The organism is Nocardioides sp. BE266, from assembly GCF_031457855.1.
Lineage (GTDB): Bacteria > Actinomycetota > Actinomycetes > Propionibacteriales > Nocardioidaceae > Nocardioides.
The window spans coordinates 225,726-281,009 of sequence record NZ_JAURTI010000003.1 but is presented as its reverse complement, the minus strand read 5'-3'; the positions used below and the strand labels follow the sequence as shown (position 1 = coordinate 281,009).

Genomic DNA, 55,284 nt, shown 5'->3' with positions numbered 1-55,284 from the left:
GTGGCGTCGGTCCCACCAGCCGGGGCGAGTGGTTTCGAGGCTCGCTCCGCTCGCACCTCAACCAGCGAAAGGGCGGCCGGCACGGTCGTCGGCAACGGCACGGCCGCCTCCTGCACCTCGGGCGCGGTCGTGAAGGCCGTCGCCAAGGGCGGCCTCATCACCTTCGCCTGCGGTCCCTCACCGGTCACCATCGCGATGAAGAGGACCGCCAAGGTGGTCAACACCTCGGCGACCGTGACCCTCGACGGTGGCGGCAAGGTCACCCTCAGCGGCCAGGGCCGGCGCCGCATCCTCTACATGAACACCTGCGACCGCGCGCAGGTCTGGACGACCTCGCACTGCAACGACCAGGCCGAGCCCAGGCTGGTCGTGAAGCGGATGCGCTTCATCGCCGGCAACTCGACCGGCGAGACCACGGACGGCGGGGGTGGCGGCGCGATCTTCGTCCGCGGCGGCCGGCTGAAGATCCTCGACTCCACCTTCGCGGGCAACCGCTGCGACCGCACCGGCCCGGACCTCGGCGGCGCGGCGGTGCGGGTGCTCGACCAGTACCGCGACCGCCCGGTCGTCGTGAAGCGCTCGACGTTCACCGGCGGCCGCTGCAGCAACGGATCGGCGCTCAGCAGCATCGGGGTGTCCTGGCACGTCAGCGACTCCACCTTCACGGGCAACAAAGCCGTCGGTCGCGGGGCCAACCCGCAGCGCAACGGCACGCCCGGCGGCGGCTCGGGCGGCGCGATCTACATGGACGGCAACGCCATCCACCTCGTCCTCGACAACACGACGATGACCGGCAACCACGCCCGCGAGGGCGGCGGCGCGATCTTCTTCGTCTCCAACGACCGCACCGGCACGCTGACCATCCGGGGCTCCCGCCTCGAGGACAACCCCAGCGACGGGTTCGAGACGATTCCGGGGATCTTCTTCCTCGGCGCCAGCCGGACGATCACCGACAGCGTGGTGCGCTGAGCCTCACGCCTTGACCAGGTCGGCGTACTCCTCGTGCTTGCGGATGTACGCCGCCACGTAGGGGCACGACGGCACGACGGACAGGCCGCGGGAGCGGGCGTCGTCGAGGGCCGAGCGGGCGAGGGTCGCGGCGTGGCCCTGTCCGGAGTACGCCTCCCCGACCTCGGTGTGGATCATCGTGATGACGCCGTCGGCGAGGGCGTAGTCGATGAAGCCGATGACGTCGTCGCCGGAGGTCAGCTCGTAGCGGCTCCGGCCGGGCGCGTCGGCGAACTTTATGTCCATATCGCAAACCTAGCCCGACATGACTTGCTGGTAACCCCGGCGGCGGGGGAAGGTCATGGTCATGGCAGCAACCGCGTCGTCGTACTCGATCACCATGCGGTTGTACACCGCCCCGGACCACGGCGTCGTCGGTGCCGTCGCGACGGCCATCGCCTCGCAGGGGGGCGTCGTCACCGCGATCGACGTCACCGAGTCGCGCCACGACCGCCTCGTCGTCGACGTGACCTGCTCGGCCGCCGACGCCGAGCACTCGCAGGGCCTGGTCGCCGCGGTCGACGACGTCGACGGCGTGACCGTGCACAAGGTCAGCGACCGCACCTTCCTGCTGCACCTCGGCGGCAAGATTTCGGTCGAGTCGAAGGTGCCGCTGCGCACCCGTGACGACCTGTCGATGGCCTACACGCCCGGCGTCGGCCGCGTGTCGATGGCGATCCACGACAACCCCGACGACGTCCGCAAGCTCACCATCAAGGGCAACTCGGTCGCCGTGGTCACCGACGGCTCCGCCGTGCTCGGGCTGGGCAACATCGGCCCGGGCGCCGCGATGCCGGTGATGGAGGGCAAGGCCGCTCTGTTCAAGCGGTTCGCCGACATCGACGCGTGGCCGATCTGCCTGGCGAGCCAGGACACCGACGAGATCGTCAAGGCCGTCGAGATGATCGCGCCCGGCTTCGGCGGCATCAACCTCGAGGACATCGCCGCCCCGCGCTGCTTCGAGATCGAGAAGCGGCTGCGCGAGTCGCTCGACATCCCGGTCTTCCACGACGACCAGCACGGCACCGCGATCGTCGTGCTCGCCGCGCTGACCAACGCGATGCGCTGCGTGGACAAGAAGCTGACGGACGTGCGGATCGTCGTCTCCGGCGCGGGTGCGGCCGGCACCGCGATCGTCACGCTCCTCCTCGCCGCCGGTGCGCACGACGTGGTCGTCGTCGACCGCGAGGGCGCGCTGTCGGCCGACGACACCACCCTCTCCGCGGCCCACGCCGACCTCGCCGCCGCGACCAACCCACGCCGGGTGACCGGCCCGCTCCGGGAGGTGCTGGTCGGGGCGGACGTCTTCGTCGGCGTCTCCGCGCCCGGCATCCTCGACCCCGAGTGGATCCCGACCATGGCCGAGAAGCCCGTCGTCTTCGCGCTGGCCAACCCCGACCCCGAGGTCGACCCCGCCGAGGCCGGGAAGTACGCCGCCGTCGTCGCGTCGGGCCGCTCCGACTACCCCAACCAGATCAACAACGTGCTGGCCTTCCCCGGCGTCTTCCGCGGCCTCCTCGACGCCGGCGCCTCCCACGTCTCGACCGACATGCTGCTCCGCGCCGCGCAGGCGATCGCCGACACCGTCAGCGAGGAGGAGCTCCACGCCGCCTTCATCATCCCGAGCGTCTTCCACCCCGACGTGACCAAGCGCGTGGCCAACGCGATCAGCGGCCGCGAGGGCTGACTGTCTGGCGCTCGCTCCGCTCGCGCGTGCTCGGCGCCCTTCGAGACGTCGTCTTCCCTCGTCGCTCCCGAGCTGTCTCGCTGCGCTCGTCGCGCTCGCTCGCTCCTCAGTCCAGACGACGTCGGGCGCCGAGCGCGGACGCTGGGGTGGCTGAGGCGATCCGGGGGTCGCCTCAACCGGTGACCTTCCGGGGCCACCAGAACTTCTCGCCGAGGGTCAGCGCGAGGGCGGGCACGAGGACCGTCCGTACGAGGAGGGTGTCGAGCAGCACGCCGACGAAGATGATCGCGCCGAGCTGGGCGAGGACCACGAGCGGCAGCACGCCGAGGACCGCGAAGACGGCGGCGAGCAGGATGCCGGCGCTGGTGATCACGCCGCCGGTGGCCGTCAGGGCGCGCAGCATGCCGGTGCGGGTGCCGTGCTGGCGCGCCTCCTCGCGAGCCCTGGTGACGAGGAAGATGTTGTAGTCCACGCCGAGCGCCACGAGGAACAGGAACGCCAGCAGCGGCACGCCGGTGTCCATCGCGTCGAAGTCGAAGACCGTCCGGAAGAGCCACCACGAGGCGCCCATGCTGGCGGCGTACGTCGCGACGACCGTGGCGACGAGCAGCAGCGGGGCCACGATCGAGCGCAGCAGCAGGAGCAGCGCGCCCAGCACGAGGAGCAGGATCAGCGGCAGGATGACCAGCCGGTCCTGGCCGGCGTAGTCGCCCGCGTCGAGGGACTCCGCGTCACCGCCGCCCACGTGGGTGTCGTCGAAGTCGGCGACTGCGCCGCGGACGTCGGTGACGATCGACGCGGCCGCGTCGCTGCCGGGATCCGCGTCGGGTACGGCGTCGATGCGGGCGATGCCGCCGGCCTCGGTCGTGACCCGGGCCGAGCTCACGCCGTCGACGTCCTCGACCGCGGCCAGCACCTGCTGGGGCTCGGCGCGCGTGACCACGTGGATCGGGTCGCTGGTGCCGGCGGGGAAGGACTGACCGAGTCGCTCGGCCGCGGAGATGGCCTCGGGTCGCTGGAGGAACTGGTCGGCCGGGTCGAGGCCCGTGGTGATGGACAGGGTGCCCGACGCGAGCACGGCGAGGCCGGCGACCGTGCCCACCACGAAGGTGCGCGGGCGCCTGGCCACGGCGTCGCCGACGCGGTGCCACAGCGAGTTGGAGTCGACGAGGACGGTGTCGCCGACGTGCGGGACGCGCGGCCAGAAGACCCACCGCCCGAAGAGCACGAGCGCCGCAGGCAGCACGACGAGTGCGAAGGTCGCCGCGATCACCACGCCCACAGCGCAGGCGACACCGAGGCCGCGCGTCGTCGGGATCGCCGACAGCAGCAGCGTGAGCAGGCCCAGCACGACCGTCGTCGCACTGGAGAGGACCGCCTCGGTCGTGCGGGAGAGGGCGTGCGCCATCGCCTCGTGGCGGGACTCGGTGGTCTTGAGCTCGTCGCGGTAGCGCGAGATCAGCAGCAGCGCGTAGTCGGTGCCGGCGCCGAAGACGAGCACGCTGAGGATGCCGACGGTCGACTCGTCCCAGGCGAGCCCGGTGACCTCGAGGACGTTGGTCGCCACGACGGATGCCAGGCGGTCGGCGACTCCGACGACGGCGAGCGGGACCAGCCACAGGATCGGGCTGCGGTAGGTGATCAGCAGGAGCAGGGCGACGACGCCGGCGGTCGCCAGGAGCAGGTTGGTGTCCGCGCCGTCGAAGACCTGCCCGATGTCGGCCTGGATGCCGGCCGGGCCGGTGACCTGGACCGTGACGCCGTCCGGGGCGTCCGCGCGGAGCTGGTCACGGAGCGACTCGATCTTGTCGATGTTGTCCGTCGCCGACGAGGAGGTCACGGGCACCGCTGCGAAGGCGGCCGTCCCGTCCTCGGCCACCACGACCGGTCCCTGCTGGGCGCCTCCGGAGCCGCCCGATCCTCTGGACTGGCCGCCTGCGCCCTCCGGCTGGGCGCCGCCCTCCTTCTGGAGCAGCTGGACGGCCTGGCCGTTGAGGTCCTCGATCGCGGACTGGTCGAGCTTCCCGGAGTCCGCGGTCCAGAGCACGATGGCGATCTGGCCCTCGTCCTCCGGCAGCTGGTCACCGAGCTCGACGGCGAGGGTGCTGTCCGCGCCCGCCGGGAGCGTGTCCGTCGCCTTCGCGGTGCGGCTGCCCTCCGGCACGAGCACGAGCGCCGCGATGGCGATCAGCAGCGGGACGAGCGCGACGACCCACGCCGTACGACGTCCGGCGGCGAGGCGGGCCGCGCGAGAGGTGGAGGCACTCATGGCTCTGGTCCCTTACGATCTGATGGTTCACCAACTAGATTGCTAACCAAGTTAGCGATTAGTTCCGAGCTCGGCAAGTCTGGGAGGAGGGAGACTCTGCGCATGCCGACCGAGCAGCCGAGCCCTTCCGGCGGTCCACCCGCGGGCTGGGAGGAGACCAGGACCCTCGAGGCCTTGCGCCACCTGGTGCTCGCCGGCGGCCGGGTCAACCACGTCGTGGCGCGCCGGGCCGGCATGAGCCTCACGGAGCTGGCGACCCTCGAGCACCTCACCCGCGAGCAGATCGGCCCGGCCGAGGTCGCGCGGCGGCTGGAGGTGTCCACCGCTGCGGCGACGGGCATCGTCGACCGCCTCGTCTCGCACGGTCACGTCGAGCGGCAGCCGCACCCCGACGACCGTCGTCGTACGCAGCTCGTGCTGACCGAGTCGGGTCGGCGCGAGGTGATCGGTCAGCTGCTGCCGATGTTCGTCGCGCTCGACCGGCTCGACCGCGAGTTCAGCGAGGCGGAGAAGGACGTGGTGGAGCGCTACCTCCGCGCCGCCACCGCAGCCTTCGAGCAGGTGTCCGGTCCGCCGGTGACGGGCTGACCGGCGGGCTCAGTCGTCCTTGCCGGCCTTGCGGTGCGCGACGAGCGCGGCGCCGACGATGCCGGCGCGGTTCTGCAGCGTCGCGGGCACCATCTCGGTCTCGACCTGGATCAGGTGGCCGAAGTTGTCCCACGACTTGCTGACCCCGCCGCCGATCACGAAGAGGTCGGGGGTGAAGAGCCGCTCGAGGTGGCGGAAGTACGTCGTGAGCCGCCCGGCCCACTCCTCCCAGGACAGGCCCTCGCGCTCGCGCGCGCTCGTGGCGGCACGGACCTCGGCCACCTCGCCGTCGATCTCGAGGTGGCCCATCTCGGAGTTGGGCACGAGCTCGCCGTCCCAGATCATCGCCGAGCCGATGCCGGTGCCGAGGGTGATCACCATGACCAGGCCCTTGCGGCCCTTCGCGGCGCCGTACTCCGCCTCGGCGAGACCGGCGGCGTCCGCGTCGTTGACGACGTGGACCTCGCGCCCGAGCGCCTCGGTGAAGATCGCGTCGGCGTCCTCGCCGATCCACGACTTGTCGATGTTGGCCGCTGACAGGACGACGCCGCGTCGCACGATGCCGGGCACTGTCACGCCGACCGGGCTCGACGACTTCGGGAAGCTGTCGACGATCTGCTGGAAGACGCCGGCGACGGCGTGCGGGGTGGCCGGCTTGGGGGTGTCGATCCGGACCCGGTCGTGGGCGAAGTCGCCCTCTTTCAGGTCCACCGGGGCGCCCTTGATGCCGGTGCCGCCGAAGTCGATGCCGAAGGGATGGTGCATGGCCCCAACCTATCGCCAGCGAGGCCGGGGTGTGACGGGGGCAACAGCCGGAGTGAGACGGCGTCGTCGAGGTGATCACCGAGGGCTTGACACAGCGACGCCTCTTGTCAAAGGGCTTTACAGATTCTATGGTCTTGTAAACCCCACGGCAGGAGGTCAGGCAGATGGCCGGCTACCCCACCCACAGTTCCAGCCGACTCGCTCCCAGTGGCACCGTCCCCGACGGCACGGTCGAGCTCTGGAAGGACAAGAAGCGCTACCTGTGGCTGATCGGCCTGGTGGTGCCGAGCTTGGCGTTCGTCGCGTTCGCCGGCTACCTCGCCACCGGCTGGTCGATCTGGTTCTGGGTCGGGCCCATCGTGATCCTCGGCATCGTCCCCTCGATCGACCTGATCGCCGGCCTCGACCGCTCCAACCCGCCCGACGACGTGATCGAGGCGCTGGAGCAGGACCGCTACTACCGCTGGATCACCTACCTCTTCCTCCCGATCCAGTACGTCGGCTTCCTCGGCGCCATGGCGGTCGTCGGCGGGTGGGACGTCTTCGGTGCGCTGGCCGACCAGCCGCTGACCGTCCTCGACAAGATCGGCCTCGCGGTGTCGATCGGCTGCATCGGCGGCATCGGCATCAACACCGCCCACGAGCTCGGCCACAAGAAGGAGGCCAACGAGCGCTGGCTGTCCAAGATCGCGCTGGCGCAGGTCTTCTACGGCCACTTCTACATCGAGCACAACCGCGGCCACCACGTCCGCGTCGCGACGCCCGAGGACCCGGCCAGCGCCCGGCTGGGCGAGAACTTCTACCAGTTCTGGCCGCGCACGGTCGGCGGCTCCCTGAAGTCCGCGTGGCGCCTGGAGAAGCGCCGGCTGGCCCGCCGCAAGCAGAGCCCGTGGCGCCTGGACAACGACGTGCTCAACGCCTGGCTGATGACGATCGTGCTCTGGGCGGCGGTCCTCGCGGCCTTCGGTCTCGAGGTGGCGCCGTACCTCGTGATCCAGGCGGTCGTCGGCTTCTCGCTGCTCGAGGTCGTGAACTTCATGGAGCACTACGGGATGCTGCGCCAGAAGGTGGGCGAGGGCGACCGCCAGCGCTACGAGCGGGTGCTGCCCAGCCACAGCTGGAACTCCAACAACATCGCGACCAACGTGCTGCTCTACCACCTGCAGCGCCACAGCGACCACCACGCCAACCCGACCCGGCGCTACCAGACGCTGCGCGACTTCGAGGAGAGCCCGGTGCTGCCGACGGGCTACGCCGGGATGATCGTGCTCGCCATCGTCCCCGCGGTCTGGCGCCGCGTGATGGACCAGCGCGTCGTCGACCACTTCGGCGGCGACGTGTCGCTGGCCAACATCAGCCCGCGCAAGCGCGAGAAGTACCTGAAGCGCTACGACGTCGCCCCTCCGCTGGTTGAGCAGGGCGAGGAACGAGCCCGTGTCGAAACCGAGGAGCTCACCACCACGGAGGTGCTGGCCGCCCGCTGTCCCGGGTGCGAGTACGTCTACGAGGTGGCCGCGGGCGACGAGCACGAGGGCTTCGCTGCCGGCACCGCCTGGGCGGACATCCCGGCCGACTGGTGCTGCCCCGACTGCGGCGTGCGCGAGAAGGTCGACTTCGTGCCGGTCGAGCCGGAGAGGTCGGTCGCCTGAGCGCCACCGCGACGGCGTGGTCCGGGCCTTTGCCTAGACTCCTTGTCATGGCCGAGACGACCCGAGACCGGATCGTCGCCGCGGCCGTCCACCTCACCACCTCCTCGGGCTGGGCGGCCGTCACCATGGCGCGCCTCGCCGAGGAGGCCGGGGTCAGCCGCCAGACGGTCTACAACGAGGTCGGCTCCAAGCCGGCGCTCGCCGAGACGATGATCCTCGAGGAGCTCGCCCGTTTCCTCGGTGTCGTCGAGCAGGCCTTCGACACCGAGCCCGACGACCTCACCCGGGCCATCGAGCGAGCCGTCTGCGACGTGCTCACCTACGCCCGCGCCAACAAGCTCCTCCACGCGGTCGTCTCCGCGACCCACGGCGCCGACACCGAGCTGCTGCCGCTGCTGACCACCAACGCCGGCTCCCTCCTCGGGGTGGCCAAGGAGGTCGTCAGCGCCCGCGTCGCGCCGTACGCCCCCGGCATCGACGCCGCCCACCTCGAGCCCGCGATCGACATGGTCGTGCGCGTGGTTCTCAGCCACGTCATGCAGCCCTCGTCCTCCCCCGAGCAGACCGGCGCCGACATCGCCTGGCTCGCGGGGAGAGTGCTGGGGTAGCGCTCGCCACGGCCGATGAGTTCCGGCCATTGATCAGCGGTAGTGGGCAGGCCGGCCTACCTGTCGGCAGGTGCGTGCAAGATGAGCCCATGGCAGGGGTGGAGTGGGGTACGCCGACGGGGAGGGGGATCGTGGCCGCCGCGACCCTGGGGTCGGGGCTGACGCTGCTGGACGGCACCGTGGTCAACGTCGCGCTGCGGACGATGGGCACCGACCTCGACGCCTCCCTGTCGCAGCTGCAGTGGATCACCAACGGCTACTTCCTCTCCCTCGCCTCGCTGATCCTGCTCGGCGGCGCGCTGGGTGACCGGCTCGGGCGGCGGCGGATCTTCGTCGTCGGCACGATCTGGTTCGCGCTGGCGTCGCTGCTGTGCGGCATGGCTCCCAACGCCGAGGTGCTGATCGTGGCGCGGGTGCTCCAGGGCATCGGGGGCGCGCTGCTGACGCCCGGCAGCCTGGCGATGATCCAGGGCGCCTTCCGGGCCGAGGACCGCAGCCGGGCCATCGGCGCGTGGTCGGGGCTGGGCGGCATCGCGGCCGCGCTGGGCCCGCTCGTCGGCGGGCTGCTCATCGACCACGCCTCCTGGCGCTGGATCTTCTTCATCAACCTCCCGCTCGCCGCGCTGACCGTCTGGCTGGCGCAGCGCTGGGTGCCGGAGACCCGCGACCCCCGCGCGCACGGCCGGTTCGACCTCGCCGGCGCAGCCCTCGCCTCGCTCGCGCTGGCGGGCACGACGTGGGCGCTGACGGACGCCGGCGGCCCGGCGACGTGGTGGGCCGCAGGCCTCGGCGTCGTGGCCGCGGTGGCCTTCGTCGCCGTGGAGCGCCGGGTCCGCGAGCCGATGGTGCAGCTCGGGCTCTTCTCCGACCGGACCTTCAGCGCGGCCAACGCGATGACCCTGCTCGTCTACGCCGCCCTCGGCGCGATCCTGTTCTTCCTGGTCCTCCAGCTCCAGACCGTCGGCGGCTACAACGCCCTCGAGGCCGGCCTCGCCACCCTCCCGATCACCGCCTGCATGCTCTTCCTCGCGGCCCGCGGCGGTGCCCTCGGCGAGCGCATCGGCCCGCGGATCCCGATGACGTTCGGTCCCGCGGTGATGGCCGTCGGCACCCTCCTGCTGCTCTCGGTGGGACCCGATGTTGCGTGGTGGCGCGACGTCGCGCCCGGGCTCACCGTGTTCGGCCTCGGCCTCGCGCTGATGGTCGCGCCGCTGACCGCGACGGTCCTGGCCGCGGCGCCCGACGAGGTGGCCGGCACCGCGAGCGGCATCAACAACGCCGTGGCCCGCGCGGGCTCCCTGCTCGCGGTCGCCGCCCTGCCGATGGCGGTGGGCCTCGGCGGTGACGACTACCGCGACCCGGGCGTGTTCGATGCGGCGTACGGCTCCGCGATGATCGCGTGCGCCGTGCTGCTCCTGGTGGGCGGCCTGATCTCCTGGCTGACGATTCCGCACCGGCTCCAGACACCCCAGTCCTAGGGTCTCCCCATGCGCGTACGACGACGGGGGACTGTGGCGGCGACGGCTGCCCTCGCCCTCCTGCTCGGCGCGTGCAGCGAGCCGGGGACCTCGACGGATCCCGACCCGACTCCGGCGTCGGAGTCGAGCTCGACCGGGACGCCGTCCAAGGACCCGACCACCGACCCGACCGTCCCGGTCGCCGACCCGGCGCACGCCGTCGACCCGCCCGGCAAGCGCAAGGACCGGCTCTGGAGCGCGGACGTCCTCGTGCAGTGGGACAAGGCCCTCGATGCCGCGACGATCAAGAAGATCGAGAAGCTGAAGGGCGTCGCCCACACCGAGCGGATCGGCCTCGGCCAGGTGTCGCTGGAGAACCGGGTGCTCACCGTGGCGTCGGTCGACCCCGGCGCCTACCGCCTCTTCACCCGTGCCGACGTCGCCGACTTCCAGGAGGCCTGGGACCGCGTCGCCGGCGGCGAGATGGCGACAGACAAGACGATCGGCAAGCGCTTGGCCGACAAGGACGGGATGATCCGGCTCGGCTCGGACGACGCGGCACCCACCCTGCACGTCGGGGCGTACACCCCCCAGATCCCCACCATCGACATGGTCGTCAACACCGCGTGGGCCGACGACATCGAGATGGCCACCGACAACGGCCTGCTGATCTCCACCGACCGCATCTCCCCGGCCTCGATCCGCAAGCCGCTGGAGAAGCTGGTGGGCAAGGACGCCTCGGTGCAGATGCTCGACGTGGCCTCGCGGCTCGGCCTCGACCCCGATGCCCGGCTGACCGCGATCCCGACCGGCGGCACGCTGGGCAGCGTCGTCGGCACCTTCCGCTACCGCGTCATCGGCGGCGGGCGGATCGCGCCGGACCCGGCCTGGGTGGCCGCCAACATCCGCACCGAGGTGGTGCCGATCCTGGGCAGCGTCACCTGCCACAAGGACCTGTTCCCGCAGCTGCGCGCCGCCCTGCTCGAGGTGCAGCAGCTCGGCCTGGCCGACGAGATCCACCCCGGTGAGTACGCAGGCTGCTACTACCCGCGCTTCATCGCCAACACCACGACGCTGTCCAACCACTCCTTCGGCCTCGCCCTCGACCTCAACGTGCCGGGCAACCAGCGCGGCACCGTCGGCGAGATGAGCCGCGCGGTCGTGTCGGTCTTCAAGACCTGGGGCTTCGCCTGGGGCGGCGACTGGCGCTACACCGACCCGATGCACTTCGAGCTGGCCGAGGTGAAGCGCGTCGGCTGAGGCCGGCTTCGCACCCGAGTCTCCCGCTTTGTAGTCGATGCATTCGCTACAGAGCGGGAGGATCCCCGGATATCCGGGGAATCACTAGCCTGAGGCCCATGAAGGCAGTCCAGGTCGTCACGCTCACCGGTCCCGCCGACGTCGAGGTGCGGGAGGTGGACGCACCCGGCCCGGGCCACAACGACGTGCTGGTGGAGGTGCACAGCGTCGGGGTGTCCTTCCCTGACCTGCTGCTGAGCCGGGGCGAGTACCAGTTCAAGCCCGAGCCGCCGTTCACCCTCGGCGTCGACTTCGCCGGCGTCGTCCTCGACCCCGGGTCGCCGGAGTCGAGCGGCTTCACCGTCGGCCAGCGCGTGGCGGGCGTGAACCTCAACGGCGGTGCGGCCGAGCAGGTCGCCAACCCGGTGATCTTCACCTTCGCGCTGCCCGACTCGTTGTCGTACGACGAGGGGGCGGCGATCCCGATGAACTACCTGACCGCCCTCTTCGCGCTCGAGGAGCGCGGCGGCCTCCGCGAGGGCGAGACCGTGCTCGTCCACGGTGCCGCGGGCGGGGTCGGCACGGCCACCCTCCAGGTCGCCCAGGGCCTCGGCGCCCGCACCATCGCCGTCGTCAGCACCGAGGAGAAGGCCGCATTCGCGCTCGCCGCGGGTGCCGACGAGGCGATCGTCGGACCGGACTTCAAGGACCGCGCCAAGGAGCTCACCGGCGGCCGCGGCGTCGACGTCGTGCTCGACGTGGTCGGCGGCGACGCCTTCACCGACTCGCTGCGCTGCCTCGCCGAGCAGGGCCGGATCCTGGTCGTCGGCTTCGCGTCCGGCCAAGGGATCCCCGAGGTGAAGGTCAACCGGCTGCTGCTCAACAACACCGACGTGCGCGGGGTGGGCTGGGGCGCCTACGCGATGACCCGGCCCGGCTACATGCAGAAGCAGTGGCACCGCCTCGAGCCGATGTTCGCCTCGGGGGTCGTCAAGCCGCCGATCGGGGCGACGTACGACCTCGCGGACTTCGGCCAGGCGCTCACCGACATGGACGAGCGGCGCACCCTCGGCAAGTCGGTCGTGCGCGTGCGCTGAGCTCAGCGCCGTACGGTCAGCGTCACCTTCGCCTCGTCGTAGCCGGTCTTCGTCGCCTTCGCGGTCATCCGCCCCGGACGCATGCCGGGGAGGCGGATCGAGCAGCGACCCGAGCCGTTCGTGGTGCAGCGCCGGGAGCCGACCTTCACCTTCGCGCGTGCCACGCCGCCGTCGACGTCGGTCACCTTGAACGACACCGTCTGCGCACGCCCGCCCGCCCAGCGACGCGGGGTCGCCTTCAGGTAGAGCTGGGCCGCGACCGAACGCGCCAGCAGGCGTGTCGGGTCGGCGTCGTCGTTGGCGACGAGCAGCACCTCGCCGCGCAGCGCGGTCGACGCCGAGACCGAGACGCCGAAGCTGGCGAAGAGGTCGGGCAGCATGCTGGGCGTCCGGTCGACGTCCCAGCCCCGCGCGGCCACCCGGGAGGCGCGCGGGTCGTAGCCGATGGGTCCGGCCGAGGCCACCCACAGGTGGCCGTCGGGGAGCACCGCGAGCTCGGGGACGCTGGCCCCCTTCATGCCGGGCACGCGGTGCGTGCGGTTGGCCAGCACGTCCCACAGCACGACCTGGTCGTTCAGCATGTACGCCGCCACGGGTCCGACGCGGGGCCGGTTGACCACGGCGACCGGCTGGCCGGGGATGGTGTACTCACCGGGTGCCCGGACGGGTGCGCCGAGCGTCGGCCACACCTGACGCGCGTAGAGACCGTTGGAGCGGATGCTCTGGTAGAGCACCCAGACGGCCGAGCCGTTGCCGAGGAGCTGGGCGGCCACCGCGTCCTGGTCGGTGAACTCGGCGTTGGTCGTGGTCGGCTCGGCGGCCTCCGGGATCGCCCCGACGTGCCAGTGGAACCCGGCGCTGTCGCCGTACCCGCCGAGGACGCTGCCGTCGGGCAGGTTGACGAACGTGCTGCCACCGCCGCTCGCGTCGCTGACCGCGAGCACCTCGCGCGGCAGCACCCACGACGCGCCGCCGTCGGCGGAGATCGCGGAGTAGACGCCGCGGTAGGTGAAGAAGTTCGCGCTCTCGCCGTCGGGGGTGCCCCGGAACGCCACCCGCAACCGGCCTGCCGCGTCGACCTCGAGGTCCACCGGCGTGCTCAACTGCTGCCACGCGGTCGGCAGCACCCGCGTCACCGCGCCCTGGCGACCACGTGCGTCGATGGTGGTGTGGAGGTAGTTGGCGCCCCCGACCTCGTCCACGATCCACACCACGTGCTGGAGCCCGTCGGCGGTGCGCACCGTGCTCGCCTGCGCGAAGTTGGGCGAGGTGCTCGGCGAGAGGGGACTCCACGACCGTGCGGTGACGCGCGCGTCGACGGCGACGGCGTTGCCCGGGGGAGCGGCGAGGGCGGCGGTCACCGAGACGGTGAGCAGTGCTGCGGCGAGCGTGCGGGTGCGAACGAACACGGGTCCTCCCGGGAGCAGTCCAGTGCCGCTCAGCCTCCACCCTCAAGGGTGTGCTGGGCACTGGTGCCAGCACGTGGTCTGGACCGGTGGGTCCGTGTCCCGGGTGGGTGCACGGGGTTAGGGTCGGGCGCGTGACGATCCTCGACTCCGCCCGTGAGGGCATGAACCCCGACATCCGCCCCCAGGACGACCTCTTCGGTCACGTCAACGGACGGTGGCTGGACGAGACCGAGATCCCGTCGGACAAGTCGAGCTGGGGCGCCTTCATCGCCCTGGCCGACGCGGCCGAGCAGCAGGTGCGCGACATCATCACCGAGCTCGCCGACCGACCGGCCGACGAGCTGGACGACGAGGAGCGCAAGATCGGCGACCTCTACGCCTCGTTCATGGACACCGACACCATCGAGGCCAAGGGCCTGCGTCCGGTCAAGGGCCTGCTCGACCGCGCCCACAAGGTCGCCGACCTCCAGGAGCTCGCGGCGTTCCTCGGCATGTTCGAGCGCATCGGCGGCCCCGGCCTGTTCGGGTCCTACATCACGCCCGACCGCGCCGATGCCTCGCGCAACATCGTCTACCTCGCCCAGGGCGGCCTCGGCCTGCCCGACGAGTCCTACTACGACGACGAGAAGTTCGCCGAGATCCGCAGCAAGTACGTCGACTACCTCACGACGCTGCTCACCCTCAGCGGCCACGACGACCCGGCCGGCGCGGCGGCGCGCGTGCTGGCCTACGAGACCCGCCTCGCGGAGGGCCACTGGGAGGCCGCGGAGACCCGCGACGTCCAGAAGACCACCAACCACAAGAGCCTCGCCGAGCTCCAGGAGCTGTGCCCGGCCTTCGACTGGGTCACCTACGTCACCGCCCTCGGCGGCACGGAGGAGACGCTGCGCTCCACGATCGTGATGCAGCCCGACTTCTTCGCACACCTCTCGTCGGTGCTCGACGAGACGCCGATCGAGACGTGGCGCGACATCCTGCACACCCGGATCGTGCGCAGCTCCGCGCCGTACCTCCCCGACGAGTTCGTCCAGGCCAACTTCGACTTCTACGGCCGCACCCTCAACGGCACCCCCGAGCTGCGTGCCCGCTGGAAGCGCGGCGTCGACTTCGTCGAGGGCTCGATCGGCGAGGCCGTCGGCAAGGTCTACGTCTCGCGCCACTTCCCGCCCGCGTCCAAGCAGAAGATGGACGACCTCGTCGCCAACCTGGTGACCGCCTACCGCCGCTCGATCGAGGCGCTCGACTGGATGGGCGAGGACACCAAGCAGAAGGCCTACGACAAGCTCGACCGCTTCTACCCCAAGATCGGCTACCCGACGGAGTTCCGCGACTACTCCGGGCTGTCCATCACCGCCGGCGACCTGATGTCCAACGTCGCCGCGGCCTCGGCCTTCGAGACCGACCGGCAGCTCGAGAAGGTCGGCCAGCCGGTCGACCGCGACGAGTGGCTGATGCTCCCGCAGACCGTCAACGCCTACTACCACCCCGGCACCAACGAGATCTGCTTCCCGGCCGCCATCCTGCAGCCGCCCTTCTTCAGCCCCGACGCCGACGAGGCCGAGAACTACGGCGGCATCGGCGCCGTCATCGGCCACGAGGTCGGCCACGGCTTCGACGACCAGGGCGCGCAGTACGACGGCGACGGCAACCTCCACGACTGGTGGACCGCGGACGACAAGGCGGCGTTCGAGGCCAAGTCGCAGGCGCTCGTGAAGCAGTACGACGCCTTCGAGCCGCGCAACCTGCCCGGCGAGCACGTCAACGGCAGCCTCACCGTCGGCGAGAACATCGGCGACCTCGGCGGCCTGACGATCGCGCACAAGGCCTACATCATCAGCCGCGGCGGCGAGGCCCCCCTCGAGGACCGGCGCACGCTCTTCCTGAACTGGGCCCACGTGTGGCGCACCAAGCGCCGCAAGGAGCAGGAGCTCCAGTACCTCACCATCGACCCGCACAGCCCCGCCGAGTTCCGCGCCAACATCGTGCGCAACCTCGACGAGTTCCACGAGGTCTTCGAGACCCAGCCCGGCGACGGCCTGTGGCTCGAGCCGGAGGGCCGCGTCCGGATCTGGTGATGAGGGACGCGTAGCGGACCTCGTCGTCGGTGGTCGAGTAGCGATCACGGCTGAGGGACGAAGCCGTGAAGCAGCGTATCGAGACCCGGACGGACGACGACCCCGGGACCGAGCGTGGGCTCGATGGGGTGTCCCGGGGCCGCGGCCGCTCCTGTTCACCCCCTGTGGAAATCCTGTGGATGACGTGTTGCCGTCGACTGTAGGCCCCCCGCGAGGAGTCCGCCGGGTTTTGCGCGAACCGGCGGTCGCGGCGGTTGAATGAGTCCGTGGCACTCCCGGGGCACGACCAGTCGACCTACCGCCTCCGCATGGAGTGGGGCCCGACCGGCGCCGAGGCCGTCCCGGCCGACTACGCCGTCGTGGTCGACGTGCTGTCCTTCACCACCACGCTGAGCGTGGCGATCGAGCGCGGCATCGAGGTCTTCCCCTTCCGCTGGAAGGACTCGCGGGCCGCCGAGCACGCCGTGCGCCACGGCGCGACCCTGGCGGTCGGCCGCTTCGAGGCGCTGTCGCGGCCCGGCTCGCGCCACGTCTCGCTCTCACCCGCCAGCCTCTCGGAGGTGGAGGGCGTCGAGCGGCTGGTGCTGCCCTCGCCCAACGGCTCGACGATCGCCTTCGCGCTCGCCGACTCGGGTGCCCAGGTCGTGGGTGCGTGCCTGCGCAACGCGGCCGCGGTCGCCCGGTGGCTCGCGCCGAAGGTCGCCGCGGGCGCCAGCGTGGTCGTCGTACCTGCGGGGGAGCGGTGGTACGACGACACCCTCCGCCCGGCGGTCGAGGACCTGTGGGGCGCCGGTGCCGTCCTGGCCGGGCTGGTCGGCGAGGTCGCCGAGCTGGCGAGCCCCGAGGTCCGGATGGCCGTCGCCGCCTGGCAGGCGACCACCCTGCCGATCGACCTGCTGGCCTGCGCGAGCGGCCGGGAGCTGGTCGAGGCCGGCTTCGTCGCCGACGTCGAGATCGCCGCCCACCAGGACGTCAGCGACGTGGTGCCGGTGCTGGTGGGGGAGTCCTTCCGCGACGCCGCCGACCTCGAGCCGCCCGGCCCACGGCTGCGCCGCGTCGGCTCCTGAGGCAAAACCTGACCGCTCGGTCTGGTGGCCGGGCTCCGCGCTTCCCTAGTGTGTGAGCGCGGTCACACTCGGGTGACCCACTCTCTCGGAGGTCCTCGACGATGAAGCGCACGTCCACCCGCCTCGCGGTGCTCGGCTCCGCCCTGGTGGGGCTGCTCAGCCCCCTGCTGGTCCAACCCGCCGCCCAGGCGGCCGCACCTGTCTACGTCGCCCTCGGCGACTCCTACTCCTCCGGCACCGGCACCCGGTCCTACATCAGCGACGGCACCAGCTGCCAGCGCTCGACCAAGGCCTACCCGAGCCTGATCGCCGCCGCCCGCGGCTACGCGCTCAACTTCCGCGCCTGCTCCGGCGCGAAGATCGCCGACGTCACCAACACCCAGCTGAACGTCCTCACCACGGCGACCAACTACGTGACGATCTCGGTCGGCGGCAACGACGCCGGCTTCGCCGACGTGCTCACCGAGTGCGCGCTGCCGGGCTGGGCGAGCAACTGCAACGGCAAGATCAACACGGCGCAGGCCTACATCAACAACACCCTGCCCGCGGCGCTGGCGACCCTCTACGCCGGCATCCGCAGCCGCGCGCCCTACGCCAAGGTCGTCGTCGTGGGCTACCCGCGCATCTTCATGGGCGAGGACTGCAACGCCTTCACCTGGTTCTCCCCCGACGAGGAGGCGCGGCTCAACCAGACCGCCGACCTGATGAACACCCGCACGGCGGCGGCCGCCGCGGCTGCCGGCTTCAGCTTCGCGAACCCGACCGCCGCCTTCACCGGCCACGCGGTGTGCGACAACCCGGAGTACCTCAACGGCCTGTCCAACCCGATCTCCGAGAGCTATCACCCCAACGTGCTCGGGCACGCCAGCGGCTACACCCCGGTCGTCAGCGCGACCGTGGGCGGCGCGTTCGCCGTCACCGCCAAGGTGCGCGCCGACGCCGCGGCCTCGGCGAGCAGCCAGGCCGCGCTCCAGCGCCAGTACGCCGCCGCGGACCGCAGCATCCGCCCGGAGGTCTTCGTGACGCCCGACCTGACCACGCCGGAGGTGCGCAGGGCCGCCCGGAAGGCCGGGATCGACCTCGACAGGTTCATCGCCCGCAGCCAGCGGCGCTGACGTGATGTGACGGGACCCGGTCATCCGGCCGGGTCCCGTGACAACCAATCGCTGCGCCGGACCGTCGAGGGGACATGAGTGAGAGCGACCTGCTGACCCGGCTCGACCACGAGCTCGCGCACCTGCCGAGCGTCCCGGCACCGACGTACCTCCTCCAGGGGCGGCGCGCTCGGCGCCGGCGGCGAGCGGCCGTGGGTGCGGTCGGCGTCGCAGCGGCCGCTGCCCTGGCGGTGTCGGTGCTCCAGGTGCTGAGTCCGGGCGACGGGACGGATCGCTCCCAGATCGCCGAGGACGGCACCGACACCACGGAGGTCGGACGTCTCCGCGACGTCCCGCTGTCGGCCGACCCGGACGTCGTCGCGCCCCAGCCCAACAACCCGGTCGAGGCCGTCGACGGGCTCGAGGGTGTCGACTGGTTCACCACGGACGACGTCCCGACATGGGCGCAGGAGTACGGCGAGCACGGGCCGGTCGGCGTCTCGCCGGACGGTCGGTTGTGGGTCGCGCCGGACGCCACGGTCCGACGCGTCGTCGTCGACCCCTACGTCCGCGGCGAGGACGGGGTGACTGCGTCGTACGCCGTCGAGGCGCAGTGCGCCTGCGTCGCCGACCACTTCCCGGACGGCCTGTCGTGGGTGATCATCTCCACCGACGGGACCGGTCCGGGTGGTGGCGAGATGGACCAGCCCGGTCGCGAGACCGACGACTTCGAGCTGTGGGTCGACGACGTCACCTCCCAACTGCAGGGCCGGCCGTCCCTGGCCGAGCGGCTGGTGCGCTTCGAGTCACGCACGTCCGACACCCTCGTGCCGGCCAGTCCCGGGGTCACGATCGTGGAGCAGGGCCACGACACGGGCTACCCCGATTCCTTCGCGTCGCGGGGGGCCGTCGCCGAGGTCACCTACGCCGGCACGACCTGGTACGTCATGGCGGTCGAGCCGCCCGATGGAGGGGTCTGGTACGACGCCATGTCCGGCGACCTCGCCGACAGCCTGGACGCCTTCGTCGAGAAGTGGCACAGCGCGTGAGCGCGAACGACGACGGCTACGTCGAGTTCGTCGCGGCCCGGCAGGCGGTGCTCCGCCGCATCGCGTACGCCGTGTGCCGCGACGACGCGCGGGCCGAGGACGTGCTGCAGGAGGCGCTGGTCAAGCTCTACCTCGCGTGGTCGCGGGTGCAGGGCACCGGCCGCGAGGAGGCGTACGCCCGGCGGATCATCGTCAACGCCGACCTCGACCAGCGCCGCCGGCCCTGGCACCGACGCCGCTCGGGCGTGCCGATCGAGCTGCTCGACGGGCCGGCGCCGGCCGGCACCGCCAGCGAGGACCGGATGGAGCTGCTCGCCGAGCTGCGCCGGCTGCCGCCCATGCAGCGCCGCACGGTCGTGCTGCGCTACTGGCTCGGGATGTCGGTCGAGGAGACCGCCGAGGAGCTCTCGATCAGCACGGGGACGGTCAAGAGCCATGCCTCGCGCGGACTCGCCACGCTGCGCGAGCGGCTCGGGGAGCGGATCGACGTCGGCTGATCAGCCGCGCCGGCGGCTGGTCCCGAGCTCGTGGACGTAGGCCGCGAACAGCTCGCGGTGGACGTCGTGGGGCAGCAGCTCGGGCTTGCGCGCGACCACCGGCGCGAGCGCCAGCAGCAGCGGGTCGATGCTCTCCACGGTCTGGGCGGTGACCTTCAGGCCGCGTCGCTTCCTTGCGGTCGTGCGCCCGATCAGGGTGACGGACTTGTTCCACACCTCGGGCGTGGCCGCGCCCGCCGAGCCGTCGATCCCGGGGCGGACGTCGACGAGGTCGTCGTACGCGAAGGTGCGCACCTCCCGCCCCCGACGTCGTACGACGACACGGTCGGGGTGGACCTCGATCGTGCGGCCGGTGGTGAACCAGATCGCCCACGCCGGCAGCACGACCATCAGCAGCCCGAGGGCGGCCAACGACAGCACGCGGTGCTCGCCGCCGGCGGTCCAGGTGGCCGCGGTCAGCAGGACGCCGACGACGAGCACCACGATCGCGAGCGTGCGCACGAGTGGTCGCGGCTCGAGGACGGTGGGCGGGACCGGTGGCTCGATGGCCGAGAGCCTAGGCGGAGGGGCGGACGTCGGTGGCGGTTGGTAGACAGGGGCCATGACCACCGACACCGCCGTCACCGACGACACGCGCCGCGCCGCGCGCGAGGCGGCCGAGCGCCACCTGCGGGCGCTCGTGGGCCCCCGCGACGGGCAGGGCGAGGCGACGCTGCGCGAGGACCAGTGGCACGCGATCGAGGCGCTCGCGGTCGACCGCCGCCGGGCCCTGGTCGTGCAGCGCACCGGGTGGGGCAAGTCGGCCGTCTACTTCGTGGCCACCAAGCTGCTGCGCGAGGCGGGGGCGGGTCCGACCGTGATCGTCAGCCCGCTGCTCGCGCTGATGCGCAACCAGATCGCCGCCGCCGAGCGCGCCGGCATCCGCGCGGTGACGATCAACTCGACCAACATCGACCAGTGGCAGCCGATCCACGACCAGATCCACGCCGGTGAGGTCGACGTGCTGCTGGTCAGTCCCGAGCGGCTCAACAACCCCGGCTTCCGCGACGAGGTGCTGCCGCGCCTCGCCGCCACGTGCGGCCTGCTGGTCGTCGACGAGGCCCACTGCATCTCCGACTGGGGCCACGACTTCCGCCCCGACTACCGCCGGCTCCGCACGCTCCTCGCCGAGCTCCCGTCCGGCATCCCGGTCCTCGCCACGACCGCGACCGCCAACCAGCGCGTGACCGACGACGTCGCCGAGCAGCTCGGCGTCCATGCCGACTCCGCGCCTGACGAGAGTGTGCTCGTGCAGCGCGGCACCCTCGACCGCGAGTCGCTGCGCCTCGGCGTCGTGCAGCTGAAGACACCCGAGATGCGCCTGGCCTGGCTCGCCGACCACCTCGCCGAGCAGCCCGGGTCCGGCATCGTCTACTGCCTGACGGTCGGCGCGACCCAGGAGGTCGCGGGCTACCTCCGCGACCGGGGTCTCGAGGTCGCGGCCTACTCCGGCCAGACCGAGGCCGACGAGCGCCACGCGCTCGAGCAGGCGCTGGTCGACGGCCGGGTGAAGGCGCTGATCGCCACGAGCGCGCTCGGCATGGGCTTCGACGCCAGCCTCGGCTTCGTGATCAACCTCGGCGCCCCGTCGTCGCCGGTCGCCTACTACCAGCAGGTCGGCCGCGCCGGCCGCGGCACCGACGACGCGACCGTCGTGCTGCTGCCGCAGATCGAGGACCGCGACATCTGGGCCTACTTCGCCTCGCTGGGCTTCCCGCGCGAGGAGCAGGTCCGCGAGACCCTCGCCGCCCTCGGTGACTCCGACCGCCCGCTCTCGACCGCCACCCTCGAGACCCGCGTGGAGCTCGGCCGCAACCGGCTCGAGTCGATGCTCAAGGTGCTCGACGTCGACGGCGCGGTCCAGCGGGTGCAGGGCGGATGGGTGGCCACCGGCCGCCCCTGGGCCTACGACGCCGAGCGCTATGCCCGCGTCGCCGAGGCCCGCGAGCGCGAGCAGCAGGCGATGCTCGGCTACCTGAGGACCACCGAGTGCCGGATGCGCTACCTCCGCGAGCAGCTCGACGACCCCGAGGCGACCGACTGCGGGCGCTGCGACAACTGCGGCGGCCTGACCCTCGCCACGTCGGTGAGCGATGCCGCCGTCGCCGAGGCCGGCGAGCGGTTGTCCCGTCCCGGCGTCGTGCTCGAGCCGCGGCGGATGTGGCCCACCGCGCTGGCCAACCTCGGCCTCGACCTCAAGGGCAAGATCGCCGACGCCGCCGAGCCCGGCCGGGTCGTCGCGCGGCTGACCGACCTCGGCCACGGCCAGGCCCTGCGCGCGCTCTTCCGCGAGGACACTCCCGACGGCCCGGTCCCGCCGGGCCTCGCGCAGGCGGTGATGGACGTGATGAAGGACTGGTCGTCCGAGTGGGCCTCGCGGCCCGACGCGATCGTGGTCGTCGAGTCGGCGACCCGGCCCACCCTGACCCGCGACCTGGCCGACGGCCTCGCCCGCGTCATGCAGGTCCCCGTGGTCGGCACCTGGGCGATCCGCGACCACGCCGTCCCACCGCGCGCGGGCCAGTCCAACTCGGCGCAGCGCGTCGCCGCCGTACGACGACGGGGCGGGCTCGACGCCGCCATCCCCGCAGGGGCGACGGTGCTGCTGGTCGACGACCAGGTCTCGACCGGGTGGACGCTGACGGTCGCCGCCACCGCGATCCGCGCGGCCGGGGCGGGCGCGGTCCTGCCCCTCGCGCTCGCGTCCCAGGGCTGAGCCCCGGCCGGCGTGCCCGCCGCGCTCCCGAGCCCGACCCCGCGCTGATTCGTCATACAGACCCGAACAAGTGGCGTCGGGAACGTATGACGGATCCTCAGCGCCGAGATATCTGAGGACGCCGTGAACGGGATTCAACCCCGAACACGTTCACCACGTCCTCAGATATGCCCGTCGCCCCCTTGGGTCGGCGGTCGACTCAGCGTGTGGCCAGGCCCGCTCCCGCAGCTGATGCGTCATACAGATCCGATCAGATCGGGTCGGGAACGTATGACGGATCTGCAGTGCCGATCAGGAGCCGTCGTCCAGCGGACCTCGGTGGAGGCGGGTGGTCAGCAGCCGGCGCTCGGCGTCGTTCGCGGTGAGCTCGAGGGCCCGGCGGTTGGCGGCGTCGGCCTCGTCCTCGCGGCCGACCTCGGTGAGCAGCTGGGCCCGGGTCGCGTGGAAGAGGTGGTAGGTGGCCAGCGGCTCGGCGAGGGTCTCGAGCCGCCGGAGGGCGTCCTCGGCACCCAGCACCTGGGCGTGCGCGACCACCTGGTTGAGCCGCACGACGGGAGAGGCGTCGTACCTCGCGAGCTCCTCGTAGAGCACCGAGATCTGGAGCCAGTCGGTCTCCGCCCAGCTCGCGCCCGTGGCGTGCACGGCAGCGATGGCGGCCTGCAGCTGGTACGCCCCCGGTCGGCGCAGCGACGCGGCGCGCTCGATCATCCGCTCGCCCTCGGCGATCGCGGCGTGGTCCCACAGTCCGCGGTCCTGGTCGCGCAGCAGGACCAGCTCGCCGTCGGCGAAGCGCGCCCGGCTGCGGGCGTGCTGGATGGTGAGCAGCGCGGCCAGGCCCCACGCCTCGGCCTGGTCCGGCAGCGAGGTCGCGACGACGCCGGACAGCCAGACCGCGTCGGCGGCGAGGTCGCGGTCCTGCGTCGGTCCGCTCGAGGACACGAAGCCCTCGTTGAACATCACGTAGACCACCGCGAGCACGTCGGCCAGCCGCTCGGCGCGCTGCGACTCCGGTGGCACGGTCAGCGCGATGCCGGCCGAGACGATCTTCCGCTTCGCCCGTACGACGCGCTGCGCCAGCGTCGTCTCGTTGACGAGGAACGCCCGGGCGATCTGCGGAGTGGTGAGGCCGACGACCGCACGCAGCGTCAGGGCGAGCCGGGCCTCGGGCGCCAGCGCGGGGTGGCAGCAGGCGAAGAGCAGGGCGAGTCGGTCGTCGGTGCCTTCCCCCGGGAGGTCGTCAGGCGGATCGGCACGCGCGGCGAGGGCACGCTGCCGGTCGCGCAGCCGGAGCGCGTCCATCGCGTTGCGGGTGGCGGCGACCTGGAGCCAGGCCCCGGCACGATCGGGCGGACCGTCGCGACGCCACGACGTCAGCGCCTCGACCACCGCACCCTGAACGGCCTCCTCGGCGACATCGAAGTCGCCGAAGCGGCGGGAGAGGCGGGCGACCAGCGGGCCGGCCTCCTCGCGCAGCGTGCGCGCGAGGAGACCGTCCGTGGAGGTCACCGGCCTCAGCCCTCCATGTGCGAGTAGTCCTCGACCATCGGGCGGATCTCGACGGCCACGCCCGGCAGGTCGAGCATCGGCCAGGTCTTCACCACGGCGATGGCGGCGTCCATGTCGGCGACGTCGATGACGCTGAAGCCACCGATCACCTCCTTGGCCTCGTTGAACGGGCCGTCGACCACGACCGCGCCGTTCGGGTCGTGCTTGACGGTGGTCGCGGTCTCGACGCCGAGCAGCTCGGCGCCCGAGTCGGCCATCACGCCCGCGTTCTCGCCGAACCACTCGTAGACCCGCTTGTAGATCGCCTGCGCGGCCTCCGGGTCGGCGGAGGAGTCCAGGTCGGGGCGGGAGGTGTACATCAGGACGTACTTCATGGCAGTGCCTCTCGTGCTGGAGCCCCGTGGTGCGGGGCCGGTCATCACCTCGTCGCCGCTCACCGCCGGAAATCGACAGCCCGCGGAGATCTCCTGCACATCATCGCCCGACGAGGCCCAGTTGGCGCGTGCGTCAGGGTGAGGTCTTCACCGCGTGCTCGAAGAAGCCGCGCTCGACATCGCTGGTGAGCAGCTCCGGACGACGCTCGACCTCCGCCGAGAGCCGCTCGAGCAGGGGCTGCAGCGTCTCGACGCTCGCGCGCGACACGACCACGGAGCCGCGGTCCCCGGAGGCGAGACGGCCGACCAGGAAGACCTGCTCGTTGCGGAAGGTCTCGCCGCCGCGAGGCCCGAAACGGACCTTGACCTCCTCGAGGTCGGCGAAGGCGATCTGCTGGCGTACGTCGTCGCCGGAGGTCACCGTCACGCCCTCGTCGGAGAGGTAGGTGTGCCGCTCGTGCATGGACCGGGCGATCCATGCCGGCAGCAGCACGAGCACCAGCAGCATCACCACGGCCATGCCCCAGAAGCCCGCCGCGGTGCCGCCGGACTCACCCGTCGCGCGGCGCACGGTGCGGACCGTGGGCACGAGGAAGACCACCGCGGCGGCCAGCAGGATCCACATGATCGTCGTGCGCTGGGGCAGTTCGGTCCCGAGTCCGTCCATGTTTCGCAAGCATAGGGAAGGGAAGACAAGGGGTGCGGGCCAGCCACACGGTCCGCACTTCCCGAGGCGAGGAGCCACCCATGACCATGTCGCGACTCGAGGCCGTGCTGGCCACGATCGACGCGCAGGCCGACACCGCCCTGACCAAGCTCGACCAGGCCCAGCAGTTCGCCACCCGCAGCGAGCACCTCGCTGTCGAGGGCGCCTCGGCCGACGAGGTCGCCACGGTCACCGTCGACGGCACCGGCCAGGTGCAGTCGATCACCATCGACGACGACGTACGCCACCTCAGCGGGGCGCAGATCGCCACCGACGTGATGGAGGCGCTGCGCCAGGCGCAGCGCCGGCTGAGCTACCACGTCGAGCAGCTCGGCACCGAGATCTACGGCGCAGGATCGCCGTCCGTGCAGGCCTTCTCGCAGGCCTACCGCGACCGTTATGGCTACGAGGAGGACGAGGACCGATGAACGACATCTACATCGACCCCGGCGAGATGCGGGCCCACGCGAGTCGCGTGCTCGCGCTGTCCGGCAAGGCCGGCCAGGCCACCGCCGCCGCCAACCAGGTGAGCTTCAGCTCCGGGATGTTCGGCAGCATCGGCTCGATGCTCGTCGGGCCGTTCATGTTCCCGCTGCAGGGTGCCGGCCAGGTCGCGGCGGGGGCGATGGAGGGCGCGCTCGGCGACTGCGCGGAGTCCATCAAGGGCCTCGCCGACACCTTCAGCTTCATCGACGACACCGTCGGCGAGCACTTCGACGAGATCGGGCGGAGGATCCGATGACCGCGCTCGTCGTCGACCCCGGCAACACCGATCGTGGCGTCTTCACCAACTTCGACTCCTTCGCCAACGGCACCAACGGGCTGAAGATGATCGACGGTGCGGCCGACTCCGCGTCCGCCTTCTCCCGCGGCGACTGGATCGAGGGCACCATCAACGGCGTCAGCGCGGCGCTCGACGTGGTGGGCATGATCCTCAACCCGCTCGGCACCGCGTGCTCGATGGTCATCAACTGGATCATGGAGCACTGCGGGCCGCTGCAGGACTGGCTCGACGAGCTGCTCGGCGACCCCGGCGTGATCAAGGCCGGCGTCCAGACGTGGGGCAACATCGGCGACCACATGAGCGGCATCGGCCCCGACTTCCGCAACCTCGTCGACACCGACACCGGCGGCTTCAGCGGCCTGGCCATCGACGCCTACCGCGCCGCCGCTGGCGGCATGGTCCACGTCTTCGACGCCCTCTCGAAGGTGGCGTACGGCGTCTCGGCGGGCATCGAGGTCGCCGGGGGCCTGCTGGCCGGCGTGCGCGACTTCATCCAGGGCCTGTTCTCCGACCTCGTCGGAGACGCGATCGGCGCCGTCGCCCAGTCGGCGCTGACGCTCGGCATCGCCGCTCCCGCGGCCCTCGGCTCGCTGATCAACAAGGCTCGCCAGGTGCTCGAGCGCTGCCGGACCTTCATGAAGGCGCTGGCCGAGTCGCTCGACAAGATGGCCGGGCTGCTCAAGGACATCTCGCCCGCGCTGGAGGCCACCACCAAGGGCCTCGCGACGATCTTCCGCGAGGGCACCAACATGCCGACCGACGTCGTCGTCGCGCTCGGCAAGGGTGTCACCGGCGCCGACTGATACCTGGCGCCGACAGGGCACTTCCTCGCGCAGTTGCACGACAAACCGGGCTCTTCCTCATGGCGAGGAAGAGCCCGGTCGGCGTTGCGGGTCAGTGACCCATCATCGCGGTCGGGTCGACCGGGGCCACCTTCTTGCGGGGCAGGAAGAAGGCCGGGATCAGGCAGCAGGCCACCAGCACGGTCGCGACGACGAAGACCGTGGCGAACGCGTCGGCCAGGTCGCTCGTGGCGAGTGACTGGAGGTTCTCCAGCTGCGCGGGCGTGATGCCGAACTTCTCCATCACCGCGCCGACCGCGGACTGGTCGTTGCCGGCCTCGGCCAGCGCCTGGCCGGCCGCGACGAACTTCGAGTCCTTGATCTCGTTGGTGAGGATCACCGAGAACAGCGCGGTGCCGATCGAGGCGGCCACCTGCTGGGTGATGTTGAGCAGCGTGGAGCCGCGGGCCACGTTGTGCGCGGTCAGCGTCGCGAGCGCGGCGGTCATGATCGGCATCATCGTGCCGCCCATGCCGAGGCCCATGATGAAGAGCGCGCCGAGGATGTAGACGTACGACGTGTCCGCACCGATCTGGGTGAACATCGCCATGCCGACGGTGATCACCGTGATGCCGGCGAGCACGATCTTCCCGGGGCCGATCTTGTCGGCCAGGATGCCGGCGATCGGCATCGTGATCATCGCGCCGAAGCCCTGCGGCGCCAGCAGCCAGCCGGTGAAGAGGGTGCCCTCGCCGCGGACCTGGATGAAGTAGAGCGGGAACAGCAGCGAGGCGCCGAAGAATGCGATGGCGAAGAGCATCATCGCGATGACCGCGACCGTCATGTTCTTGTTGCGGAACAGGTGCAGGTCGACCAGCGGGTGGATGTTGCGGCGGTTGAGCGCCCACGGCACGAACGCCACGATCAGCACGGCGCCGATGATCATCGGGACGAGGACCTCGGCGGCCATCGCGGTGCCCTCCTCGGGGATCGAGCTCACGCCGTAGAGGAACGCGGCCAGACCCGGGGACAGCAGCACCATGCCCAGCCAGTCGAAGGTCTCCGACGGCTCGACGTCGTCCTTCGGCAGCACGATCCAGGCGTAGACGATCGCGGCGATGCCGATGGGCAGGTTGATCAGGAAGATCCAGTGCCACGAGGCGCTCTGGATCAGGGCGCCGCCGATGATCGGGCCGAAGATCGGGCCCAGCAGCATCGGGATGCCGAGCACGGCCATCACGCGGCCCACGCGCTCGGGCCCGGCGGCGTGGGTCAGGATCGTCATGCCGAGCGGCATCAGCATGCCGCCGCCGAGGCCCTGGAGTACCCGGTAGATGACGAGCAGCTCGAGCGAGGTCGCCGTCGCGCACATCACCGAGCCGGCGGTGAAGAGGACGACCGCGAGCAGGTAGAGGCGCTTGGTGCCGAAGCGGTCGGCAGCCCAGCCGGTCAGCGGGATGACGCTGGCCAGGGCGAGGGTGTAGCCGGTCATGGTCCACGCGACCTCGGCCGCGGTGGCGTTGAACTCCTGCTGGAAGGTGTTCAGGGCGACGGAGACGACGGTGATGTCGAGGATCGACATGATGGCGCCGAGGACGACGACGCCGGCGACCATCAGGACGCCCTTGTCGAGCTTGTCGGAGTTGTCCGGCTGGATCTCGCCGGCAGAAGTCTGGGTGCTGGTCACCGGACAAGATTATTGGTTGCCATCAACAACGACCCAATCCTTTTCACGTGGGCTGGGTCACCGTGGCGGGCCGTCGAGGTCCTCGATCCGCGCCAGGCTGGGGCCGCGCGTCGCCTGCAGCTCGCCGGCGCGCTCCTCGACCTCGCGCATCACCCGCAGCACGTTGCGGCAGGTGAGCCGCGCGAGGTCGTCCTCGGACCAGCCGCGGTCCGCGAGGGCGCCGAGGAGCGCGGGATAGGTCGACACGTCCTCGAGGCCGGCGGGCAGCACCTCGATGCCGTCGTAGTCACCGCCGAGGCCGATGTGCTCGATGCCGGCGACCTCGCGCACGTGCTCGCAGTGCGCCACCACGTCCTCCAGCGTCGCGGGCGGCTGCGGGTGGTCGACGGTCCAGGCGGTCTCGAACGGCGCGAACCGTACGCCGTCCGCCTCGGGGATGCCCTCCGCCTCGGCGGCGGCGACCATCTCGCGCTGCCAGTCGGCGCAGGCCGGGTTCACGAACTTCGGCACGAAGGTCACCATGCACACTCCGTTGTTCGCCGCGGTCGCCTCGAGCACGTCGTCGGGCACGTTGCGCGGGCTGTCGGTCACGGCCCGGGCCGAGCTGTGGCTGAACAGCACGGGCGCCTCCGCGACCTCGAGCGCAGCCCGCATCGTGTCGGCCGAGACGTGGGACAGGTCGACCATCATCCCGATCCGGTTCATCTCCCGGACCACCTCGCGGCCGAACGCGGTCAGCCCGCCCGCCACCGGGCGGTCGGTCGCGGAGTCGGCCCACGGGGTGTTCGCGTTGTGGGTGAGCGTCAGGTAGCGCACGCCCAGCTCGTGCAGCTGGCGCAGGGTGCCGAGCGAGCAGTTGATGGAGTGCCCGCCCTCGGCGCCCATCAGCGACGCCATCCGGCCGCCCGCCCACGCCTGCTCGACCTCGTCGGCCGTGGTCGCCCACGCCAGCTGGTCGGCGTACGTCCTGGTGAGGTGCCGTGCGGCGTCGACCTGCTCGAGCGTCGCGCTCACGGCGTCGTCGCCGGTGAGGCGGGTCGGGACGTAGACCGACCAGAACTGCGCGCCCATCCCGCCGGCGCGCATCCGGGGCAGGTCGGTGTGGGTGGGCGTCCCGCCGGTCCCGACGTCGAGCCGCGCGAAGTCGTACGCCGCCTGCGCCCGCGCCTCCCACAGCAGGTCGTTGTGGCCGTCGATCACGGGGTGGGCGGCGAGCAGTCGGGTGACGTCCATGCCTGGTGACGCTAGCAACGGGAACTCCGTGTCGGTGCCACGCGTTACCGTCCCTGTGCCCGCTGTCCGAGCGAGCACGGAAGGGTCAGTGCATGAGCTTCGTCCCGGTCACCGGTCCCGCCAGGTTGCTGGTGGGGGAGCCGCCCCGGGAGGGCTCGATCGAGTTCACGGACGACCGCCGCACCATCGTGATGCCGATCCGCGGCGCGCTGCCGGTGCTGGCGAAGGTCCGCGACCAGGACGACCTGCACCCCTCGGTGGCGCTGCTCGCCGGCGCTTCGCTGCTCGGCCTCCAGCTCGTCGCGGCCGGTCGCTTCGCCCCCGACCCCGAGGGCCGGCACTGGCAGGTCGCCGGGCTCGACGCCCACGACGAGCGCCGCATCGTCGAGCTCGCGCGGGCGCGCGCCCACGAGGGCTACGACGAGGCCACCGCCGAGGGCACGATCCGGGCGCTCCTCGACGCGGTCGCCGACACCGTCCCCCGTACGACACCGGGCCGGGCGCGCCGGGTGACCGCTCCCGCCGGACGACCGGCCCCGCCGACGAGCCCCGACGACTTCAGCGACCAGCTCCAGCAGCGGATCGCCCGGATCCGCGCACGCGGGCGCGACGACCGGCCGCACCTGGTGTCGGTGTCGTTCCGCGTCGAGGCCGACGAGGAGGAGCTGGTCGCCGGTGCGGTGCGGCTGGTGATGCAGGTGCACGCGGTCGACAACGCCGCCCACGTCGCCGACGCGGCCGACCTCTGGGCCGAGAGCGGGCCAGACGCCGCCCACGGGTTCGGCGAGCGGGCGCGCACGCACGCCGCGATCGCGTTGCGCTCGGCCGCCGACGCCTGGCCCGTGCTCGACCGGCTGCTCGACCTGCGCATCCCCGACGAGATCACCCTCGACTCCGACGAGATCCTGTCGCTGCTCGACGAGGGCGCCGCCGCGCTGACCGAGGCCGGCCACCAGGTGATGTGGCCGAAGTACCTCGACCGCGAGGTCACCCAGCGCGTCGAGCTCGGCGGCCGCTCGCCGGCCGGTCCGCGCGACGAGGCCCTCCAGGACGGTCTGTTCGGCCCGCAGGCGCTCTTCGGGTTCGAGTGGCAGCTCTCCCTCCACGGTGAGGAGCTGACCGAGGAGGAGATGGACGAGCTCGCTCGCGCGACGAGCCCGATCATGAAGCTGCGCGACAACTGGATCGCCGTCGACTCGGGCGTGATCAAGCGCGCCCGCAAGCGGCTGATCCGCACCGTCACCCCGGTCCAGGCCCTGGCCGCGACGCTGACCGGCGTCGTCGACATCGAGGACGTCCCCTACGAAGCGGTCGTCGGCGCGAGCCTGCTCAAGGTCCGGGACCGGCTCCACGAGGCCGTGACCGGCGAGCTCGTCGAGGTGCCGGGTGCCCTGCAGGCCGAGCTGCGCGACTACCAGCGCCGGGGGCTCTCCTGGCTCGCTGAGCTCACCTCCCTCGGCCTCGGCGCCTGCCTGGCCGACGACATGGGCCTGGGCAAGACGATCACCCTGATCGCGCTGCACCTGCACCGCAACGGGCTCGACGGGGTCGGCGGGCCGACGCTCGTCGTCTGCCCGGCGTCGCTGCTCGGCAACTGGGAGGCCGAGATCCGTCGCTTCGCGCCGGGCGTCGACGTACGCCGCCACCACGGCAGTGCCCGCGACCTCGGTGGGGTGCGCGACGGCTTCGTGCTGACGACCTACGGCACGATGCGCAACGACGCCGAGCTCCTCGCCGAGGTGCCGTGGGACCTCGTGGTCGCCGACGAGGCGCAGCACATCAAGAACTCCCGCTCGGCCGCCGCCCGCGCCCTGCGCACCATCCCGAGCACGGCCCGCGTGGCCCTCACCGGCACACCCGTCGAGAACGACCTCACCGAGCTCTGGTCGATCCTCGACTGGGCGATCCCCGGGCTGCTCGGCAGCCGCAACGCCTTCCGCAAGGTGTGGGCCGCGCCGATCGAGTCCGGGCTCGAGCCCACGAAGGCGCGCCAGTTCGCCGACCTGATCGGCCCGTTCCTGCTGCGCCGCCGCAAGTCCGACCCGGGCATCGCCCCCGAGCTGCCGGCCAAGACCGAGACCGACCACGTCCTCGGCCTGACCCGCGAGCAGGTCGTGCTCTACGAGACCCTCGTCCGCGAGTCGATGCGCCGCATCGAGGAGGCCGACGAGGAGACCCGACGCGGCCTGGTGCTCAAGCTGCTGACCGGCCTGAAGCAGATCTGCAACCACCCCGCCCACTTCCTGCGCCAGGCCAACCCCCGGCTGCGCGGCCGCTCCGAGAAGCTCGAGCTGATCGACGAGCTGGTCGGCACGGTGGTGGCCGAGGACGGCGCGGTCCTCGTCTTCACCCAATACGTCGCCATGGCTCGGCTCCTCGAGCGGCACCTCGGCACCACCGGGGTGCCCCACCAGTTCCTCCACGGCGGCACGCCCGTGCGCGAGCGCGACGCGATGGTCGCCCGCTTCCAGGCCGGCGAGGCGCCCGTCTTCCTGCTCTCCCTCAAGGCCGGCGGCACCGGCCTCAACCTCACGCGGGCCGACCACGTCATCCACTTCGACCGCTGGTGGAACCCCGCCGTCGAGGACCAGGCCACCGACCGGGCCTACCGGATCGGGCAGACCAAGCCCGTCCAGGTGCACCGCTTCATCACCCATGGCACGATCGAGGAGAAGATCGCCGAGCTGCTCACCCGCAAGCGCTCGCTCGCCGACTCCGTCCTGGCCCGCGGCGAGACCGCGCTCACCGAGCTCTCCAACGATGAGCTCCGCGACCTCGTGGAATTCCGCCGATGACCGGCACGACCCACCCGCGGCTCGCGCCTCGGCGCGGTGGTGGCACAGGCACGTGGTGGAGCAAGGCCGTGCTGCGGGCGGTCGAGGAGGCCGCCTTCGGCGAGAAGGAGCTCCGCGCCGGGCGGGCGCTCGCGCGCTCGGGTGCCGTCGGCTCGATCACCGTCGAGGAGGGCGGTGCGGTCGCCGCCGTCACGGAAGGGCAGGACGCCTACACCGTCGAGGTCACCCTCCCGGCGCTCGACGACTCCGACGCAGCGGCCTTCGTCGAGCTGGTCGCCGCGGAGTCCGGTCGCATCGGCGCCCTCCTCGCCGGACAGCTGCCGCACTCGTTCGTCGAGGCCGTCGAGGAGGCCGGCGTCGAGCTGTTGCCGTACGGCGGCGAGCTGGGCTCGGCCTGCTCGTGCGACTCCTGGCTCGACCCCTGTCCGCACGCGCTGGCCGTGTGGACCCAGCTGGCGTGGCTGATCCAGGCCGACCCGTTCGTGCTGACGCACCTGCGCGGGCTCTCCCGCGACCGGGTGCTCCGCGACCTGCACCAGCTCACCCGACCTCGTGCGCTCGACCTTGAGTCTCCTGGAGACTCACGGGCCAGCGCGGACCCCGACGAGGTCGACGACCTGGTCGTCGCGGAGGACGCCGCGGCCCGGGCGGCCCGGCTGCTGGAGCAGCCGTCCGACTCGTGGTGAGGCTGGCTCAGCGAGCCTCGGTGGTGGCGACCGGGCGGGCGCCGAGCTCCTCGTCGAGGCGGAGCAGGCCGGGGCCGTCGTCGTCGATCATCTTGAGCCGGCCGAGGATCTCGCTGACGGTCGCCTCCTCCTCGATCTGCTCCTCGAGGAACCAGTTGAGGAGCGGGCGGGAGTCGAGGTCGCCCTCGGACTCACCGAGGCGGTAGAGGTCGCGGATCGACGCCGAGACCTTCTGCTCGTGGGCCAGCGCGGCCTCGAAGGCGTCGTGGACCGAGTTCACCGCGACCGACGGCGCCGCGGTGGCACCGATGCGCGGGTGGTTGTCGCGGTCGGCGACGTGGTCGATGAACTTGTTGGCGTGGACGATCTCCTCGTCGGCCTGGTGGCGCAGCCACGCGGCCATGCCGGGCAGGTCCATGATCTCGAGCTCGATGGCGAGCTGGCGGTAGACCAGCGAGGCCTGGAACTCCAGGGTGATCTGGGCGTTGAAGGCGTTCTCGAGGCTCTCGCTCAGCTGCATGCGCTCACCCTATCGGGGGAGGCGTCGCGCGGTCAGGCGAGACCCAGGGCGCCGTGCGCCATCTCGCGCAGCACGTCGTGCATCTGCGGGTCGGGCAGCCGGCCGCTGTGCGGCGTGGAGTTGAGCAGGCCGAAGAGCACGTGGGCGCGGGTGCGCGACGTCTCCGGGCTCAGGTTCGGGTCGAGCAGGCGCACCTGAGTGGCCCACACGTCGACGTACGACCTCTGGAGCGCGCGCACGCGCTCGCGGGCCTCGTCGGGGAGGCTGCTCCAGTCGCGGTCCTGGACGACGATGAGCGCCCGGTGCTCGAGCGCGAACTCGATGTGCCACTCGACCAGCGCCTCGAGCGCGGCCCGCGGTCCGGTGGCGGACTCGACGCGGCTGCGGCCCTCGGCGAGGAGGGTCTCGCTGATGGAGACCAGCATCTCGGCGAGCATCGCGTCCTTGGACTCGAAGTGCTTGTAGAGCGCGGGACCGGAGATCCCGCAGGCCGAGCCGAGCTCGGCGACGGACACGCCGTGGAACCCGCGCGCCGCGAAGAGCTCGGCGGCGATGTCGAGGATCTGCTGACGACGTGGGGTCACGAGGTCGAGGTTAGTGGTGGTTAACCACTGCGACGAGCCACGCGGGGCCGGGAGCGTCATCGAACGCTCCGGCGCCTCCCAGACAGCAAGCGGAATCACGTGCCCTCCCAAGCCCACCGAGCCCCACCCGAGATGTCGGTGCATTCAGTGGGCCGCACCCCCGCACGGCCCACTGACTCCCAAGATTCGTGCACCAACCAGAGAGATCTTGGTCCCGCCCAGCGACGATTTCAGTGGTGCCAGCACCACATTTCATCTGGACAGGCGTCAAGAGTTTCGCGGAGACGAAGGAATCCGAGGTGTGGTGCCTGCTCTACCGACATCGCACCTCACCCGTGACTACAGTGCGCGGCATGCCCCAGATCAGAGTCGTCCTCGCCGAGGACGGCGACCTGCTCCGGGCCGGTGTGCTCGCCCTCCTCGAGGCGTACGACGACATCGACGTGGTCGCGACGGCCACCAGCCTCCCGGAGCTGGTGAGCGCGGTCGACGAGCACCGCCCCGACGTGCTGCTCACCGACATCCGGATGCCTCCGGACTTCACCGACGAGGGAATCCGCGCCGCCGGCGAGCTGCGGCGCACCCACCCCGACATCGGCGTGGTGGCGCTGACGCAGTACTCCGACGTGGAGTACGCGCTCGACCTGGTGCGCGACGGCTCCGACGGCCGGGGCTACCTCCTGAAGGAGCGCGTGGCCGACGTCGACGAGCTGGTCGCTGCGCTCCGCACCGTGGCCGGGGGCGGCTCGGTGATCGACCAGATCGTGGTCGACGCGCTGATGGCCACCGGCACCCGTCGCCACGACTCGCTGCTCGACCGGCTCACTCCGCGCGAGCTCGAGGTGCTCGCGATGGTCGCGCGGGGGATGACCAACGCGGCGATCGCCGCCGAGCTGGTCATCACCGACCGCGCGGTGGAGAAACACATCAACTCGATCCTCACCAAGCTCGACCTGCCGTCCGACGCGCCTGTGCACCGACGGGTCGCCGCCACCCTGGTCTTCCTGAGCGAGGCGGGCGTGGGCGGCGGGGTAGCGCCCCGTCGATGAAGCGGATCCTGGCCGGCTGGGACGGCCTCGACCCGGCCCTGGCCTGGCTGCTGCGGATCAACCTGATCGCGCTGACCGCCGCGACCACCCTGCTGGGTGCGGCGTACCTCGCGGGGTTCAAGCACACGGCCGTCGAGATCGACCTCGGGGTCATGGTGGTCTCGATCGTGCTGATGCTGGTGACCCCGCCGCTGTGCCGGCGCTACGGCGCGTCCGCTGCCATCGCCGGGCTCGCGCTCTCGTCGCTGCTCTTCGCGTTCGGTGGCACGTGGGCCACGCCCAACCTCGCTCCGCTCACGGCACTGCTGACGATGTTCCCGCTGCTGGTGGGCTTTCCCTACCTGTCCCGGCGCTGGATCACCGCGCTGATGGTGGTCGCGGTGGTCGGCAGTGCCTCCGTGGCCGCGCTCGGCGAGTGGCGCCGGACCACGGCGCTCAACGAGCTCTGGTGGGTCAACGCGATCGTCATCGCCTCGTCCCTGCCGGCGGGTGTCGGCGTCGTCGTCTTCCTCGTGCGCGACGCCTACACGCGCCTGCGCGACCAGTCCACGCAGCTCGTGGAGTCGCGCACCCGCATCGTCGAGGTGGCCGACGCCGCCCGTCGCAGCCTGGAGCGCGACCTGCACGATGGCGCGCAGCAGCGGCTGCTCGCGATGAGCGTGACGATCGAGCGAGCCCGCAAGGAGCTCGAGGCCGGGCGCCACGAGGGCGCCACCACGCTGCTCGGCCAGCTGGCGGCCGACAACCGGGAGATCCTCGTCGAGCTGCGCGAGCTGGCCCGCGGCATCTACCCGCCGCTCCTCACCGAGCGCGGCCTGGTCGCCGCCCTCCAGTCCACCGCCCGCCGCTCGACGGTGCCGGTGACCCTCGACGTCGCGGACTTCGAGCGGCCCAGCCGCCAGGTCGAGGCGGCGGCGTACTTCTGCATCCTGGAGGCGCTCACCAACGCCGCCAAGCACGCCGGCGCCAGCGAGGTGCTGGTGAGCGTGCGGGGCCTGCCCCACCTGAGCTTCACCGTCTCCGACAACGGCAGCGGCTTCGACCAGGCGCTCGTCGACGCAGGCGGGCTGCTCGGCATGGAGGCGCGGATGGAGGCCGCGGGCGGCCGGCTGCGGCTGGAGACCGCGCCGGGCTGGGGGACGACCGTGCACGGCGAGTTCCCGCCACTGGACTCCGTGGGTTAACGATCGCTAACCTGAGGTGGTGAGCGAGCCCCAGACGTCACCCTCCATGCGCGAGCTCGTCGACGACCTCCGCACCCGGCTGGCCCGGGTCCGCCAGGGCGGGTCGGAGTCCGCGCGCACGAAGCACACCGACCGCGGCAAGCTGCTGGTCCGCGACCGCGTCGACCGCCTGCTCGACCCCGGCAGCCCGTTCCTCGAGCTCGCGCCGCTCGCGGCCTACGGCATGTACGGGTCCGATGACTACGCCGTTCCTTCCGCCGGTGTCGTCGGCGGCATCGGTCGCGTCTCGGGCCGCGAGTGCGTCATCGTCGCCAACGACGCCACCGTCAAGGGCGGCACCTACTACCCGATGACGGTCAAGAAGCACCTGCGCGCGCAGACCATCGCCGCGGAGAACCACCTGCCGTGCATCTACCTCGTCGACTCCGGCGGCGCCTTCCTGCCGATGCAGGACGAGGTGTTCCCCGACCGCGAGCACTTCGGCCGGATCTTCTACAACCAGGCCAACCTGTCCGCGAAGGGCATCCCGCAGATCGCCAGCGTGATGGGCTCCTGCACCGCCGGCGGCGCCTACGTCCCGGCGATGTCCGACGAGACGGTGATCGTGCGCAACCAGGGCACGATCTTCCTCGGCGGCCCGCCGCTGGTGAAGGCGGCGACCGGTGAGGTCGTCAGCGCCGAGGACCTCGGCGGCGGCGACGTCCACGCCCGCACTTCCGGCGTGGTCGACCACCTCGCCGAGGACGACGCGCACGCGCTGGCCATCGTGCGCTCGATCGTCGACACGCTGCCCGCCGCCACCCCTGCTCGTACGCCGTCCGCGGAGGTCGAGGAGCCGCACGAGTCGCCGGAGTCGATCTACGACGTGGTGCCCACCGACACCCGGACGCCGTACGACGTCCGCGAGGTGATCCGACGGGTGGTCGACGGCAGCCGGTTCCACGAGTTCAAGAAGCTCTACGGCGACACGCTGGTGTGCGGCTTCGCGCGGATCTTCGGCCACGAGGTCGGCATCGTCGCCAACAACGGCATCCTCTTCAGCGAGTCGGCGCTGAAGGGCGCGCACTTCATCGAGCTGTGCAACCAGCGCAAGATCCCGCTGGTGTTCCTGCAGAACATCACCGGCTTCATGGTCGGTCGCGAGTACGAGAACAAGGGCATCGCTCGCGACGGCGCCAAGCTCGTCACCGCTGTGGCGTGCAGCGTCGTGCCGAAGTTCACCGTGGTCATCGGCGGCTCGTTCGGTGCCGGCAACTACGGCATGTGCGGGCGCGCCTACGACCCGCGCTTCCTCTGGATGTGGCCCAACGCCCGGATCTCGGTGATGGGCGGCGAGCAGGCCGCCTCCGTCCTCGCGACCGTGCGCACCGACCTCGAGGACGAGGCCGCGGTGGAGGCGTTCAAGGCCCCGATCCGCGAGCAGTACGAGACCCAGGGCTCGCCCTACTACGCCTCGGCCCGGCTCTGGGACGACGGGATCATCGACCCCGCCGACACCCGCCGCGTCCTCGGCATGGCCCTCGCCGCGACCTCCTACGTCCCGATCCCCGAGCCGTCCTACGGCATCTTCAGGATGTGAGCACTGTGCCCACCCTTCTCATCGCCAACCGGGGCGAGATCGCCCTGCGCGTCATGCGCACCGCGAAGCGCCTCGGCTGGCAGACCGTCGCCATCCACACCGACCTCGACGAGGCGGCGCCCCACGTGCGCGCTGCCGACCGGGCCGTGCGGGTCGGGTCCTACCTCGACGTCGACGCCGTCGTCGCGGCCGCGCAGGAGTCGGGCGCCGGGTTCGTGCACCCCGGCTACGGCTTCCTCTCCGAGCGCGCGCCCTTCGCCCGGGCGCTCGCCGAGGCCGGCATCACCCTCGTCGGCCCCAGCGCCGACGTGATGGACGCGATGGGACGCAAGGACGCCGCCCGCGAGATCGCCGTGCAGGCCGGCGTGCCGGTGGTGCCGTCGTACGGCCTCGGCGAGGACCCGGGAGCCTTCGCCTACCCGGTGCTGGTCAAGGCCGCCGCCGGTGGTGGCGGCAAGGGCATGCGTGTCGTGCGCACCGCCGCCGAGCTGCCCGAGGCGAGGGCCGCGGCGGCACGCGAGGCGGCGAGCTCGTTCGGCGACGACACCCTGCTCATCGAGAAGTACGTCGAGTCCGGACGCCACATCGAGGTGCAGGTCCTCGGCGACACCCACGGCACGGTGCTGCACTTCTTCGAGCGCGACTGCTCGACCCAGCGTCGTCACCAGAAGGTGCTCGAGGAGGCGCCGGCCCCGACGATCAGCGACGCCCAGCGCGAGGCGATCACCTCGGCGGCGGTCGCCCTCGCCCAGCAGGTGTCGTACGCCAACGCGGGCACGGTGGAGTTCCTGCTCGACAACGCGACCGGCGAGTTCTACTTCCTCGAGATGAACACCCGGCTCCAGGTCGAGCACCCGGTGACCGAGGAGGTGACGCGGGTCCGCGGCGAGCGGGTCGACCTCGTCGAGCTGCAGCTGCGTGTCGCGACCGGCGAGCCGCTCGGCATCGAGCAGGCAGACGTGACCCTCGAGGGCCACGCGATCGAGGCCCGCGTCTACGCGGAGGACTCCTTCAACGGCTTCCTCCCCCAGGCGGGGGTCGCCACCCACGTCATCTGGCCGGACTCGTCGGGCGACCCGGACGCGCTCGTGCGCGTCGACCACGCCCTGGAGTCGGGGCAGGAGGTCAGTGCGTCGTACGACCCGATGCTGGGCAAGGTCATCGCTTGGGGGGCCGACCGCGACGCGGCACGCGAGTCCCTGGTCGAGGCGCTCGACGCGACGGCGATCCTCGGGCTCACCACCAACACCGGCTTCCTCCGCGCCCTCGTCGCCTCCAGCGAGTTCCGCGACACGACCATCGACACGGCATGGCTCGACCACCACGAGGTGCCCGCCCCCGACGACGCGGACGCGCGCGTCCTGGCGGGGGTGGTGCTGGGCGTCGCGCTCGACGCGAGCCCGCGCGGCCCGTGGCAGCCCGACGGCTTCCGGCTGGGCGGTGATCGCGCCCCCTTGACCGAGTTCGGCCGGAACCTCTCCGGGTCCGGCTGGTTCACGAGGCCGACGTCCGCAGAGGGCCTGCAGCGAGTCGGCTCACTGAGCCACGGCGACGGCTTCGTGCTCCGCGGACGGGACGGCACCGAGGTCGTCGTCCACGGCCAACGGTTCCTCCTCGACCGGCGCGACCCGTTCGCCGACCACTCCGCGGTCGCGGGCGACGGCACCCTCCTCGCGCCGATGCCCGGCACCGTCCTCGCGGTCAACGTCACCGACGGCCAGCACGTGGCCGAGGGTGAGACGCTGGGCGTGATGGAGGCGATGAAGATGGAGCTCGCGCTCAAGGCGCCCTTCGCCGGCACGGTGACCTCGGTCGGCGCCTCGACCGGCGACCTCGTCAAGCTCGGCGCCGTGCTCTTCGTGGTCGAGCCCTCCGCTGGTTGAGCAGCGAGGAACGAGCGTGTCGAAGCCAAGGAGCCCGCAGATGACCCTCCCGATGAACGTGCCCGCCGACGGCCTGCCGTCCGCGGTCACCATCTACGAGGTCGGCCCCCGCGACGGCCTGCAGAACGAGAAGGCGATCGTCCCGGTCGACGTCAAGGCCGAATTCGTACGACGACTCGTGGCCGCCGGCCTCCCGGTCGTCGAGGCCACCAGCTTCGTGCACCCGAAGTGGGTCCCGCAGCTCGCGGACGCCGCGGAGCTGATGACCGACCTCGGCGAGGAGGGCCGGCACCTCCCGGTGCTGGTGCCCAACGAGCGCGGGCTCGACCGGGCGCTCGAGCTCGGCCTGGAGCACATCGCGATCTTCGGCAGCGCCACCGAGACCTTCGCGAACAAGAACCTCAACCGCACCTTCGACGAGCAGTTCGCGATGTTCGAGCCGACCGTCGCGCGCGCCCGCGAGGCCGGGATGGACGTCCGCGCCTACGTCAGCATGTGCTTCGGCGATCCGTGGGAGGGCGCCGTGCCGATCGAGCAGGTCGTCACCGCCGGCACCCGGCTCCTCGACCTCGGCGCGAGCCAGCTGAGCATCGGCGACACGATCGGTGTCGCCACGGCCGGCCACGTGAAGGCCCTCGTCGCGGCCTTCGCCGACGCGGGCGTCGGCACCGACCGGCTGGCGATGCACTTCCACGACACCTACGGCCAGGCGCTCGCCAACACCTTCGCCGCGCTCCAGGAGGGGATCACCACCTTCGACGCGAGCGCCGGCGGCCTCGGCGGCTGCCCCTACGCCAAGTCCGCGACCGGCAACCTCGCCACCGAGGACCTCGTGTGGATGCTGACCGGGCTCGGGATCGACCACGGGGTCGACCTCGACGCCGTCGTGGCGACCAGCGTCTGGATGGCCGGACAGCTCGGTCGCCCGAGCCCGAGCGCCGTCGTCCGCGCCCTCGCGCAGAGCGCTGGTTGAGCAGCGAGCGAAGCGAGCGTGTCGAAACCGAGCCCATCGGGTGCCTCGGTTTCGACACGGGACTTCGTCCCTGCTCGACCAGCGGCACGGTCACTCGGGCAGAATCAGCGACATGACCCGCGTCGTCCACCTCCACATCGGGGCCCCGAAGACCGGGACGACCTACCTCCAGGACCGCCTGGACCTCAACCTCGCCTCGCTGGCGCGCCACGGCGTGACCATCCCGGCGCCGCGGTCCGGGCACTCCGACGTCTTCCACTTCCGCGCGGCGCTCGACCTGCTCGAGCAGGACTGGGGCGGTGCGCCCGGCCACGCCCGAGGCGCGTGGGACGCGATGGTGCGCAAAGTCCAGAAGGCCGACGGCAACGTGGTGATCAGCCACGAGATCCTTGCCGGCGCCAAGCCCGACAAGGTCGCCAAGGCGATGAACGACCTCGCCGGCAACGAGGTCCACGTCATCTACTCCGCGCGCGACCTCGGCCGCCAGCTGCCCGCCGCGTGGCAGGAGTCGATCAAGCAGGGTCGCAAGTGGCCCTTCAAGCGCTTCCTCACCAAGGTCGAGCGCGGCCAGACCTGGTTCTTCAACGCGATGGACCTGCCGACCGTGCTGGCCCGCTGGGGCGCGAAGCTGCCGCCCGAGCGTGTCCACGTCGTCACCGTCCCGCACGACCGCGGCCCCAACGGCGACGAGCTGTGGCTGCGGTTCTGCCGGGCCTTCGGCATCGACCCTGCCTGGGCGCCCCTCGACTCCGAGCGCGACAACCGCTCCCTCGGCATCGCCGAGACCTCGCTGCTCCGCAAGCTCAACCGCCGCCTCGAGCTCGGCGTGCGCCGCGACCCGGTCTACGACAGCCTGATCCGTGAGCAGCTCGCGCAGGAGGTGCTCGTGTCCCGCGAGGCGATCCCGGTGCGGCTGCCTCCCGACCGCTACGACTTCGCCGAGCAGCAGGCCGAGCTCTGGATCGAGTGGATCAAGGGCAGCGGGGTCGACGTCGTCGGCGACGTGGAGGACCTGCGGCCCCGCCGTCCCGCGCCCGAGGCCGACTGGCGCGACCCCGACCTGGTCCGGGCCAAGCTCGAGCTCGGCGCCGCCCTCGACGCGCTGGCCGAGATGACCCAGGAGGCCGCCAACCGCGCCTCGACCGAGACCCTGGGCGGTCGGCTCCGCGGCACCGCCCGTCGACTGCGCGACCGTTGACCGGGCGCGCACAGAGCTGGGTCGCCCACCTGCGCCAGGGCGGTACGACGCCGTGGCTCGCGTGGCGCGGCGACATGTCCGCGGACCCGCCGACCGGCGTCGTACCAGGTGCGCAGCAGCTCGAGCTGCTGCGTCGGATCAACCTGGCCCGCGAGTCGAGTGCTGGGCCCCGCGGCGGCCACGACGGGTTGAGCACTCAACTCGCGGATCGGGTGCTGGCGGCACCCGCCGCCGGGCGTGGCAAGGCCGATCTGCCGCTGATGGGCCTCGAGACCCCGACCTTCGGTGCGCAGCCGGTGGACCCGGCGACCGTCAGCGCCCACGAGCTGCTCCGGGTCGCGAGCGTGCTGCTCGCCGACGACCTCGTCGCGCTCGGCGCCGACCCGGTCCGCACGACCTGGGCGCGGCCGTGGCGGCTGCGCTACCGCCTCGTCGGTGACCCGGTCCTCGTCGCCCACTGGCGCGAGGACCTCGCCTCGCGCGGGCGCCCCGAGGGCGGTCCGCGGCCGTTCCTGGTCGCCGTCGGCCGTCCCCTCGACGAGCTGCTCGCCCACACCTGGACCCAGCGCTGCTTCGAGACGGGCAGCACGCCGTGGACCGAGTGGCTGCGGTTCTGGCGCGAGCGCGACCAGCTCCCCGCCCGCGCCGACCTGCCCGCGTCGGCCCGCAGGTGGGGCGCGCGCCGGCCGTTCGTCCGGATCGTCACCGACCACGACCGGCTGCCCCGCCAGGTCGGCGTACGACGCCTGCCGCTGGTGCGGGTGCCCGGCGCCGACCAGGCCGAGCTGGCCCGCCGCATCGCCGCGGTCGTCGGCCTCCGGGTCCCGGCGCACGAGCGCCCGGCCCTCATGCGCACCCTCCAGCACCGGATCCCCGACACGGGCACCGCACCTGCCGTCGTACCTGCGCGGGAGCGGGAGTGGGTCGCCGCCTCGGCCGCCCGCATGACGCGGGAGATCAGCCGCGCTGGCTACGCTGTCGTCGGCGACCTCGCCGCCCTCGCGCCGCGCACCGAGCCGCCGGCCGCGACCGGCCCGGGGGTCGCCGACCAGCAGGTGCTGGACCTGGCGATCCGCATGGTCGTGGATCCCGGGTGGCGCGCGGCAGACCGGAGGGTGGAGAGGAGCGTGGAGCGGTGAGCAGGCGAGTGCTGCTGCACGTGGGCTGCCCGAAGACCGGCACGTCGTACCTCCAGGACGTCCTCTTCCGCAACCAGAAGACGCTGCGCGAGCACGACATCCTCTATCCCGCCGACCGCTTCGACGCGCACTTCCTCGCCGCGCTCGACCTGATGACGCTGCCGTGGGGCGGCCTGGAGACCGAGGCCGTCGGCGCCTGGGACCGGCTCGCCGCACAGGTCCGCGACTGGCCCGGCACCGCGATCATCAGCCACGAGATCTTCGCCCGCGCGACGCCGACGCAGGTCGAGCGCGCACTCGCCTCGCTCGGCGACGCCGAGGTCCACCTCGTCCTGTCGGTGCGCGACCTGGTCCGCCAGATCCCCGCGGAGTGGCAGGAGAACGTCAAGCACCGCAGCCACATCACCTACGCGAAGTTCCTGCAGACCATCCGCGACCCGGCGCGCGACTCCAAGATCGGGTCGTGGTTCTGGGCGGTGCAGGAGCTCCCCGACATCCTCGCCCGGTGGGCCGGCTCGCTGCCGTCGGAGCGGGTCCACCTCGTCACGGTGCCGCCGTCGGGCTCCGATCGCGGCGAGCTGTGGCGCCGGTTCTCGCACACCTTCGGCCTCGACGGCCTCGAGCTCGACCTGACCGCCGAGCGCGAGAACCCGTCGCTCGGCGTTCCGGAGACCTCGCTGCTGCGCACCATCAACCAGCGGGTCACCTCGATCATCTCGCCGCCCGACTACCGCCCGCTGGTCCGCGAGCTGCTCGCCCACCAGACCCTGTCGCGCGGCGTCGCCTCGGCGCGCCTCGGCCTCTCACCCGAGGACCACGCCTGGGCGCAGGACCTCTCGCGCGGCTGGGTTGCCGCGATCGCCGAGGAGGGGTACGACGTCTCGGGCTCGCTCGACGACCTCGTCGGTCCCGACCTCGGCACGTTCGTCGACCCCGACACCGTCACCGCCGAGCTGCTGCTGCCGTCGGCCCTCGACGCGATCAGCGCGCTGCTGGTCGAGGGCGCCCGCCTCCGTGCGGTGGAGGAGCGGCTGCACGAGGAGCTCCGGGAGGCGCGTGACGACGTGGACCGGGCCCGCGCCACACCGACGTACCGCGTCAAGCGGAAGGTCGTGCGGACCCTCGAGGAGAGCCCCGCCGGCCGCGGCACCCTCGACGCCTATCGGCGGATGAAGGGCAAGAAGTAGTCCGTCAGCCGCGCGACTCGCACCCGCGGAGCACCTCGCCGGCGCGGCAGGCGTCCCGGCCGGGGTTGCCGTGCAGCACGTCGCGCCCGGCCCCGCCGTCGAGCACGTCGTCGTTCTCGGTGCCCCAGAGGACGTCGGGCCCGCCGCCTCCGTGCAGCAGGACGGGCGCGGCTCCGTAGAACGCGCGGACGCGCTCACCGAAGTCGGCCCCGTCGAAGGTCCACCGCACCCCGTCGCCGAGGACGAGACGCTCGAAGCCGGACGTCCGTCCGATGACCCCGGTGCCGGTCCTGACCCGGCCCCGGGAGTTGTCCCAGGTCATCCGGGCGTCGCCGAAGCCGCGCGGGACGACGTCGACGTCGTCGCGGCCGGTGCCACCGGCGACGGCGAACCGGTCGCCGGGGCGCAGGACCATAGTCACGTCGTCGCGCCCGCCCCCGGAGTCGACGTCGGCCGACCCGGTCGTGAGGATCGAGTCCGAACCGGCACCGGTCTGGATCCTCGATCCCGCGGCACGCCACTGCACGTCGACGAAGTCGGCACCAGGTCCGGTGTCGACCTCGTCCGCACCACTGCCGATCACGAGGAAGTCGTCGCCGTCCCCCGAGTCGACGCGGTCGTCACCCTTCCGCGGGACGATCGAGTCGTCGCCGCCCGCGGCGGTGATGACGTCGTCGCCCGCCCCGGTGTCGAACACCTCGTCGCGATCGGACCCGGTGATGATGTCGGCGTGTGCCGTCCCCACGACCGCAATCGCAGGCTGGAGGACGATCGTGTCCGAACCTTCGCCGACCGCGGTGCCGGCCACGAGGTCGACCGTGACGCCCGCCGGGCTGTCCGCCCAGCTGATGGTGTCGTAGCCAGGCCCGTTGTCCTCCTGTCCGTCGGTGAGCGCGGTCGGGTCGAGCCCGACGTCGATGGTGTCGTCACCGGCACCGGGGACGACCAGGTCTGCCTGGTAGACCCCGTTCTCGTCACGGCCGCTGAGGCCGCCGAGGAGCCGGTCGTCGCCCGCCCCGCCGCGGAGCACGTCCCCACCGCCGAGCCCGCAGACGACGTCGTTGCCGCCGAGGGCGTCGACGCGGTCCGGGCCCTCGGTGCCGACGATGACGTCGTCGCCCTCCGTGCCCTGGGTGGGCCGTCCCTTGACGGCGACGATCGTCGCGGCGCGACCCTCGCACGTCGCGTCCGTGGCCCCGACCGGTGATGATGTCGCCGCCAAGGACGCGGTGAGCGGCACCAGCGCGAGCAGCAGGAGGCGCATCAGCGCTTGCGCGGCAGCAGCTCGCGGTCGGCGTAGCGGCCGACCTTCCAGGTCGCGAAGCCGTCGGCACCGGCGCCGACGACGCCGCCGATCACCGGCACCCGGCGCCCGACCGTGGTCGCGAGGCGCTTGCCCGCGACGCGGGTGACGATGTCGGTGGCGACGACCAGGGAGATGGTGCCGTCGAGCGTCGGGTCGTGGGCCGGCGCAGTGGCGAGTCCCATCGGGGTCGAGGGCAGCTTGCGCTTCTTCACCAGGTCGCCGACCTGCTCCTCGCCGAGCAGCAGCGCGAGGATCGCGTTGCGCACCCGCGGGTCGTCGAGGTCGTGGCCGCGGAGGTGGGCGATGCCGGCGACCATCCGGCACTGGATGAGGGCCAGGCCGGTGACGTTGGCCGGGATGGTCACGGCCATGGTCACCAGGCCGCCGATGTTGGTGACGAAGCCCTGCGCGCCGGCCATCCGGACGTTGTTCTCGATGACCTCGTGGATGGCGCGTTCGACGTCGCCGCGTTGCTCGTCGAGCTGCTTGTCGGCGGCCGTGGCGGCGGGGGCGAGCGGGCCGACACCGTCGATCGCGCGGTTGAGCGCCTCGCGCACGAAGCTGGTCGTCAGCCCGGGTGCGAGCTCCTGGATGCGCGGCGCGAGCTGGCGCCCGACGGTCTGCTTCAACCCCATGCCGCGATCGTACGGCCGAGGTGGGGGCGACTCGCTAGCGTGAGAGCGTGCCGATCGCGCCCGACCCGACGCCGTGGGCGTTCCCCCACCACTCGACGTGGGACCCCGACGACGACCTCGTCGCGCTCGGCGCCGACCTCGAGGCCGGCACGCTGGTCACCGCCTACAGCCTCGGCCTGTTCCCGATGCCGGTCACCCTTGACCGCGAGGAGCTCGGCTGGTTCTCGCCGGTGGAGCGGGGTGTGCTGCCGCTCGACGCGCTCAAGGTGTCGCGGTCGCTGCGGCGCTCGGCCCGCGACTTCGAGATCCGCGTCGACACCGCCTTCGACGAGGTGATGGCGCAGTGCGGCAGCCCGGACCGGCCCGACGGCTGGATCACGCCGGAGTTCGTGCGCGGCTACACCCGGCTGCACACCCTCGGCTGGGCGCACTCGGTCGAGGCGTGGCGCGACGGCCGGCTCGCCGGAGGGTTGTACGGCGTCAGCATCGGTGGGCTGTTCGCCGGGGAGTCGATGTTCCACCACGACCGCGACGCCTCGAAGGTCGCGCTCGTCGGCCTGGTCGACCTGCTCCGCGACGAGCACGCCGACCACCGGGTGCTCGACGTGCAGTGGCAGACCCCGCACCTCGCCACCCTCGGTGTCGTACGACGCCCGCGCGGGGAGTACCTCGAGGCGGTCGAGCAGGCGCTCGGCCTTCCCCAGCCGGCCGCCTTCGGAGTGGACGATTGAGGCGCGCCACGACAGGGTAGGCACCCGATGTCGACGCGAACGCCGCGTCCGTGCGAAGGGGAGCCCATGAACATCCTGACCCGCCTCACCACGACCAGCGCGATCCTGCTCGTCGCAGCCGTGACCGCGGCGTGCGGAGGCGGTGGCGGCGGCGCTCCGGCCGACGCGAGCAAGGACGACTTCTGCAAGGCCCAGTCGAGCCTGTTCACCAACCTCGACATCGACCTCACCAACCCCGACGCGGCGCTGCCGAGCGAGAAGGAGCTCGCCGACGCGATGCACACGTGGGCCAAGGAGATCGAGAAGGTCGGCACCCCGGACGGCATCTCCGACGACGCGCGCGAGGGCTTCGAGGAGACCATCAAGGCGGCGAAGGACATCTCGGAGGCCGACCTCAAGTCGCCCGACCTCGACGCCCTGGAGAGCGACATGTCGGCCGACGCGAAGAAGAAGGTCGAGGCCTTCACGACCTACGTCGGCGACACCTGCGGCTCGATGTTCGGGGACCTCGACGTCCCCGAGATGCAGTGACGGCACTTTCGTCGGCTCCACCCCGCGGGGTGGAGGAGCCCGGTAGCATCGTGTCCATTGGGTCGGTGACGGAAGGCGAAAGCATGAGCATGACCCGTGAGGGCAGGATCTGTTCCTTCTGCGCCACGCCCGGGGGGCCCGGCACCGACGTCCCCCTCATCGGCGGGCTCGGCGCACAGGTCTGCGAGTCGTGCGTCGACACCTTCCACGAGGTGCTCCACGACCCGGAGCGGGTCGCGGCGGCGCGCGCGACGATGCCGTGGGAGCGGATGACCGACCCAGAGCTGCTGGCGACGCTGCCCCAGATCCTCGCCTCGGCCGAGCAGAACTTCTCCTTCGCCCAGGAGTGGGTCGAGATGCTGCACGATCGCGGCGTCACGTGGGCCGAGATCGGGCGCGTCCTCGGCGTCACCCGGCAGGCCGCGTGGGAGCGATTTGCGAAGAAGTCGGCGTCCAAGGGCGCAACTGCGTGACATGAGGCACCCTCGTCAAGGTAAACTTGACGCACGGTGTTGGTCGGACTGTCACGGGGGTGGGTCCGACCAGCACCTTCTACATGCCCGGGGCCTCACTTCAGCAGCTTCGACATCCGCCGGTCGGCCAGCGGCTTGCCGCCCGTCTGGCACGTCGCGCAGTACTGCAGGCTCGAGTCGGCGAACGACACCTCGCGCACCACGTCGCCGCAGACCGGGCACTTCTGGCCGGTCTTGCCGTGGACCGCGAGGTTGCTCTTCTTCTCGCCCTTGAGCTCGCTCATCGCGACCCCGCTCGCCCGCTGGACGGCGCCCGTCAAGGTGTCGCGGATCGCGTCGTACAGCGTCTGGAGCTCGGCGTCGTCCAGGCTGTTGGCCGGCTTGAACGGCGACATCCTCGCCGCGTGCAGGATCTCGTCGGAGTAGGCGTTGCCGATGCCGGCGACGATCGACTGCATCCGCAGCACGCCCTTGATCTGCTTGCGGCCCTCGGCCTCGAGGATCGAGCGCAGCACGTCGACGGTGAAGTCGTCGGCCAGCGGGTCGGGCCCGAGCCGGGCCACACCCGGCACGTCGGCGGGGTCGCGGACGACGTACATGGCCAGGCTCTTCTTGGTGCCCGCCTCGGTGATGTCGAGCCCCACCTCGTCGTCGATGACAACCCGGACCGCCAGCGGGTTCTTGCTGTTTGGCCGGGCGGGCAGGGCCGGCACCTCGTCGCGCCAGCGGATCCAGCCGGCGCGCGCGAGGTGGATGACCACGTGCACGCCGCTGGCGTCGATGTCGAGGAACTTGCCGTGCCGCGTGACGTCGTCGACCAGCGTGCCGTGCAGCGCCTGGAGCGGCGGGTCGAAGGTCTTCAGCGCGCTGAAGGCGGCGAGGTCGATGCGGGTGATGGCCCGGCCGACCAGGCGTCCGCGCAGGTCCTGGACGAGGGCTTCGACCTCCGGCAGCTCGGGCACGAACCAGAGTCTAGGCAGATCTTTGTGGGCCGGGTCACAATGGGACATGGCCCAGCAGCGCATCCAGCGGACCGGGGCGGTCTTCCTCGACCCCCGCGGTGAGGACCGCTCGCTGCGCGTGACCTGGCACCAGGAGTCGCTGCTCGTGGTGCTGTCGCTGTGGCGCGACAACGTCTGCGCCGGCACGTTCCGGCTGGCCGCAGACGAGGTGCCCGACCTGATCGCACTGCTGCGCAAGGGCCTCGACGAGTCCTACGACGCCGCCCGCGACCGCGTCGAGCGCTCCTCCCCTCAGGCGGGCTAGCAGGGCGGGTGCGTCACGGACGGCTCGGTCACGGATGCGATCGTTCAACCGTTTCGGCGACTCGCCGAGTATCCGGGTCTCTAGGGATGGGCCTAGATTCCCCGATAGCGTCGGATCGTGGACCCGATCCGGAACCCGTACGCCCCGGGCGCGGGCCAGCGCCCGCCCGAGCTCGCCGGCCGCGACGAGCAGCTCTCCGCCTTCGAGGTCGTCCTCGAACGCGTCGCCAAGGGCCGTCCCGAGCGCAGCCTGGTGCTCACCGGGCTGCGCGGGGTCGGCAAGACCGTGCTGCTCAACGCGCTGCGCGGGGCCGCCGTACGCACGGGCTGGGGGACCGGCAAGCTCGAGGCACGTCCCGGCCAGGGCCTCCGGCGACCGCTCAGCAGTGCGCTGCACCAGGCCGTCCGCGAGCTCGGCCACCGCGACGAGGAGTCGCTCGACCACGTGCTCGGCGTGATCAAGTCCTTCGCCCACCGCGACGCCGGCTCCAACGCCAAGCTGAAGGACCAGTGGAGCCCGGGCATCGACGTGCCCGCCGTGCGCGGGCGGGCCGACTCCGGCGACATCGAGATCGACCTCGTCGAGCTCTTCACCGACCTCGGCGGGCTCGCCGCCGACGCGGGCAAGGGCATCGGCATCTTCATCGACGAGATGCAGGACCTCGGCGCCGATGACGTCTCCGCGCTCTGCGCCGCCTGCCACGAGCTCAGCCAGTCGGGCCTGCCGGTGATCGTGGTCGGTGCCGGGCTGCCGCACCTGCCCGCCGTGCTCAGCGCCAGCAAGTCCTACAGCGAGCGGCTCTTCCGCTACCAGCGCATCGACCGGCTCACCCGCGACGCCGCCGACCGCGCCCTCGAGGCGCCCGCCGCCTCGGAGGACGCCGCCTTCGAGCCCGACGCCCTCGCCGCGATGTACGACGCCACCGGCGGCTACCCGTACTTCATCCAGGCCTACGGCAAGGCCGTCTGGGACCTCGCCCCCCGCTCGCCGATCACCGCCGCGGACGTCGCCGTCGCCGCCCCCGAGGCTGAGTCCGAGCTCGCCGTCGGGTTCTTCGGCTCGCGCTACGAGCGCGCCACGCCGGGGGAGCGCGACTACCTGATGGCGATGGCCGACGTCGCTGTCGCCCAGGTCGAGTCGGGGGCCGACCCGGACTCCGACGCCGTCCTCAGCGCCGATGTCGCCGCCGCCCTCGGCAAGAAGCCGCAGTCCCTCTCACCCGCCCGCGACTCGCTCCTCAAGAAGGGCCTCGTCTACTCCGGCGAGCGCGGCCGCATCGCCTTCACCGTCCCCCACTTCGGCAGGTACCTCCGCGAGCGCGGCTGAGGCCTCCCGGTGCCCTTGGTTTCGACACGAGCCTCGAAACCACGATCCGCGTGCGCTGGGGTGGTCGGGCACATCGATCCTGTGCTTGTTTGGCGCCTCCGCTTCGCTCCGGCGCATGTCGCGGCGCTCGTAACCCGCTCGTTCGTCGTCGCGCCCGCACCCTCTCCCGCTTCGCTCCTCCGGCTTTGCCGCTCCTCCTGCACTCCCGGGCGCGCCGCGACGAAACACCCGCCACTCACCAGCGGACTGGACCCGGCGTCTCCGGATTGACTTGAGATCAATTCAATCTCCGCGCGGGACCGTCGGTTCACGGCCGGCGGAACTCCCGCGGGAGGTCTTCGAGCATCCGGAGCCAGAGCTCGCTCGCGGTGGGGTACGACGCCACGGCGTGGCGGAGCACGTGGACCGGGACGCCGCCGACGATCGCGACGGTGGCGGCGTGGACCAGCTCGGCGACCTCGGGGCCGACGAAGGTCGCGCCGAGGAGCAGGCGGGTCTGGGCGTCGACGACGATCTGCGACTGGCCCGCGACGTGGTCGCGCAGCAGCCCGGTGCCCGCCGCGGCCGAGGTGGGCACGCGGGAGACCACGACGTCGTGACCTGCTGACCGGGCCTCGGCCTCGGTGAGCCCCACGCTCGCCACCTCGGGCTCGCTGAACACGACCTGCGGCACGGGTGCCTCGCGGTCCGGCTCCCACGCGACCTCGCCGGTGGCGCGGGCGGCGATCCGGGCACCGGCGACGCGTGCCTGGTGCTTGCCCCAGTGGGTGAGCGGGGGCCCGCCGCTGGCGTCGCCAACGGCGGACAGCCACTCGGGCAGCCGACCCTCGGTGACGTCGTCCGGGGTGAGGCCGACCGTCTCCAGGCCGAGGGACTCCAGTCGCGGTGAACGGCCGATGGCGAGGAGCAGCTCGTCGGCCTCGATCTCGCCGCGGGTGGTCGAGACCGTGACGGCGCCGCCGTGGACCTTCCCGATGCCGGTCGCCGCCGGATCAACGCGGTGCACCCCGGTCACCTCGCAGCCGATGTGCACGGTCACCCCGCGCTCGCGCAGGCCCTCCAGCACGGCCTCGCCGGCGAACGGCTCGGACCGGCCGAGCAGGCGGCTGCGCGCGAGCAGGGTCACCGACGAGCCGAGCGCCGACATCCAGACCGCGGCCTCGCAGGCGACCACGCCGCCGCCGACGATGACCAGCCGGTCGGGGACCTCGACCACGCCGGTCGCGTCGCGCGAGCCCCACGGGAGGGCGTCGGCGTACATCTCGGGGACCACGGGTTCGCTGCCGGTGGCGATCACGACGGCCTGCCGCGCGGTGAGCAGCACCTCGTCGCCGGACGGCGTGGCGACCGCGACCGTGCGCTCGCCGGCCAGCCGACCGGAGCCGCGGACGACCGCGAGGCCGGCTCCCTCGGCCCACGACACCTGGCCGGAGTCGTCGTAGTGGGAGACCCAGTCGTCGCGGCGCTCGAGCAGCGCCTTCGCCGCGACGTGCGCGGTCGAGACACCGGGCAGGTCGGCGGTCGTGGCGGCGACGGCGACCGGGCGCAGCAGTGCCTTGCTGGGCATGCACGCCCAGTAGCTGCACTCCCCGCCGAGCAGCTCGTGCTCGACGATCGCGGCCGTCATGGCGCGGCCGTCGACCTCGACGCCCTCGACGGCGTACTGCGCGGCGTTCTCCCCGACCGGACCGCCGCCGATGACGACGACGTCGTACTCGCGTGTCTCCATGCTCGCGAGACTACGGGGGCCGGGCCGTTTCGCCAGCCGGTTGTCCGGTCAACTAAACTGCACCCCGAGGGGAGTACCCCACCAACGCTCGTCGGTCACTACGGCGCCTCAGCAGGCGCCCCGGCGAGAGGCCGGCTCAGCGAGGCGGCGGGGGAGACCTCAGGAGCTCGTTCCTGAGGAGACCCATGTCGTCCATCGCGTCCCCCACCCTCTGGCTCGTCACCATCGGTGTGGTGCTCGCCCTGCTCGTCGTCGACTTCGTCGCCACCCGGCGGCCCCACGAGGTGTCGATGAAGGAAGCGCTGGCGTGGTCGGCGTTCTACGTCGCGCTGCCGCTCACCTTCGGCCTCTACGTCTGGAACGCCCACGGCGGCGACCGCGGGCTGGAGTACTACACCGGCTACCTCGTCGAGAAGACGCTCAGCGTCGACAACCTCTTCGTCTTCATGCTGCTGCTCGCGGCCTTCGCGGTGCCCGAGGTGCTCAAGCAGCGGGTGCTGCTCTACGGCATCGTCGGCGCGCTCGTGCTGCGCGGCATCTTCATCGCCCTCGGCGCTGCCGCCCTGTCCCGCTTCGACTGGGTCTTCCTGGTCTTCGGCGGCGTCCTGCTCGTCACCGGCCTGAAGCTGCTGCGCGACGCGGTCCGCGGCCAGGAGCACGAGGTCGACGTGGCCGAGCTGCGCATCGTGAAGGTGCTGCGCCGCTTCATGCCGGTCAGCGACGAGTACGACGGCGCGCGCCTCACCGTCGTCCGGAAGGGCGTGCGGGTGCTGACGCCCTTCGCGCTGGTGACCGCCGCCGTGTTCGCCACCGACATCGTCTTCGCCGTCGACTCGGTGCCTGCCGTCTACGGCATCACCGGCGACCCCTACCTCGTCTTCGTGACCAACGCCTTCGCCCTGCTCGGGCTGCGCGCGCTCTACTTCGTGCTCGAGGGTGCCCTCAGCGCGCTGGTCCACCTGAGCTACGGCCTGGCCGCGATCCTCGGCTTCATCGGCGCCAAGCTGGTCCTCCACTGGGCGCACCTGGTGTGGCCGTCGGTCCCCGACGTGCCGACGCTGGCGTCGCTGTTCGTGATCGTCGGCATCCTGGCCGTCACCATCACCACCAGCCTCGTGGCGAGCCGGCGGGCGAAGGCCCGCGACCCGGAGCTCGTCGGCTGAGGCCTCAGCAGAAGCGTCGTACGCCGTTCGGGGTGAGGTCGCGGTCGCGCAGGACCACGGCCAGCTGGTCGCCGTACCCGGCGCAGGTCTTCTCGAAGTCCTGGGCGCGGTACTCGATGACGAGCACCTGGTCGCCGTAGACGTCGGTGTAGGCGCCGCACTCGTCGTAGCGGCCGCACTCCTCGGCGACCGCGAAGTCGTAGCCGGCGCGGGTGCCGTCCCAGCCCGCCCGGTTCTTCTGGCCGGCCGCGAGGCCCGCGTCGTGGGCCCGTGCGGTCAGGAGCCGGGCGAACGCGGTCGCGTGCCGCGCCTTCACCAGGCCCTGGCTGCGGGAGTAGGAGTCGAGGTTGTCGAACTCCACGGCGTCGAAGCCGTCACGGGCGCAGCCGGCGGTCCAGCGGCCGACGATGCGGGCGAGGCGCTCACGCTTCGCGGGCGTGCGGATGTCGAGCAGCCACTCGCCCCACGCCTCGTCCTCGACCAGCCGGCCGCGACCGTCCTGGAGCAGCAGGTCGCGGTGCTTGCGCCAGAACCGCTTGGCGTCGGGCTGGGTCTGGAAGCCGTTGACGTAGCAGACGTTGTACGCCCCCGGCGCGGGCGTCTCCGTGCGGTCGCGCACCACGATGCCCACGTTGTCGGGCACGTAGGCCGGACCACCGAGCTGGTAGTCGACGTCGGTGCCGGTCGGCAGCGGCGTCGGCTCGGCGGCCGCCGGCGCGGCAAGGGCGACGAGCAGCAGGAGCGACGTCAGCAGGGTGCGCATGGGCGCCAGCCTAGGTAGTCCTCGGTCTCGACACGCTCGCTTCGCTCGCTGCTCGACCAGCGGGGGGAGGGGCTACTCGGCCGCGAGCATCGTGGCGCCGAGGCCGATCATCATCGTGCCGCCGGTGGCGCTGAGGGTGTCGAGCCGCGAGGGCCGGCGGGCGAACCAGTCGCGCGCGGTGCCCGCCGCGATCGCCCACGTGCCGTCGGAGAGCACAGCCATGGCGCCGAAGACCAGGCCGAGCAGCATCGTCTGCAGCGCGATCGGGCCCGTCGGGTCGGTGAACTGCGGCAGGAACGCCACGAAGAACACGATCGTCTTGGGGTTGGTCGCCCCGACCGTGAAGCCGATCCGCACGGGGTGCCCGCGCCGGACGGGCACGGCGGCGGCCATCGCCAGCCGCGCGTCGGCCCGGTGTCGGATGGCCTGGATGCCGAGCCAGATGACGTACGCCGCACCCGCGACCTTGATCAGGGTGTACGCCGTCGCGCTGGCGGCGACGACCGCGCCGAGTCCGACGGCCACCAGGGCGACCTGTGCGGTCACGCCGAGCCCGTTGCCCACCACCGAGAGCAGGGCCTCGCGCCGGCCGACGGTGAGCGCACGGCCGATGGTGAAGAGCAGGCTCGGGCCCGGCACCTGGATGAAGAGGATCGAGGCGACGAGGAACGCGACCCACTGGCTCGACGACGGCATGGCGCCAGTGTGGGGCCATCCCGTCGTCGCTGTCAGGTGTGTTTCAGCAGCCGCAGGAGTAGTACGTGATGTCCCAGTGGTTGCTCTCGCGGGCGTAGACGTTGCCCGAGGGGGCGGTGTAGAGCGCGGCACCGTCGCTGCGGGTGCCGGAGTAGGAGTAGTGGCTGGTGATGTAGCTCGAGACGCAGGTGGTGGGGCTGACGTCGACCTTGTAGCCGTTCCAGTGGCTGTAGGTGCCCGACGCGTGGCCGGTCTCGGTGCCGCCGGTGATGGTGATCGCGCAGCCGCTGATCGACCTGAACGTCTTGATTCCGCTGACCGTCTCCTGGTTGATCTGGTCGTAGGACGTGCAGGTGGAGACGTTGCGGTTGGTGCAGCCGCCGCTGGAGACGCGGCTGATGCCGGCCGCGGAGAGCTGGCTGGCGGCCTGCGCGTCGGTCAGCTTGGTGACCGCGTGGGAGGGGCTGACCAGTCCGACGACCGCGATGAGCGAGCCGAGGACG

Annotated in this window: 52 protein-coding genes (2 of these 52 running past the window's edge); 33 read left to right on the top strand and 19 right to left on the bottom strand. The window is 71.9% G+C overall.

Annotation, left to right across the window (positions count from 1 at the left end; genetic code table 11):
- On the top strand, positions 1–969 hold the 3' portion of the coding sequence (locus J2X46_RS09935) for a hypothetical protein (protein WP_310249695.1). Its footprint begins 42 nt before the window's first position; only the last 969 of its 1,011 coding nucleotides appear in the window; its start codon lies off the left edge, out of view; it ends in the stop codon at positions 967–969.
- Positions 970–972: 3 nt separating this feature from the next.
- Here the strand turns inward: J2X46_RS09935 and J2X46_RS09930 are convergent, their stop codons facing one another.
- A complete protein-coding gene (locus tag J2X46_RS09930; protein WP_310249694.1) occupies positions 973–1,254 on the bottom strand; it encodes a GNAT family N-acetyltransferase in 282 nt (93 codons plus the stop codon).
- 61 nt (positions 1,255–1,315) lie between these two features.
- Here J2X46_RS09930 and J2X46_RS09925 point away from each other — a divergent pair, with 61 nt between their 5' ends.
- A complete protein-coding gene (locus J2X46_RS09925) occupies positions 1,316–2,695 on the top strand; it encodes an NAD-dependent malic enzyme (RefSeq protein ID WP_310249692.1) in 1,380 nt (459 codons plus the stop codon).
- Between the two features lie 172 nt (positions 2,696–2,867).
- On the opposite strand, the gene J2X46_RS09920 is transcribed toward J2X46_RS09925, so the two are convergent.
- The gene (locus J2X46_RS09920) at positions 2,868–4,964 is read right to left on the bottom strand and encodes an MMPL family transporter (protein ID WP_310249691.1); all 2,097 of its coding nucleotides are present in this window, start codon (positions 4,962–4,964) and stop codon (positions 2,868–2,870) included.
- A gap of 102 nt (positions 4,965–5,066) precedes the next feature.
- Here J2X46_RS09920 and J2X46_RS09915 point away from each other — a divergent pair, with 102 nt between their 5' ends.
- A complete protein-coding gene (locus tag J2X46_RS09915) occupies positions 5,067–5,552 on the top strand; it encodes a MarR family transcriptional regulator (protein WP_310249689.1) in 486 nt (161 codons plus the stop codon).
- Positions 5,553–5,561: 9 nt separating this feature from the next.
- Here the strand turns inward: J2X46_RS09915 and ppgK are convergent, their stop codons facing one another.
- Positions 5,562–6,317, bottom strand: coding sequence for a polyphosphate--glucose phosphotransferase (gene ppgK, locus J2X46_RS09910; protein ID WP_310249687.1), 756 nt, complete (start codon positions 6,315–6,317; stop codon positions 5,562–5,564).
- A 164-nt stretch (positions 6,318–6,481) separates the two neighbouring features.
- On the opposite strand from ppgK, the gene J2X46_RS09905 reads away from it, so the two are divergent.
- The 5 genes from J2X46_RS09905 to J2X46_RS09885 all read left to right on the top strand — a co-directional run bounded on the left by J2X46_RS09905 (position 6,482) and on the right by J2X46_RS09885 (position 12,367).
- The gene (locus tag J2X46_RS09905; protein ID WP_310249686.1) at positions 6,482–7,966 is read left to right on the top strand and encodes a fatty acid desaturase; all 1,485 of its coding nucleotides are present in this window, start codon (positions 6,482–6,484) and stop codon (positions 7,964–7,966) included.
- A 47-nt stretch (positions 7,967–8,013) separates the two neighbouring features.
- Positions 8,014–8,574 carry a TetR family transcriptional regulator gene (locus tag J2X46_RS09900; protein WP_310249684.1) on the top strand — a complete coding sequence of 187 codons (561 nt, stop codon included), beginning with the start codon at positions 8,014–8,016 and terminating at the stop codon, positions 8,572–8,574.
- Positions 8,575–8,663: 89 nt separating this feature from the next.
- Positions 8,664–10,052: an MFS transporter gene (locus tag J2X46_RS09895; protein WP_310249682.1), complete on the top strand. Its 1,389-nt coding sequence runs from the start codon at positions 8,664–8,666 to the stop codon at positions 10,050–10,052.
- A 9-nt stretch (positions 10,053–10,061) separates the two neighbouring features.
- Entirely contained in the window at positions 10,062–11,291 is a 1,230-nt protein-coding gene (locus J2X46_RS09890) for a M15 family metallopeptidase (protein WP_310249680.1), read from the top strand.
- Between the two features lie 98 nt (positions 11,292–11,389).
- On the top strand, positions 11,390–12,367 hold the full coding sequence (locus tag J2X46_RS09885) for an NADPH:quinone oxidoreductase family protein (RefSeq protein ID WP_310249678.1): 978 nt from the start codon (positions 11,390–11,392) through the stop codon (positions 12,365–12,367).
- A gap of 2 nt (positions 12,368–12,369) precedes the next feature.
- Here the strand turns inward: J2X46_RS09885 and J2X46_RS09880 are convergent, their stop codons facing one another.
- The gene (locus J2X46_RS09880; protein WP_310249677.1) at positions 12,370–13,776 is read right to left on the bottom strand and encodes a hypothetical protein; all 1,407 of its coding nucleotides are present in this window, start codon (positions 13,774–13,776) and stop codon (positions 12,370–12,372) included.
- Between the two features lie 161 nt (positions 13,777–13,937).
- Here J2X46_RS09880 and J2X46_RS09875 point away from each other — a divergent pair, with 161 nt between their 5' ends.
- From J2X46_RS09875 to J2X46_RS09855, 5 genes are all read left to right on the top strand, one after another.
- Positions 13,938–15,851 carry a M13 family metallopeptidase gene (locus tag J2X46_RS09875; protein ID WP_397214092.1) on the top strand — a complete coding sequence of 638 codons (1,914 nt, stop codon included), beginning with the start codon at positions 13,938–13,940 and terminating at the stop codon, positions 15,849–15,851.
- Between the two features lie 266 nt (positions 15,852–16,117).
- Positions 16,118–16,918: a 2-phosphosulfolactate phosphatase gene (locus J2X46_RS09870; protein ID WP_310249674.1), complete on the top strand. Its 801-nt coding sequence runs from the start codon at positions 16,118–16,120 to the stop codon at positions 16,916–16,918.
- Between the two features lie 101 nt (positions 16,919–17,019).
- On the top strand, positions 17,020–18,033 hold the full coding sequence (locus J2X46_RS09865) for an SGNH/GDSL hydrolase family protein (RefSeq protein WP_310249673.1): 1,014 nt from the start codon (positions 17,020–17,022) through the stop codon (positions 18,031–18,033).
- Between the two features lie 74 nt (positions 18,034–18,107).
- Positions 18,108–19,061 (top strand): hypothetical protein, encoded by a 954-nt coding sequence (locus tag J2X46_RS09860; protein ID WP_310249671.1) that lies wholly within the window; start codon positions 18,108–18,110, stop codon positions 19,059–19,061.
- Entirely contained in the window at positions 19,058–19,558 is a 501-nt protein-coding gene (locus J2X46_RS09855; RefSeq protein WP_310249669.1) for a SigE family RNA polymerase sigma factor, read from the top strand. Before J2X46_RS09860 ends, J2X46_RS09855 begins: the two co-directional genes overlap by 4 nt.
- Here the strand turns inward: J2X46_RS09855 and J2X46_RS09850 are convergent, their stop codons facing one another.
- Positions 19,559–20,059 carry a hypothetical protein gene (locus J2X46_RS09850; RefSeq protein ID WP_310249667.1) on the bottom strand — a complete coding sequence of 167 codons (501 nt, stop codon included), beginning with the start codon at positions 20,057–20,059 and terminating at the stop codon, positions 19,559–19,561.
- A gap of 100 nt (positions 20,060–20,159) precedes the next feature.
- On the opposite strand from J2X46_RS09850, the gene J2X46_RS09845 reads away from it, so the two are divergent.
- A complete protein-coding gene (locus tag J2X46_RS09845; protein WP_310249665.1) occupies positions 20,160–22,313 on the top strand; it encodes a DEAD/DEAH box helicase in 2,154 nt (717 codons plus the stop codon).
- Positions 22,314–22,604: 291 nt separating this feature from the next.
- On the opposite strand, the gene J2X46_RS09840 is transcribed toward J2X46_RS09845, so the two are convergent.
- The 3 genes from J2X46_RS09840 to J2X46_RS09830 all read right to left on the bottom strand — a co-directional run bounded on the left by J2X46_RS09840 (position 22,605) and on the right by J2X46_RS09830 (position 24,860).
- The gene (locus J2X46_RS09840; RefSeq protein WP_310249664.1) at positions 22,605–23,819 is read right to left on the bottom strand and encodes a DUF6596 domain-containing protein; all 1,215 of its coding nucleotides are present in this window, start codon (positions 23,817–23,819) and stop codon (positions 22,605–22,607) included.
- A gap of 5 nt (positions 23,820–23,824) precedes the next feature.
- A complete protein-coding gene (locus J2X46_RS09835) occupies positions 23,825–24,193 on the bottom strand; it encodes a YciI family protein (RefSeq protein ID WP_310249662.1) in 369 nt (122 codons plus the stop codon).
- A 133-nt stretch (positions 24,194–24,326) separates the two neighbouring features.
- Positions 24,327–24,860 (bottom strand): hypothetical protein, encoded by a 534-nt coding sequence (locus J2X46_RS09830; RefSeq protein WP_310249660.1) that lies wholly within the window; start codon positions 24,858–24,860, stop codon positions 24,327–24,329.
- Between the two features lie 80 nt (positions 24,861–24,940).
- Between J2X46_RS09830 and J2X46_RS09825 the strand changes: the two genes are divergently transcribed.
- Genes J2X46_RS09825 through J2X46_RS09815 form a run of 3 tightly spaced genes read left to right on the top strand, consistent with a single transcriptional unit; the run spans position 24,941 to position 26,486 of the window.
- Entirely contained in the window at positions 24,941–25,327 is a 387-nt protein-coding gene (locus tag J2X46_RS09825; RefSeq protein ID WP_310249658.1) for a YbaB/EbfC family nucleoid-associated protein, read from the top strand.
- On the top strand, positions 25,324–25,641 hold the full coding sequence (locus J2X46_RS09820; RefSeq protein ID WP_310249656.1) for a hypothetical protein: 318 nt from the start codon (positions 25,324–25,326) through the stop codon (positions 25,639–25,641). Before J2X46_RS09825 ends, J2X46_RS09820 begins: the two co-directional genes overlap by 4 nt.
- Positions 25,638–26,486, top strand: a complete 849-nt coding sequence (locus tag J2X46_RS09815; RefSeq protein ID WP_310249654.1) for a hypothetical protein — start codon at positions 25,638–25,640, stop codon at positions 26,484–26,486. Before J2X46_RS09820 ends, J2X46_RS09815 begins: the two co-directional genes overlap by 4 nt.
- 91 nt (positions 26,487–26,577) lie before the next feature.
- On the opposite strand, the gene J2X46_RS09810 is transcribed toward J2X46_RS09815, so the two are convergent.
- Together J2X46_RS09810 and J2X46_RS09805 are read right to left on the bottom strand one after the other, a co-directional pair.
- Complete coding sequence (locus J2X46_RS09810) at positions 26,578–28,152, bottom strand: DHA2 family efflux MFS transporter permease subunit (RefSeq protein ID WP_310249652.1); 1,575 nt, start codon at positions 28,150–28,152, stop codon at positions 26,578–26,580.
- A 57-nt stretch (positions 28,153–28,209) separates the two neighbouring features.
- Positions 28,210–29,385, bottom strand: coding sequence for a dipeptidase (locus tag J2X46_RS09805; RefSeq protein WP_310249650.1), 1,176 nt, complete (start codon positions 29,383–29,385; stop codon positions 28,210–28,212).
- Positions 29,386–29,477: 92 nt separating this feature from the next.
- On the opposite strand from J2X46_RS09805, the gene J2X46_RS09800 reads away from it, so the two are divergent.
- On the top strand, positions 29,478–32,180 hold the full coding sequence (locus J2X46_RS09800) for a DEAD/DEAH box helicase (protein ID WP_310249648.1): 2,703 nt from the start codon (positions 29,478–29,480) through the stop codon (positions 32,178–32,180).
- Complete coding sequence (locus tag J2X46_RS09795; RefSeq protein ID WP_310249647.1) at positions 32,177–32,866, top strand: hypothetical protein; 690 nt, start codon at positions 32,177–32,179, stop codon at positions 32,864–32,866. Before J2X46_RS09800 ends, J2X46_RS09795 begins: the two co-directional genes overlap by 4 nt.
- A 7-nt stretch (positions 32,867–32,873) precedes the next feature.
- On the opposite strand, the gene J2X46_RS09790 is transcribed toward J2X46_RS09795, so the two are convergent.
- A complete protein-coding gene (locus tag J2X46_RS09790) occupies positions 32,874–33,386 on the bottom strand; it encodes a ferritin (RefSeq protein WP_310249644.1) in 513 nt (170 codons plus the stop codon).
- A gap of 32 nt (positions 33,387–33,418) precedes the next feature.
- A complete protein-coding gene (locus J2X46_RS09785; protein WP_310249643.1) occupies positions 33,419–33,970 on the bottom strand; it encodes a TetR/AcrR family transcriptional regulator in 552 nt (183 codons plus the stop codon).
- A 362-nt stretch (positions 33,971–34,332) separates the two neighbouring features.
- Between J2X46_RS09785 and J2X46_RS09780 the strand changes: the two genes are divergently transcribed.
- From J2X46_RS09780 to J2X46_RS09745, 8 genes are all read left to right on the top strand, one after another.
- Positions 34,333–35,019: a response regulator transcription factor gene (locus J2X46_RS09780; RefSeq protein ID WP_310250708.1), complete on the top strand. Its 687-nt coding sequence runs from the start codon at positions 34,333–34,335 to the stop codon at positions 35,017–35,019.
- Positions 35,016–36,203, top strand: a complete 1,188-nt coding sequence (locus tag J2X46_RS09775; protein ID WP_310249641.1) for an ATP-binding protein — start codon at positions 35,016–35,018, stop codon at positions 36,201–36,203. Before J2X46_RS09780 ends, J2X46_RS09775 begins: the two co-directional genes overlap by 4 nt.
- Before the next feature lie 46 nt (positions 36,204–36,249).
- Positions 36,250–37,782 (top strand): carboxyl transferase domain-containing protein, encoded by a 1,533-nt coding sequence (locus tag J2X46_RS09770; protein WP_310250706.1) that lies wholly within the window; start codon positions 36,250–36,252, stop codon positions 37,780–37,782.
- 5 nt (positions 37,783–37,787) lie between these two features.
- On the top strand, positions 37,788–39,665 hold the full coding sequence (locus J2X46_RS09765; protein WP_310249639.1) for a biotin carboxylase N-terminal domain-containing protein: 1,878 nt from the start codon (positions 37,788–37,790) through the stop codon (positions 39,663–39,665).
- A gap of 40 nt (positions 39,666–39,705) precedes the next feature.
- Positions 39,706–40,638, top strand: coding sequence for a hydroxymethylglutaryl-CoA lyase (locus tag J2X46_RS09760; RefSeq protein ID WP_310249637.1), 933 nt, complete (start codon positions 39,706–39,708; stop codon positions 40,636–40,638).
- Positions 40,639–40,750: 112 nt separating this feature from the next.
- Positions 40,751–41,836 carry a hypothetical protein gene (locus tag J2X46_RS09755; RefSeq protein WP_310249636.1) on the top strand — a complete coding sequence of 362 codons (1,086 nt, stop codon included), beginning with the start codon at positions 40,751–40,753 and terminating at the stop codon, positions 41,834–41,836.
- On the top strand, positions 41,833–42,975 hold the full coding sequence (locus J2X46_RS09750; protein WP_310249635.1) for a hypothetical protein: 1,143 nt from the start codon (positions 41,833–41,835) through the stop codon (positions 42,973–42,975). The genes J2X46_RS09755 and J2X46_RS09750 overlap by 4 nt, the downstream gene beginning before the upstream one ends.
- A complete protein-coding gene (locus tag J2X46_RS09745; RefSeq protein ID WP_310249634.1) occupies positions 42,972–44,162 on the top strand; it encodes a hypothetical protein in 1,191 nt (396 codons plus the stop codon). The genes J2X46_RS09750 and J2X46_RS09745 overlap by 4 nt, the downstream gene beginning before the upstream one ends.
- Before the next feature lie 4 nt (positions 44,163–44,166).
- Here the strand turns inward: J2X46_RS09745 and J2X46_RS09740 are convergent, their stop codons facing one another.
- Positions 44,167–45,426, bottom strand: coding sequence for a hypothetical protein (locus J2X46_RS09740; RefSeq protein ID WP_310249633.1), 1,260 nt, complete (start codon positions 45,424–45,426; stop codon positions 44,167–44,169).
- Positions 45,426–46,103: an EcsC family protein gene (locus J2X46_RS09735; RefSeq protein WP_310249632.1), complete on the bottom strand. Its 678-nt coding sequence runs from the start codon at positions 46,101–46,103 to the stop codon at positions 45,426–45,428. Before J2X46_RS09735 ends, J2X46_RS09740 begins: the two co-directional genes overlap by 1 nt.
- Before the next feature lie 47 nt (positions 46,104–46,150).
- Between J2X46_RS09735 and aat the strand changes: the two genes are divergently transcribed.
- The 3 genes from aat (at position 46,151) to J2X46_RS09720 (ending at position 47,838) form a co-directional block, all read left to right on the top strand.
- Positions 46,151–46,834 (top strand): leucyl/phenylalanyl-tRNA--protein transferase, encoded by a 684-nt coding sequence (gene aat / locus J2X46_RS09730; protein WP_310249631.1) that lies wholly within the window; start codon positions 46,151–46,153, stop codon positions 46,832–46,834.
- Between the two features lie 66 nt (positions 46,835–46,900).
- Positions 46,901–47,365, top strand: a complete 465-nt coding sequence (locus J2X46_RS09725; protein ID WP_310249630.1) for a hypothetical protein — start codon at positions 46,901–46,903, stop codon at positions 47,363–47,365.
- 83 nt (positions 47,366–47,448) lie between these two features.
- The gene (locus J2X46_RS09720; protein ID WP_310249629.1) at positions 47,449–47,838 is read left to right on the top strand and encodes a ClpX C4-type zinc finger protein; all 390 of its coding nucleotides are present in this window, start codon (positions 47,449–47,451) and stop codon (positions 47,836–47,838) included.
- A gap of 95 nt (positions 47,839–47,933) precedes the next feature.
- On the opposite strand, the gene J2X46_RS09715 is transcribed toward J2X46_RS09720, so the two are convergent.
- A complete protein-coding gene (locus J2X46_RS09715) occupies positions 47,934–48,800 on the bottom strand; it encodes a DNA-formamidopyrimidine glycosylase family protein (protein ID WP_310249627.1) in 867 nt (288 codons plus the stop codon).
- Between the two features lie 46 nt (positions 48,801–48,846).
- Between J2X46_RS09715 and J2X46_RS09710 the strand changes: the two genes are divergently transcribed.
- Together J2X46_RS09710 and J2X46_RS09705 are read left to right on the top strand one after the other, a co-directional pair.
- Positions 48,847–49,104 carry a hypothetical protein gene (locus tag J2X46_RS09710; RefSeq protein ID WP_310249625.1) on the top strand — a complete coding sequence of 86 codons (258 nt, stop codon included), beginning with the start codon at positions 48,847–48,849 and terminating at the stop codon, positions 49,102–49,104.
- A 117-nt stretch (positions 49,105–49,221) separates the two neighbouring features.
- Complete coding sequence (locus tag J2X46_RS09705; protein WP_310249624.1) at positions 49,222–50,430, top strand: ATP-binding protein; 1,209 nt, start codon at positions 49,222–49,224, stop codon at positions 50,428–50,430.
- A gap of 307 nt (positions 50,431–50,737) precedes the next feature.
- Here the strand turns inward: J2X46_RS09705 and J2X46_RS09700 are convergent, their stop codons facing one another.
- Positions 50,738–52,159, bottom strand: coding sequence for an NAD(P)/FAD-dependent oxidoreductase (locus J2X46_RS09700; protein ID WP_310249623.1), 1,422 nt, complete (start codon positions 52,157–52,159; stop codon positions 50,738–50,740).
- Positions 52,160–52,344: 185 nt separating this feature from the next.
- Between J2X46_RS09700 and J2X46_RS09695 the strand changes: the two genes are divergently transcribed.
- Positions 52,345–53,322, top strand: coding sequence for a TerC/Alx family metal homeostasis membrane protein (locus J2X46_RS09695; protein WP_310249621.1), 978 nt, complete (start codon positions 52,345–52,347; stop codon positions 53,320–53,322).
- Positions 53,323–53,326: 4 nt separating this feature from the next.
- Here the strand turns inward: J2X46_RS09695 and J2X46_RS09690 are convergent, their stop codons facing one another.
- From J2X46_RS09690 to J2X46_RS09680, 3 genes are all read right to left on the bottom strand, one after another.
- Entirely contained in the window at positions 53,327–54,085 is a 759-nt protein-coding gene (locus J2X46_RS09690; protein WP_310249619.1) for an endo alpha-1,4 polygalactosaminidase, read from the bottom strand.
- Positions 54,086–54,157: 72 nt separating this feature from the next.
- Entirely contained in the window at positions 54,158–54,781 is a 624-nt protein-coding gene (locus tag J2X46_RS09685) for a LysE family translocator (RefSeq protein ID WP_310249617.1), read from the bottom strand.
- A 43-nt stretch (positions 54,782–54,824) separates the two neighbouring features.
- On the bottom strand, positions 54,825–55,284 hold the 3' portion of the coding sequence (locus tag J2X46_RS09680) for a hypothetical protein (protein WP_310249615.1). It continues 32 nt past the right edge of the window; 460 of the gene's 492 nt are visible here — the last part of the coding sequence; the start codon falls outside the window, past its right edge; its stop codon occupies positions 54,825–54,827.

What these genes read in the sequence shown, in the direction of transcription:
- J2X46_RS09695 (WP_310249621.1), top strand. Translation starts at nt 52,345, where the DNA reads ATGTCGTCCATCGCGTCCCCCACCCTCTGGCTCGTCACCATCGGTGTG.
- J2X46_RS09860 (WP_310249671.1), top strand. Translation starts at nt 18,108, where the DNA reads ATGAGTGAGAGCGACCTGCTGACCCGGCTCGACCACGAGCTCGCGCAC.
- J2X46_RS09900 (WP_310249684.1), top strand. Translation starts at nt 8,014, where the DNA reads ATGGCCGAGACGACCCGAGACCGGATCGTCGCCGCGGCCGTCCACCTC.
- J2X46_RS09755 (WP_310249636.1), top strand. Translation starts at nt 40,751, where the DNA reads ATGACCCGCGTCGTCCACCTCCACATCGGGGCCCCGAAGACCGGGACG.
- J2X46_RS09815 (WP_310249654.1), top strand. Translation starts at nt 25,638, where the DNA reads ATGACCGCGCTCGTCGTCGACCCCGGCAACACCGATCGTGGCGTCTTC.
- J2X46_RS09820 (WP_310249656.1), top strand. Translation starts at nt 25,324, where the DNA reads ATGAACGACATCTACATCGACCCCGGCGAGATGCGGGCCCACGCGAGT.
- J2X46_RS09700 (WP_310249623.1), bottom strand. Translation starts at nt 52,159, where the DNA reads ATGGAGACACGCGAGTACGACGTCGTCGTCATCGGCGGCGGTCCGGTC.
- J2X46_RS09865 (WP_310249673.1), top strand. Translation starts at nt 17,020, where the DNA reads ATGAAGCGCACGTCCACCCGCCTCGCGGTGCTCGGCTCCGCCCTGGTG.
- J2X46_RS09925 (WP_310249692.1), top strand. Translation starts at nt 1,316, where the DNA reads ATGGCAGCAACCGCGTCGTCGTACTCGATCACCATGCGGTTGTACACC.
- J2X46_RS09890 (WP_310249680.1), top strand. Translation starts at nt 10,062, where the DNA reads ATGCGCGTACGACGACGGGGGACTGTGGCGGCGACGGCTGCCCTCGCC.
- J2X46_RS09875 (WP_397214092.1), top strand. Translation starts at nt 13,938, where the DNA reads ATGAACCCCGACATCCGCCCCCAGGACGACCTCTTCGGTCACGTCAAC.
- J2X46_RS09915 (WP_310249689.1), top strand. Translation starts at nt 5,067, where the DNA reads ATGCCGACCGAGCAGCCGAGCCCTTCCGGCGGTCCACCCGCGGGCTGG.
- J2X46_RS09930 (WP_310249694.1), bottom strand. Translation starts at nt 1,254, where the DNA reads ATGGACATAAAGTTCGCCGACGCGCCCGGCCGGAGCCGCTACGAGCTG.
- J2X46_RS09800 (WP_310249648.1), top strand. Translation starts at nt 29,478, where the DNA reads ATGAGCTTCGTCCCGGTCACCGGTCCCGCCAGGTTGCTGGTGGGGGAG.
- J2X46_RS09770 (WP_310250706.1), top strand. Translation starts at nt 36,250, where the DNA reads ATGCGCGAGCTCGTCGACGACCTCCGCACCCGGCTGGCCCGGGTCCGC.
- J2X46_RS09790 (WP_310249644.1), bottom strand. Translation starts at nt 33,386, where the DNA reads ATGCAGCTGAGCGAGAGCCTCGAGAACGCCTTCAACGCCCAGATCACC.
- J2X46_RS09805 (WP_310249650.1), bottom strand. Translation starts at nt 29,385, where the DNA reads ATGGACGTCACCCGACTGCTCGCCGCCCACCCCGTGATCGACGGCCAC.
- J2X46_RS09760 (WP_310249637.1), top strand. Translation starts at nt 39,706, where the DNA reads ATGACCCTCCCGATGAACGTGCCCGCCGACGGCCTGCCGTCCGCGGTC.
- J2X46_RS09795 (WP_310249647.1), top strand. Translation starts at nt 32,177, where the DNA reads ATGACCGGCACGACCCACCCGCGGCTCGCGCCTCGGCGCGGTGGTGGC.
- J2X46_RS09920 (WP_310249691.1), bottom strand. Translation starts at nt 4,964, where the DNA reads ATGAGTGCCTCCACCTCTCGCGCGGCCCGCCTCGCCGCCGGACGTCGT.
- J2X46_RS09825 (WP_310249658.1), top strand. Translation starts at nt 24,941, where the DNA reads ATGACCATGTCGCGACTCGAGGCCGTGCTGGCCACGATCGACGCGCAG.
- J2X46_RS09735 (WP_310249632.1), bottom strand. Translation starts at nt 46,103, where the DNA reads ATGGGGTTGAAGCAGACCGTCGGGCGCCAGCTCGCGCCGCGCATCCAG.
- J2X46_RS09740 (WP_310249633.1), bottom strand. Translation starts at nt 45,426, where the DNA reads ATGCGCCTCCTGCTGCTCGCGCTGGTGCCGCTCACCGCGTCCTTGGCG.
- J2X46_RS09905 (WP_310249686.1), top strand. Translation starts at nt 6,482, where the DNA reads ATGGCCGGCTACCCCACCCACAGTTCCAGCCGACTCGCTCCCAGTGGC.
- J2X46_RS09725 (WP_310249630.1), top strand. Translation starts at nt 46,901, where the DNA reads ATGAACATCCTGACCCGCCTCACCACGACCAGCGCGATCCTGCTCGTC.
- J2X46_RS09685 (WP_310249617.1), bottom strand. Translation starts at nt 54,781, where the DNA reads ATGCCGTCGTCGAGCCAGTGGGTCGCGTTCCTCGTCGCCTCGATCCTC.
- ppgK (WP_310249687.1), bottom strand. Translation starts at nt 6,317, where the DNA reads ATGCACCATCCCTTCGGCATCGACTTCGGCGGCACCGGCATCAAGGGC.
- J2X46_RS09845 (WP_310249665.1), top strand. Translation starts at nt 20,160, where the DNA reads ATGACCACCGACACCGCCGTCACCGACGACACGCGCCGCGCCGCGCGC.
- J2X46_RS09895 (WP_310249682.1), top strand. Translation starts at nt 8,664, where the DNA reads ATGGCAGGGGTGGAGTGGGGTACGCCGACGGGGAGGGGGATCGTGGCC.
- J2X46_RS09830 (WP_310249660.1), bottom strand. Translation starts at nt 24,860, where the DNA reads ATGGACGGACTCGGGACCGAACTGCCCCAGCGCACGACGATCATGTGG.
- J2X46_RS09720 (WP_310249629.1), top strand. Translation starts at nt 47,449, where the DNA reads ATGAGCATGACCCGTGAGGGCAGGATCTGTTCCTTCTGCGCCACGCCC.
- J2X46_RS09775 (WP_310249641.1), top strand. Translation starts at nt 35,016, where the DNA reads ATGAAGCGGATCCTGGCCGGCTGGGACGGCCTCGACCCGGCCCTGGCC.
- J2X46_RS09710 (WP_310249625.1), top strand. Translation starts at nt 48,847, where the DNA reads ATGGCCCAGCAGCGCATCCAGCGGACCGGGGCGGTCTTCCTCGACCCC.
- J2X46_RS09885 (WP_310249678.1), top strand. Translation starts at nt 11,390, where the DNA reads ATGAAGGCAGTCCAGGTCGTCACGCTCACCGGTCCCGCCGACGTCGAG.
- J2X46_RS09690 (WP_310249619.1), bottom strand. Translation starts at nt 54,085, where the DNA reads ATGCGCACCCTGCTGACGTCGCTCCTGCTGCTCGTCGCCCTTGCCGCG.
- J2X46_RS09835 (WP_310249662.1), bottom strand. Translation starts at nt 24,193, where the DNA reads ATGAAGTACGTCCTGATGTACACCTCCCGCCCCGACCTGGACTCCTCC.